Annotated in this window: 41 protein-coding genes and 1 other annotated feature (1 of these 42 cut by a window edge); of the genes, 23 read left to right on the forward strand and 18 right to left on the reverse strand. The window is 46.3% G+C overall.

Annotated features, from left to right (window positions below; all coding sequences use genetic code 11):
* Positions 1-677 carry the 5' portion of a M50 family metallopeptidase gene (locus I2H74_RS19465; protein ID WP_195575902.1) on the reverse strand. The gene continues 76 nt to the left of window position 1, outside the view, so 677 of the gene's 753 nt are visible here — the first part of the coding sequence; it begins with the start codon at positions 675-677; its stop codon lies off the left edge, out of view.
* Positions 678-1474: 797 nt separating this feature from the next.
* On the opposite strand from I2H74_RS19465, the gene I2H74_RS19470 reads away from it, so the two are divergent.
* The 6 genes from I2H74_RS19470 to I2H74_RS19495 all read left to right on the forward strand — a co-directional run bounded on the left by I2H74_RS19470 (position 1475) and on the right by I2H74_RS19495 (position 6846).
* Positions 1475-2338, forward strand: coding sequence for a sugar phosphate isomerase/epimerase family protein (locus tag I2H74_RS19470; RefSeq protein WP_195575954.1), 864 nt, complete (start codon positions 1475-1477; stop codon positions 2336-2338).
* Between the two features lie 149 nt (positions 2339-2487).
* A complete protein-coding gene (locus I2H74_RS19475; RefSeq protein WP_195575903.1) occupies positions 2488-3549 on the forward strand; it encodes a Gfo/Idh/MocA family protein in 1062 nt (353 codons plus the stop codon).
* 64 nt (positions 3550-3613) lie between these two features.
* Positions 3614-4486: a sugar phosphate isomerase/epimerase family protein gene (locus tag I2H74_RS19480; protein ID WP_195575904.1), complete on the forward strand. Its 873-nt coding sequence runs from the start codon at positions 3614-3616 to the stop codon at positions 4484-4486.
* Positions 4487-4649: 163 nt separating this feature from the next.
* Complete coding sequence (locus tag I2H74_RS19485) at positions 4650-5027, forward strand: VOC family protein (RefSeq protein ID WP_195575905.1); 378 nt, start codon at positions 4650-4652, stop codon at positions 5025-5027.
* Between the two features lie 142 nt (positions 5028-5169).
* Positions 5170-5952 carry a GNAT family N-acetyltransferase gene (locus I2H74_RS19490; protein ID WP_195575906.1) on the forward strand — a complete coding sequence of 261 codons (783 nt, stop codon included), beginning with the start codon at positions 5170-5172 and terminating at the stop codon, positions 5950-5952.
* 90 nt (positions 5953-6042) lie between these two features.
* On the forward strand, positions 6043-6846 hold the full coding sequence (locus tag I2H74_RS19495; protein ID WP_195575907.1) for an AAA family ATPase: 804 nt from the start codon (positions 6043-6045) through the stop codon (positions 6844-6846).
* A 74-nt stretch (positions 6847-6920) separates the two neighbouring features.
* On the opposite strand, the gene I2H74_RS19500 is transcribed toward I2H74_RS19495, so the two are convergent.
* Positions 6921-7175: a YciI family protein gene (locus I2H74_RS19500; RefSeq protein WP_195575908.1), complete on the reverse strand. Its 255-nt coding sequence runs from the start codon at positions 7173-7175 to the stop codon at positions 6921-6923.
* Positions 7176-7301: 126 nt separating this feature from the next.
* Between I2H74_RS19500 and infC (I2H74_RS19505) the strand changes: the two genes are divergently transcribed.
* A complete protein-coding gene (infC, locus tag I2H74_RS19505) occupies positions 7302-7781 on the forward strand; it encodes a translation initiation factor IF-3 (RefSeq protein WP_195575909.1) in 480 nt (159 codons plus the stop codon).
* A 232-nt stretch (positions 7782-8013) separates the two neighbouring features.
* The gene (locus I2H74_RS19510) at positions 8014-8487 is read left to right on the forward strand and encodes a MarR family transcriptional regulator (RefSeq protein ID WP_195575910.1); all 474 of its coding nucleotides are present in this window, start codon (positions 8014-8016) and stop codon (positions 8485-8487) included.
* A gap of 129 nt (positions 8488-8616) precedes the next feature.
* On the opposite strand, the gene I2H74_RS19515 is transcribed toward I2H74_RS19510, so the two are convergent.
* From I2H74_RS19515 to I2H74_RS19540, 6 genes are all read right to left on the reverse strand, one after another.
* Positions 8617-9855, reverse strand: a complete 1239-nt coding sequence (locus tag I2H74_RS19515) for an aminopeptidase (RefSeq protein WP_195575911.1) — start codon at positions 9853-9855, stop codon at positions 8617-8619.
* Between the two features lie 254 nt (positions 9856-10109).
* Positions 10110-10985 (reverse strand): carbohydrate ABC transporter permease, encoded by an 876-nt coding sequence (locus I2H74_RS19520; protein WP_195575912.1) that lies wholly within the window; start codon positions 10983-10985, stop codon positions 10110-10112.
* A gap of 18 nt (positions 10986-11003) precedes the next feature.
* Positions 11004-11885 carry a carbohydrate ABC transporter permease gene (locus I2H74_RS19525; protein WP_195575913.1) on the reverse strand — a complete coding sequence of 294 codons (882 nt, stop codon included), beginning with the start codon at positions 11883-11885 and terminating at the stop codon, positions 11004-11006.
* 30 nt (positions 11886-11915) lie between these two features.
* A complete protein-coding gene (locus I2H74_RS19530; RefSeq protein ID WP_195575914.1) occupies positions 11916-13259 on the reverse strand; it encodes an extracellular solute-binding protein in 1344 nt (447 codons plus the stop codon).
* A gap of 97 nt (positions 13260-13356) precedes the next feature.
* Positions 13357-14895, reverse strand: coding sequence for a response regulator (locus I2H74_RS19535; RefSeq protein WP_195575915.1), 1539 nt, complete (start codon positions 14893-14895; stop codon positions 13357-13359).
* The gene (locus I2H74_RS19540) at positions 14892-16658 is read right to left on the reverse strand and encodes a cache domain-containing sensor histidine kinase (RefSeq protein WP_195575916.1); all 1767 of its coding nucleotides are present in this window, start codon (positions 16656-16658) and stop codon (positions 14892-14894) included. Before I2H74_RS19540 ends, I2H74_RS19535 begins: the two co-directional genes overlap by 4 nt.
* Before the next feature lie 720 nt (positions 16659-17378).
* Here I2H74_RS19540 and I2H74_RS19545 point away from each other — a divergent pair.
* Positions 17379-18503, forward strand: a complete 1125-nt coding sequence (locus tag I2H74_RS19545) for a glycoside hydrolase family 99-like domain-containing protein (RefSeq protein ID WP_229106872.1) — start codon at positions 17379-17381, stop codon at positions 18501-18503.
* Positions 18504-18674: 171 nt separating this feature from the next.
* On the opposite strand, the gene I2H74_RS19550 is transcribed toward I2H74_RS19545, so the two are convergent.
* Positions 18675-19223, reverse strand: a complete 549-nt coding sequence (locus tag I2H74_RS19550) for a GNAT family N-acetyltransferase (RefSeq protein ID WP_195575917.1) — start codon at positions 19221-19223, stop codon at positions 18675-18677.
* 177 nt (positions 19224-19400) lie between these two features.
* On the opposite strand from I2H74_RS19550, the gene I2H74_RS19560 reads away from it, so the two are divergent.
* The 6 genes from I2H74_RS19560 (at position 19401) to I2H74_RS19585 (ending at position 29911) form a co-directional block, all read left to right on the forward strand.
* Entirely contained in the window at positions 19401-20480 is a 1080-nt protein-coding gene (locus I2H74_RS19560; RefSeq protein WP_195575919.1) for an LLM class flavin-dependent oxidoreductase, read from the forward strand.
* Positions 20481-20786: 306 nt separating this feature from the next.
* Entirely contained in the window at positions 20787-21776 is a 990-nt protein-coding gene (locus tag I2H74_RS19565; protein WP_195575920.1) for a Gfo/Idh/MocA family protein, read from the forward strand.
* Positions 21777-21799: 23 nt separating this feature from the next.
* Positions 21800-22588: a TIM barrel protein gene (locus I2H74_RS19570; RefSeq protein WP_195575921.1), complete on the forward strand. Its 789-nt coding sequence runs from the start codon at positions 21800-21802 to the stop codon at positions 22586-22588.
* Between the two features lie 166 nt (positions 22589-22754).
* A complete protein-coding gene (gene recQ, locus I2H74_RS19575; RefSeq protein ID WP_195575922.1) occupies positions 22755-24590 on the forward strand; it encodes a DNA helicase RecQ in 1836 nt (611 codons plus the stop codon).
* Positions 24591-25318: 728 nt separating this feature from the next.
* Positions 25319-26548, forward strand: a complete 1230-nt coding sequence (locus I2H74_RS19580; protein ID WP_229106861.1) for an S-layer homology domain-containing protein — start codon at positions 25319-25321, stop codon at positions 26546-26548.
* Between the two features lie 576 nt (positions 26549-27124).
* Complete coding sequence (locus I2H74_RS19585) at positions 27125-29911, forward strand: DUF5704 domain-containing protein (protein WP_229106862.1); 2787 nt, start codon at positions 27125-27127, stop codon at positions 29909-29911.
* Positions 29912-30116: 205 nt separating this feature from the next.
* Here I2H74_RS19585 and I2H74_RS19590 read toward each other — a convergent pair whose 3' ends face one another.
* Genes I2H74_RS19590 through I2H74_RS19600 form a run of 3 tightly spaced genes read right to left on the reverse strand, consistent with a single transcriptional unit; the run spans position 30117 to position 33208 of the window.
* Complete coding sequence (locus tag I2H74_RS19590) at positions 30117-31262, reverse strand: DHHW family protein (protein ID WP_195575925.1); 1146 nt, start codon at positions 31260-31262, stop codon at positions 30117-30119.
* Between the two features lie 14 nt (positions 31263-31276).
* Positions 31277-32686, reverse strand: a complete 1410-nt coding sequence (locus I2H74_RS19595) for an MBOAT family O-acyltransferase (protein ID WP_195575926.1) — start codon at positions 32684-32686, stop codon at positions 31277-31279.
* 36 nt (positions 32687-32722) lie between these two features.
* Positions 32723-33208 (reverse strand): DUF4358 domain-containing protein, encoded by a 486-nt coding sequence (locus I2H74_RS19600; RefSeq protein ID WP_195575927.1) that lies wholly within the window; start codon positions 33206-33208, stop codon positions 32723-32725.
* Positions 33209-33465: 257 nt separating this feature from the next.
* Between I2H74_RS19600 and I2H74_RS19605 the strand changes: the two genes are divergently transcribed.
* Positions 33466-35250: a B12-binding domain-containing radical SAM protein gene (locus tag I2H74_RS19605; RefSeq protein WP_195575928.1), complete on the forward strand. Its 1785-nt coding sequence runs from the start codon at positions 33466-33468 to the stop codon at positions 35248-35250.
* A gap of 301 nt (positions 35251-35551) precedes the next feature.
* On the opposite strand, the gene I2H74_RS19610 is transcribed toward I2H74_RS19605, so the two are convergent.
* The 3 genes from I2H74_RS19610 to I2H74_RS19620 form a co-directional block, all read right to left on the reverse strand.
* On the reverse strand, positions 35552-36520 hold the full coding sequence (locus I2H74_RS19610) for a type I phosphomannose isomerase catalytic subunit (protein WP_195575929.1): 969 nt from the start codon (positions 36518-36520) through the stop codon (positions 35552-35554).
* A 228-nt stretch (positions 36521-36748) separates the two neighbouring features.
* Positions 36749-37333 carry a class I SAM-dependent methyltransferase gene (locus tag I2H74_RS19615; RefSeq protein ID WP_195575930.1) on the reverse strand — a complete coding sequence of 195 codons (585 nt, stop codon included), beginning with the start codon at positions 37331-37333 and terminating at the stop codon, positions 36749-36751.
* Between the two features lie 15 nt (positions 37334-37348).
* Complete coding sequence (locus tag I2H74_RS19620; RefSeq protein ID WP_195575931.1) at positions 37349-38320, reverse strand: TIGR01212 family radical SAM protein; 972 nt, start codon at positions 38318-38320, stop codon at positions 37349-37351.
* A gap of 308 nt (positions 38321-38628) precedes the next feature.
* Here I2H74_RS19620 and I2H74_RS19625 point away from each other — a divergent pair, with 308 nt between their 5' ends.
* Both I2H74_RS19625 and trmB read left to right on the forward strand, forming a co-directional pair.
* Entirely contained in the window at positions 38629-38805 is a 177-nt protein-coding gene (locus tag I2H74_RS19625) for a hypothetical protein (protein ID WP_195575932.1), read from the forward strand.
* A gap of 145 nt (positions 38806-38950) precedes the next feature.
* Entirely contained in the window at positions 38951-39682 is a 732-nt protein-coding gene (trmB, locus tag I2H74_RS19630) for a tRNA (guanosine(46)-N7)-methyltransferase TrmB (RefSeq protein WP_195575933.1), read from the forward strand.
* A 195-nt stretch (positions 39683-39877) separates the two neighbouring features.
* Here the strand turns inward: trmB and I2H74_RS19635 are convergent, their stop codons facing one another.
* Together I2H74_RS19635 and I2H74_RS19640 are read right to left on the reverse strand one after the other, a co-directional pair.
* Positions 39878-41134, reverse strand: a complete 1257-nt coding sequence (locus I2H74_RS19635; protein ID WP_195575934.1) for an MGDG synthase family glycosyltransferase — start codon at positions 41132-41134, stop codon at positions 39878-39880.
* Between the two features lie 173 nt (positions 41135-41307).
* Positions 41308-41838 (reverse strand): phosphatase PAP2 family protein, encoded by a 531-nt coding sequence (locus I2H74_RS19640; RefSeq protein WP_195575935.1) that lies wholly within the window; start codon positions 41836-41838, stop codon positions 41308-41310.
* Between the two features lie 833 nt (positions 41839-42671).
* Between I2H74_RS19640 and I2H74_RS19645 the strand changes: the two genes are divergently transcribed.
* The 4 genes from I2H74_RS19645 (at position 42672) to rplT (ending at position 45347) form a co-directional block, all read left to right on the forward strand.
* Positions 42672-43913 carry a glycosyltransferase family 2 protein gene (locus tag I2H74_RS19645; RefSeq protein ID WP_195575936.1) on the forward strand — a complete coding sequence of 414 codons (1242 nt, stop codon included), beginning with the start codon at positions 42672-42674 and terminating at the stop codon, positions 43911-43913.
* Between the two features lie 47 nt (positions 43914-43960).
* Positions 43961-44114: a sequence feature (ribosomal protein L20 leader region), on the forward strand.
* 48 nt (positions 44115-44162) lie between these two features.
* On the forward strand, positions 44163-44663 hold the full coding sequence (gene infC / locus I2H74_RS19650; RefSeq protein ID WP_195575937.1) for a translation initiation factor IF-3: 501 nt from the start codon (positions 44163-44165) through the stop codon (positions 44661-44663).
* Between the two features lie 81 nt (positions 44664-44744).
* The gene (gene rpmI, locus I2H74_RS19655) at positions 44745-44945 is read left to right on the forward strand and encodes a 50S ribosomal protein L35 (protein WP_085494076.1); all 201 of its coding nucleotides are present in this window, start codon (positions 44745-44747) and stop codon (positions 44943-44945) included.
* Between the two features lie 42 nt (positions 44946-44987).
* Positions 44988-45347 (forward strand): 50S ribosomal protein L20, encoded by a 360-nt coding sequence (rplT, locus tag I2H74_RS19660; protein WP_085494075.1) that lies wholly within the window; start codon positions 44988-44990, stop codon positions 45345-45347.
* 227 nt (positions 45348-45574) lie between these two features.
* Here rplT and I2H74_RS19665 read toward each other — a convergent pair whose 3' ends face one another.
* Complete coding sequence (locus I2H74_RS19665) at positions 45575-46318, reverse strand: SDR family NAD(P)-dependent oxidoreductase (RefSeq protein WP_195575938.1); 744 nt, start codon at positions 46316-46318, stop codon at positions 45575-45577.
* Positions 46319-46533: 215 nt separating this feature from the next.
* On the opposite strand from I2H74_RS19665, the gene I2H74_RS19670 reads away from it, so the two are divergent.
* A complete protein-coding gene (locus tag I2H74_RS19670; RefSeq protein ID WP_229106874.1) occupies positions 46534-47592 on the forward strand; it encodes a nucleoid-associated protein in 1059 nt (352 codons plus the stop codon).
* Positions 47593-47683: the final 91 nt, after the last annotated feature.

Consider the following 47683-nt stretch of genomic DNA (forward strand, 5'->3'; position numbering starts at 1 on the left):
ACGGTCGGTTGCCGTCTTCTTGACCGCAAGAATAAATCCATCGATACTTTGGCGCAGCCGAAGGCGATGAGAAGGAATAGGATCGACCATATAAGGGCAGGCACTCCTGTGACATGAGCAAGATTTGCTGCGTCGCCAGCAGCGGATGGCTGTTGAATCGATAGCGTGACGAGAATCATGGTGCTTACGACCGAATCGACAAGACAGATAAATGCGAGCAGCAGGTAGTAGAATTCCTTCACTCTCTCCCAAGGGAGCAAGTAGACACAGATGTTAATAGCGATGAAGCCGAGCGTCCAAAGCACGCCATACATATTTCGAATAAAGAAGAGCAGGCTGATGATGGCTACCACCGTTAGCAGAATGAGGCCGATTTTTTGCTGGAATCGGGAATATAGAAGAAATAGCAGCATCGCAACCACAGACGAGAAGATGTACCCCGCTAAGGAAATAAGAATGAACTGCCATTTATATTGAGCCAACGATTGGGTAACACCGCTATGGTCGGCAAACAAGTAGATGAACTGCACATCCCCTGATAACACCAGCGTCATCAGCGCGTGGCCGAACTCATGGATGAGTGTATCTACATTTCGAAAGAAAAAGGAAAAGGGAATTAGACGGGTGAGAATCCAGGCACCTAAAAGGAACAGCACCGTCTTTAATCCTCGATTCATGGATTCGCCTCCAATAATGAAATTTGCTAATCCTAACACAGAGCCTATAAATCAGCTTGAGAAATCCGCCGCAGGGCGAGAAGATCCTTAGAATCGCTGTAGTTATCGCATTTTCGAGATTACAGCTTTAAAGGCTGAATTACTTAAGCAAAGGAGAATGCTATTGCTTCCTCAGTAGCTTCTGTCCTGTCCGTTTTGAATAGCTGATAACGAATTGATGAAGAGTAACGCCTCAAATCGTCATATTAGCTCTATTGTAGCGTATGTATAGAGATTATGGAGTATCTCCTTTTGAGGATGTAAACACCGCTCAAATTTTAATGGATCTGACTTAGGTTAATCGTGCTTGATTTGTCATCATAAGGGCAGGACAATTCTGCATTCCGCTTTAACTTATTGATTCTAATGATCATTGATAGAGGTTGCATTGGTCATATAGGGACAGGCCACACCTTTTCATAGAGAATGGACAAGCTGTTCTCGCTTCTTATGGTAGAAATAAGGATAAGGACTAGCATGACCTCGTTTGCTCTTTATTGGTCAGACGGTAGAATGAGGAGAATTCCTTCATTTGTGTTACACCATTGTCGTTTAAAGATAAAAGATCGGCAATTAGCTGATGAACAATAACTCAAAATGGATTTGTGTAAGAAAGTGCAATTTCTTTGAACCATTTTACAATGGATGTAACCGTTTTCCTATTATAATAGGAAGACGTATAGGAATCACATACCCTTGAATTTCATGCCATCCGTTGAGATGCGAGCATGAAAGACTTCAAGATTGGAGTGGATGAAATGAAGCTGGGAATCAGCACGTACTGTTTGTATGGTGCAATGGAAAATGGGAAAATGGATGTGCTTCAAGCAATGGAATGGATGAAGGAGCAGGGAGCAGACCATGTTGAGATCGTGCCTCTGGGATATGACCTGATCGAAACGCCAGCATTGATTGATAGCATTGTGAATAAAGCAAAAGAACTGGATCTTGAGATCTCCAACTACTGTATCGGAGCCAACTTTGCTGGCTTGGATGAAGTAGCATTTGAGAACGAAATTAAGCGCGTACAAGCTCATGTGGATGTTGCGAACCAATTGGGCGTTAAGCTGATGCGCCATGATGTGGCATCGCGTCCTCATGCCGAGACAGGCACCGCTTACTTTGAGCAGGATCTTCCGCAGCTCGTGGAGGCATGCCAGCGCATCGCTGATTATGCGAAGCCTTACGGCATTACAACGAGCGTGGAGAATCATGGCTTCTATCTGCAAAATAGCGAACGCGTGCGTCGTCTCGTGCTTGCAGTGGATCGTCCAAACTTCAAGACAACGCTTGATGTGGGCAACTTCATCTGCGTGGATGAGCCTTCCCTTTACGCGGTGCAGCAGAACTTGCCGCTTGCATCGATTGTGCATTTGAAGGACTTCTATGTTCGTCCGGCTGACAGCAACATGGGCGAGGGCTGGTTCCAATCCTTGCATGGCCAATATGTCCGCGGAGCTATTGTAGGACATGGCGACTTGCCGCTGAAGGACATTGTGAAGCATGTAAAGAAATCCGGCTATGACGGCTACATTTCCATCGAGTTCGAAGGTATGGAAGATTGCCTGACAGGTACTCGTGCTGCACTCGCAACATCACGCCGTCTGTGGGAAGAAGCTTAATATTAGAATTAAGATTGTCCCGTGTAGTGTTATGAAATGTGATGAAGATGCAAGCTGCTATGAGAGGGATTTATGTTATCGCATAGAAGTTAGTAAGCAGTTCAATAACGTGAACATATCTTCTAACCGAACCTTAAGGAGGAACTAACATGAGCAAGTTAAGAGTAGGGATTATCGGTGCAGGGTCTATCTCTGAGATGCACTTTGAAGGTTATGCTAAAAATGAACAGGCAGAAATCGTAGCTGTGTGTGACTTGAATGAGGAGCGCGCTCGCGAGAAAGCAGACAAATACGGTGCGAAGCTTGTCTATACGGACTATAACGAGCTGCTTGCCAACCCTGACATTGATGCAGTCAGCATCTGTACATGGAATAACTCCCATGCTCCGATTAGCATTGCGGCTATCAATGCTGGCAAGCACGTGTTGGTGGAGAAGCCATTGTGTAAGACCGTAGAAGAAGCACTTGCAGTACAAGAAGCTGTGCGCAATTCAGACAAAGTGCTTCAAGTCGGCTATGTTCGCCGCTTTGCGATGAACACCTCTGTATTGAAGAAATTTATCGATGCAGGCGATCTTGGAGAGATCTATTATGCAAAAGCAACCTGTCTTCGCGTATTGGGTAACCCAGGCGGATGGTTCAGTGACGTTGAGCGTTCCGGCGGCGGTCCTGTAATCGACCTTGGCGTTCATGTTATCGACGTGCTCTGGTACCTCATGGGCAAGCCAAAGGTGAAGTCTGTAACGGGTAATGCATACAACCGTCTTGGCAACCGTAAAAATATTGAGAACTACAGCTTCTATAAAGCTGCAGATTATAATGCAGAAGTCAATACGGTCGAAGATTTGGCGAATGCATTGATTCGCTTTGAGAACGGTGCATCCTTGGCGCTTGACGTGAGCTTCTCTGTGCATGCGAAGCAGGATGAAACGAGCGTGAAGCTGTATGGGGACAAGGGTGGCGCTGAGCTTGAGCCGAAGCTTGAAATCTTCAGTGAGAAGCACAACACGATTTTGAACATGACACCGAAAATTGACTTCTCATCCTTCGACTTCAATGCTGCATTCCGCAATGAAGTATTCGGCTTCGTAGACGCGAGCTTAGGCAAGTCCGAAACACGCTGCCCAGTGGAAGACGGAGTAGAGATGATGAAGATTCTGTGCGGAATTTATGAGTCCAGCCGTACAGGACGTGAAGTGGTATTCGAATAGGATTCTGAAGGAATCCGTGTAGATGAATAGAAACTTGGATTGTTGAAAGGAGAGATATTGGACGATGGTTAAACTAACGAACTCCATTGGCGTCATTACGGACAGCTTCCGTGTACCTGTGCGTGAAGCGTTGGTGAAGGCGAAGGAAGTTGGGGCAGATGGCGTACAGATTTATGCAGTAAAGGGCGAGATGGCTCCTGAAAATCTTAGCGCTGAAGCTCGTAAAGAATTGAAGACATACATTGATGACTTGGGTCTGCAAATCTCTGCTCTTGTTGGGGACTTTGGCGGTCATGGGTTCCAAGACAGCAAAGCGAACCCTGAGATTATCGAGAAGTCGAAGCGTGTCATGGATCTTGCCTTTGATCTTGGCACCAATATCGTTACAACGCATATTGGGATTGTGCCGCATGAGGAGAATGAGATCTATACCGCGATGCAAACGGCTTGCGAAGAGCTGAGCCAATATGCGAACAGCATGGGCGGACACTTTGCGATCGAGACAGGTCCGGAGCCTTCTGCGCATTTGAAATCGTTCCTTGATACGCTGACAGGTCATGGCGTAGCGGTTAACTTTGACCCTGCGAATATGGTTATGGTTACGGGAGACGATCCGGTTCAAGGCGTATATACCTTGAAGGATTACATTGTTCATACTCATGTGAAGGATGGCAGACGCCTTCGTGAGGTCGATCCTCGCGACGTGTATGGCATGCTTGGCTATGAGCCCATGACGCATGAGAAGATTGCAGAAATGGCAACCTCCGGTCCATTCGTTGAGCTTCCGCTTGGCGAAGGAGACGTGGACTTCGATAAGTATTTCCAGGCGCTAGTGGATATTGGCTACAAGGGCTACTTGACGATTGAGCGCGAGGTGGGTCAGTCACCAGAGGTTGATATTCGCAAGGCCGTAGAATTTATAAAGCGTTATAAATAAGAGTGCGCTAGCCTCCATACCATCTATGAAGCTTCTTAGAAGTCGATAGAATGGGTGGAGGTTTTTTGCTCTTTTTCAGCCAGCCTTCACATCATGTTCATTTACAAAATAAACCAATAATGTTATGTTGAACGTGAAGATATTGATACGAAGAGGAGGAGTGATGATGTTGACAACAAGTCCGATTCAGGGTCGTGTATCCAGTGTGTTTATCCCTGTTCGTCAAATTGAGGCTGCCAGAGACTGGTACTGCAGCTTGCTTGGTATTACAACGCCATGCGAGATCTTGAATGGGCACTTGTGTCCGATACCGACAAAGGGAGCTTTGCTGATTCTAGATACGATGCCGAAGTGGAGCCAAGAAGGCGAGCAGGGGCTGCCTAGATATGATGCTCCGTCTGTCATGCTGCATACGGATCATATTGAAGCCTCCTACTCTTTCGTCACCCAACTAGGAATTGAAACGGTAACCGAGATTGAAAATGGGCATTGGTTTGTCATTAAGGATCTGGATGGAAATTACTTAATGATCAGCTCATAGACTCTTTTTTCGACATTTTTCGCTTATTTTCTACTAAACTTTCGGAATTTGAAGGGGTAGAAGTGGTTCTAGCTAGCAAAATCCAGTATAATATCTGTTGTCAATAGTTTTACCATATATTTAAGATAAAAGGGGAATCAGCATGATTGTTCTGGACGCCAAGCCGCTTCAGCACCTCCTACAGCCGTTGCTGACATCTGTGACCTATGTACCGTCTTTTGTTTATGCCGTATTAAGCTCGAATATTGAAGGGTCGATCTGGGTAAATGATGAAGGGCACCCAACGACAGCGGTGATTGGTACAGGCAGTGGATTATATGCCGTGTTAGGTGATGCCTCGGACAAGCACGTAGAAGAATGGCTGCGTAATCTTTATGATTATCAGTACAAGGACAGCCAGAAGCGATTTGCGTTATTTGCTACGGCTTATGAATGGGAAGAAAGCCTAGCACGAATTATGGGCAATGAAGGAGAACGCAGTTCCCGCATGTCCTATGAACTGAAAGGACATTTGTATGCATTTCCACCCGCTTATGTAGAAGCGGGCTTTGGGCTTCAGCGGATTACGATGGGAACGATAGCTGCCAGTTCAACCTTCACAGAGTCCTACTATAAAGAGAATTGGGGCTCGGTTCAGCAGTTTATGCGAAAAGGCTTTGGCTATGCCGTTACTTTCGGGGGCAAGATTGTGAGCGAATGCACGGCGATATGTCTTGGTTCTCCCTATGTTGAGATTGATATTGCCACGCATCCAGATTATCGTGGCCTTGGTCTTGGGCGATTTGCAGCTGCTGCTTTTATTCAGCACTGTGCTCGTGAAGGATTAATCCCTCGTTGGGAATGCGATGTCTCGAACGTATCTTCAATGAGGCTAGCAGAGAAGCTCAATTTCTCTCATTCGAACGGCTATACCGTTTTTTTTTAAAAGTAGACAGACGAGGCTTGCTGAACATGAGGCTCTCTTCTAAGATACCATTCAATTATGCTCGCCAAACAGAAGGGGAGAGGGAGACGCATGATTCTAAAGTCCGTACAATTTACTTCATTCCGGCAAGATCTGCTGCAGGACTATCCCTTTAGCCTCCCAATGGTTCAGGCGATGGACCAGCTGTCGTTTGAAGCTCCAGTCACCCTATTTGTAGGTGATAACGGATCAGGGAAGTCAACGATTCTCGAGGCGATTGCTGCTGCGATCGGTTCCGTCACAGTCGGGGCAATCGCGGTGGATGACGATCCAAGCCTTCAGCCTGCTCGGGCACTTGGCAGGACGATAAGATGCTCATGGTCAGTAAAGACGAAGAAAGGGTTCTTCCTGCGCTCAGAGGACTTTCTGAACTTTGCAAGGCAAATGTCCAAGACCCGTCAAGAGATGGTTGAGCGACTAGCCGAGATCGAGGAAGAGTATAAAGATCGGTCGATCTTTGCACAGAATCAAGCGCGAATGGCATACTTGAACTCTATTTCCGAGATGGACCGCTACTATGGCAAGGATTTGGATGCAAGATCGCATGGCGAGAGTTTTCTGAAGCTGTTCCAATCACGGTTTGTTCCCGGCGGCTTGTATTTATTAGACGAGCCTGAGACTCCCTTGTCACCGATGAAGCAGCTGTCCTTTATCTCGATGCTTAAAGACATGGTGGCGGAGGGAAGCCAGTTCATTATCGTCACGCACTCGCCTATTCTAATGGCGTTCCCAGGGGCAGACATCTATAACTTTGATGCGCTTCCTATCGAAAAAGTAGCCTATGATGATCTTGAGCATGTCAATCTGATGAGGGATTTTTTGAATCAGCCTGAACAGTATTTGCGTCATTTATAAGGAACAATAAACAAGCGGATACCTTGAGTGCCATGCGCCTCGAGGTACCCGCTTTTTTCTACACCAGATAGATATTAAATGCCCCATTCGCGAAGATTCAAGCTGCGAACGCCTTCTACCACATATGGATCGCTCTTCGCTAGCTGCTCGGCTTCCTCGAAGGAGTCTGCAATGTAGATAACCATGCCGCCTGAGCCGTCTTTGAAAGGTCCCTTTAAGTATACCTTTCCTTGTTCCTTCAGCTTGTCCAAGTACTCCAAGTGATGAGGGCGATAGGTTTGATTTTTGGATTCATCGATCATATCTAGAATTGCGGCATAGTAGGCCATGGTTTTATCGTCTCCTTTGGTATAATAAAAAAGAGTGATGGCATTGCGTACAAGCTCATGTCGATTACCGACAACATGAATTCATTAAGATGGTTCCATTATATCGAATGAAGGGTGATATTCACAATGATAGTCAATGAGAAAATCAAAGCCTCTGAAGTTCAGCTTACAGGTATAGATGGAGAGGATTTAGGCATTGTCTCAACGCAGGAGGCGCTAGCTATGGCCAAGAAGCTAAAGGTGGATTTGGTCTGCACCTCTCTTTACCAAAGCCCGCCGCCATGCAAGTTAGTGGGAAAAGGTCAGGCCAAAGAGGAAAAAGCAAGCGCCAAGAAGCGAGAACGAGCAGCAAAGGTGAAGGAGATCCGTCTTACACCGCACATTGAAGATCATGATTATGATACGAAAAAGCATCAATGTGAAAAAATCCTGCGTGCTGGAGACGCTGTTCAGCTTGTCATTCGACTTTCGAATAGTAAAGAAGGCGATAAAGCGAAGAAGCTGCTCCAAGAGCTGATAAATGATTTGAAAGAGGCTGGCGTAAAGGAAACAGGGATTCAAGTAAGCGGCAAGCAAGTGGCTGTTAAACTGAATTCAAAAGGATAAGTGCTAAGCCGCAGTATCTCTGCATGATACAACAAGAATAGGAATGTTCTTGCTTGAAGATAGCTTGAAAGAGAGCTATCTTTTTTCATGTATGCAAATTGGCTCTCTACAGCGATTAGGTGAAAAGGCATCCAAGCATAACGGAATTGTAATCGAAGGCTGTGTCAACATATGGTATAATGAAAAACCAGTTTGAAATTCAGAGATTCTGAGAAAAGAGGTTCTATAGAAGATGGCCGAAATGGATATAGATAAAGAACTTGCCAAGTTAATTAGCGATCATATGACAGAATATGTGATCGCCTTTGCTAAAATTATTGATAATGAAGTGTCTGCTTCTCAGTATTTCATTTTACAAACCATTGAGGAATCTGGACCAAAGACTTCATCAGAATTGGCGGCATTGCTAGGCGTATCCCTTCCTGCGATCACGAATCTGACCAATAAGCTCGAGACGAAGGGATATGTTGAACGCCAAGTCATGCATGAAGACAGACGCAATATTCGGGTCATGATTACAGCGCAAGGGGAGTCGATCGTTCAGCGAATGCTGAATAAGCATTGCAAGCTGTCCGAGATCCTGTTTACAAGCTTTAGCCCGGAGGAGAAGGAACGCCTTGCAATCGCCTATCGCAAAATGATCCAGGTATTGAAGCTGGAAGCGGGCATGCGAGCCGTTGAGCAAGATGAGGCGATGGAAGGGTAAACGAGTTATCATCCTGTAAAGCGTATCGCGTTTCTCATATCATGCAAGCAGTATGCCATACCGGACAATGAAATAAGAGAAAAAGGGACTCTGCCGATTAAGCAAAGTCCCTTTTACTATCTATAGGGCTTAGATCGCCCAGTTTCCGTTGCGGAATACAGGTACGACTGTACCGTCCGCTTGGATGCCGTCGATGTTCATTTCTGACGAGCCGATCATGAAGTCTACGTGCGTAATGCTGCTGTTCACGCCATTCTCAGCAAGTTCATCACGCGTCATCTTCTTGCCGCCCTCGACATTGAACGCATAGCCGCTTCCGATTGCCAAGTGGTTCGAAGCATTTTCATCAAAGAGAGTGTTGTAGAATAGAATGTTGGACTCGGAGATTGGGGATTGGTGCGGAACCAATGCCACTTCACCCAAGTAGTGAGAGCCTTCATCGCTATCGATGAGGTGCTCGAGCACTTCCAAGCCCTCTTCCGCTTCCGCTTTTACGATGCGGCCATTTTCAAATGTCAGCTTGAAGTTGTTGATTAGGTTGCCGCCGTAGCTCAAAGGCTTCGTGCTGGATACATAGCCGTCTACGCCATCACGCTGAGGAACCGTGAATACCTCTTCCGTCGGCATATTCGCCATGAATGGAACTTCCTTCTCATTGGTGCTGCCTGCGCCTACCCACAAATGCTTTTTAGGTAGAGCAATGGTAAGGTCTGTTCCTGGTGCCGTGTAGTGAAGCTTCTCGAAATGATAGTGGTTAAGCACATCCACCTTCTTGTGAAGATTAGCGTTGTGCTCGGTCCAAGCTTGAATCGGGTCTTCCGCCTGGAGACGAACGCTGTTGAAGATCGCTTCCCACAGCTTCTCAACCGCTTCATCTGCTGTTGCGTCAGGGAACACTTTTTTCGCCCAGTCTTGGGAAGCAGCAGCCACGACTGTCCAGCTTACTTTATCGGATTGCACATGCTGACGATAGTTTTCAAGCGCCTTGCCCGCAGCCTTCTGGAATGTGGCGATTCGCTTAGGATCAATGCCTTTCAGGTTATCCGGATTCTGAGAGACGATTGCGATAAAGGCAGCACGCTTCTCAACTTGAGAATCACGCTTTAGCTTCTCCCACTCTGGATAGTTCTCAAACACTTCGTCTGCTGCTTTTTCGTACTTCATGCGTGCGAGTGCATCATCGGACCAGTCTACATGAACATTGCTTGCTCCTGCTTCATAAGCCTTGCTTGCCACGAGACGAGCAAGCGGTGCTACCTCGATGGAAGCGCCAATAACGACCTCTTGATCTGGCTGGACGTTGACCCCAACTTTCACGATCAGCTCTGCGTATTTTTCTAACAAGGATTCAAATGTTGCCTTAGACATCTTATGTACGCCTCCTGTATTCATGGTTATTATGATTACTATAAATATAACCAACTTTCGTTATTCATACTAATCCTTACTATACAACTTCATATGTTCAAAATCTATCCATCCTACCAAACAAATGACTAAAAAATAACACCTATCAAACGTGAAAAAGGTAAGAAGCATAAACCGCTGCTTCTTACCTGCACATATGATGAAAGGCCTGTGATTATGATAGTCTTATAGACTCATTACCCACACTTATAACGTTACCCTTTGACCGAACCGGCAAGCATTCCTTTCATGATCTGTTCCTGGAAGATCAGATAAATGATTATGGTCGGAATGACCGATATCGCTAAGGCAGCAAGCGTAAGACTGTAATCAGTGCCGTAGCCATCTGCAAAGATGGATAAGCTGAGCGGCAATGTCTTAAGCGACGGCTTATTGATCAGCACGAGCGGAAAGGCAAAGTCGTTCCAGAAGCGAAGGAAACCAAGCACAGCTACTGTTGAGATTGCCGGCAGCGATAACGGAAGCATGATTCGGAAGAATATGCTCCAGTATCCAGAACCGTCTACAGTGGCGGCCTCCTCCAATTCCTTTGGGAATGTTGACATATACGCAGAAATGATAAAGATGGCGATTGGCAGCTCAAAGGCGATATAAGGCAGAATCAATGCAGGATACGTATCGAGCAGCGCCATCTCCTTCATCATAATAAACAGTGGCACGAGCGTGCTGTGCACAGGGATGAGCATTCCGATCAAGAAGATTCCCATGATCGCCCCTTTTAGCCGAAATTGAAAGCGTGAGAGGATAAAGGCTGCCAGTGATCCAATCAGCACTGTAAGAATCAAGGAAATGAACGTTACGATTACGGAGTTCATGAGCGCGATGTCCATTCCTGCAACCTTCCAGGCTCGGCTAAAGTTGTCGAAGTGCCAAGTAGAAGGAAGCCCAAACGGCCGAGAAAAGAACTCTTGGTTATCCTTAAAGGCGCTTACGAATAGCCAGAAGAGGGGATACAGCGTCAGCAGCGCATAGATGGTAAGCAGCAGCCGCGTAACACCGCTTCCTGCCTTTCTGATGACGATGCTCCCTCCGCGAGCGGAGGAGGATATGGGATTTGGTTGGGTATGCATTGGTGCTCCTCCTCTTGCCTAAACGACATTTTTATTGCGATTCATCAAAAATTGACTGCCAGCAATTAAGATCAGACTAAGAATGACGATCGAAGTAGATACGGCACTACCGTATCCGTATCGGAAGATATTAAAGGTGTTGTTATACATATAAGTTGCAAGCAGCTCCGTAGAATTGGCAGGACCGCCTCGCGTCATTACGAAGATGAGGTCAAAGGCCTTTAAGCTTCCAGATATACATAGGATGATGGCGACCTTGATCGTTCCCCAGATCATCGGCAGGGTAATCTTGAACAGCTTAAGCAAGCCAGTAGCGCCATCCATTTGTGCAGCATCGTTCATCTCGCTTGGAATGTTCTGAAGTGCTGCAATGAATAAGATCAGATAAGGACCGATGTTGCTCCAGATGATCGGTGGACCGATGGAGAGCATCGCGACTTTAGGGTCGGACAGCCAGCCTAGCTTCCACGAGGACAGCCCTAAGGTGTCCAATAGGAAGTTCAGAATCCCGATCTGGGGATGATAAATATATCCCCAGATCAGTCCGATTACGACAGACGAGAGCACCATTGGCATAAAGATGGATGCGCGCACAAAGCGTTGAAACCAAGAATTGCGGACGAGCACGATGGCTAACAGCAGGGCGATGGGCACCTGGCCAAAGACGGAGTAGGCTACAATATACAGATTGTTGACAAAGGATTTCCAAAAAATCTCATCCTTTATGACCTCTGCATAATTGTCGAGTCCAATAAACTTCATCTCGCCGATCCCTTTCCAGCTGAAGAAACCATAATACGATGACCAAAATACAGGGACGACAACAAACAGGAGATACAGGATAAGGGCAGGAAGCAGGCCTGCGATGATAAATGCCCTAGTGCGAGCAGCTGTTGTCATAATTAAGGTTCCCTTTCAACATAAGAATGTCTATTCTTTCAATCCTTGCTCTTGTGCGTCTTGAATCTTCTTCGCAATATCCTCTGGCTTAGCGCCTAACAGCAGTTCTTGCAGGCCATTGTTCACGGCTTCTGTAGCTTGAGAGGTAAGTCTTGCATCATAAACAGGCGTACGGCTGACTTTATTGACAAGCTCATAAAGATCAGCGAACAATGGATTCACTTTGCTCTTGTCAAGCTCAGCCTTAAAGCTGATAAGCTGATTAGCTTCAAGTGTGATCTTCTGCGCTTCAGGTCCAGCAAGCGCCAATACTAATTTCTCAGCCGCTTCTTTAGTAGCGCCTTCAACTTTGCTGCTCATGGCAGGTCCCACACCGATTGCGCCTGATAAAGAGTTTGGATCGCCTTTGCCATTTGGAATCGACGGGAGCACGGCCACACCAGTATTGGCAAGAATCTCTTCAGAAGCGGACGCTACAAGGTTCGTTACCGCCCAACCGCCCTCAATCATCATAGCAGCCTTGCCTTGAGCGTATAATTGTTCCATTTGCGTCGTATCAATCGCGTTAAAGCCATCTTGAAATGCGCCGGCAAGAGCAAGCTGCTGCATATAAGACAGCGCTTCCACGAATTCCGGATCTGTAAACTTCGCGCCATCCTGTTCGACGGCTTTGTTAAACCACTCTGTACCCGTTACACGGTCTGCGAGTGAGCTCAAGATGCTTGATTGCGCAAGCCACGGCGCTTTATTGCCAAGTGCAATCGGAATGATGTTCTTCTCATTAAGTACTTTTACCGCTTGGAGCAGCTCATCCCAAGTTGTTGGAACGGACAATCCGTTGTCGGATAAAATCTTCTTGTTGTAATACAGGATCGATGTTGGTGATAAACTCATTGGTGCGCTGTAAATCTTGCCTTCAAAGGTGAAATCATCAAAGGAGTTAGGCAGATATCCGTCCTTCCAGTCCGGGTTCTTGTTCAGCAGATCATCGATAGGCTGAATCACGCCAGCAGAGGAGAATTCCTTCGCTACTGTACCAGGATGCATAATAAATACATCCGGCAGTTCGTTTGCGGCAGCTACGGTTTTAAGGCGCTGACGGTAGCCATCTGGTGGAATAGCTTGGATCTCAAGCTGGATGTTTTCATGATCCTTTTGGAACTGGTCGATGACACCGCGCATGGCTTTCGCTCGAAGATCTTCACCAGTGAAGTTATGCCACAAGGTCAGCTTTACCTTTTCTGCTGGCTGTTCGGCTGAGTTGGAACTGTTGTCTTTGTTATCTGTGGAAGCGTTACTTCCTCCGCCGCAGCCTGTGAGGACAGTCGTCAATATGAGCACAAAGACGAGCGCTTGAATCCATTTTCTAGACATCTTCATAACCCCTCCTAATATCTTTGTTCCCCTTCAGTATAGATTGGCAATGGTGCACCCAAAAGGGGACATCATTCAGATGAAGGGTAGACAATTTTCAGTTTGATGATTGCAGACTGCGATATTCAGTTGGTGTCTTTCCCTTAAGTTTTTTAAATAACTGACTGAAATATTTGATATCCTCATAGCCTACAGCACGGGCGACCTGACTGATCTTCATCTCTGAGGCTTTAAGAAGCTCAGAGGCTCTCTCTATCCGTTCACGGGTAATGAAGTCGATGTAATTCTGGCCTGTTTCTCGCTTGAATACTTCGCTAAAATGGTTCGGGTTCAGATGGACCTCGCGTGCGACCTGCTGGAGCGTAATGCCTGTATGCAAATGATTGCGAATATATATAATGGCCTGTTCCACATAAGAATTGCCACGATGCTCAGACGATTGCTGCCGATAGCTGTCCATGAGATGACAGCAGGCATCGTACAAGGCTTGCTCGGGTGAGAGGTGAATGCCTTGCTTATGCTTGCGGATTGGCGGAGGAGCCGTCATAGAATGAGCATTCGAACCGCATACACGCTCAATGAAGCGATACCCTGAGATCATAATGGAATGCATATAAGCCTGTATCGATTCGGGTGTAACCTGCTCATCCTGAAGCTGGGATGTGATCTTCTGATTGATCCATACATGCAGTTCTGCGCGGTTGCCCTTGACAAGAATAGCAGCAAGCTCTGCTTCCTCCTCCATTGAGCATACGGTTCTACCTCCTTTTCGGACGATAATGTCGCTATAGTTGAGCAGCCCTCTGTCTCCTGCTATGGTCCGGTATTCAAAAGCCTGCATGGCTGATTTATAAGAGTCAGGCCAGCTTGAATAATGGGGGACCTTTGTCCCAAGTGCGGCAAAGATGGTACATTTCAGCATCCTCTCCATCCGTTCTAGCACCTGTCTCAGATAACCCTGCTGATCCATCTCTGTAGGAGAACGCAGCACAACCAGAATATGATCGTTGCCTACGAGAATGTGGCAGGGTAGCGTCTCTCCGATCACATTATGTATCGCAAACAACAGCAAGGCAGGGTCCTCCCAGCCAGTGGCATGAATAATCATCAGTTGATCGTAAGAGGAAGGCTCATCAAGTTTGAACTGCTGCACTGACTGTGTTAGCAGATGGGCCTCTTTTACCCCTTCCTTAATGAGCTGTTCAAGCAACTGCGTGCGTAATGCATGATCACTTAAACTCCCTCTTTTTTGCTCCGCGAGGTGATCTGCAATTCGCTGCTTGGCTTTCAGCATCGTCTTAATGATTTCTTCCGGACGGCTCGTTTTCAGCAAATAATCGCTGACACCTTCTCGCAGCGCTTGCTGGACATAGCCGAAATCGTCGTATCCCGATAAGATGACAATCTCCATAGATGGGTATTGACGATGAAGAATCGAAGCAAGCTCAAGTCCGCTCATGCCCGTCATTCGAATATCCGTCAGGACGATATTCGGCTGCTCGACAGGAATTCGCTCAAGGGCTTCTTCAGCGGATGCCGCGGGCATCAGCGCTTTAATTCCAAGTGCCTGCCAATCGATAACTTGTTGAATACCCGTGCGTATGATCATTTCATCATCGACAATAAGTAGTTTCATTGTGCTTCCTCCTTGTACGGAATTATGAAGGATACCTGAGTGCCATGCCCTTCGGTGCTCTCGATCGTAAGTCCTGTGCCTGTACCGTAGTGCAGCCGGAGCCGTTGATGCACATTGCGAAGCCCGTAGCTTTCCTTTCGCTCTGTAGGCGAATCCTGTTCCATCGGCTCTGCCAGTTCTGCACGGATCAGCTGCAACCGCTCGTTTGGTATGCCAAGTCCTGAATCCTCTACAATAAACTGAATATACTGATCGTCGAGCGCTTCGACGGTTACGGAGATGTAGCCAGGCTCCTGCTTTTTCATGATGCCATGAATGATGGCATTTTCGATGAGCGGCTGGACGAGCAGCTTTACCATCATATGCTGTTCAAGTGCTAGCGGAACACGGAATTCCAGCTCAAATTGATTCGGGTATCGCAGCTTTTGAATAAAGCCGTAGTGCTTTGCATGTTCAATCTCCTGCTTGATCGTGCAGTACTCGCTGCCTTTGTTGAGACTAAAGCGGAGAAAGTCGCTCAAGGAGCCGACCATGTCTGCGATGCGAGTATCCTTGTTCATCAGTGCCAGCCAGTGAATGCTGGCAAGGGTGTTGTACAGAAAGTGGGGATTCATTTGAGCCTGCAAGGCCAGCATATCCGCCTCTTTCTTTAGTCCTTCATTGCGCTGCACTTCGTTCATGAGGCGCTGAATCCGTTCATACAGCCTATTGTAGCTGTGGATCAACATGCCTACTTCATCGGAAGAATGGACCGGCAGCGTAACGACTTGATCCTCAGGCTGAAAATCCTTCAAGGACTGAGCCAAAGTATGCAGCGGCTTCGTGACATGTTGGACAAGAAACAAAATAAAACCTGCCATGATCATCATTGCGAGTCCTACCGCGACTGCTGTTAAGGTGAGCACATATCGGCTCTGTGCATGGAACTGCTCATATGGAATGACAGCCAGCAAAGTCCAGTCCACTTCAGGAATGCGCTTATATACGATTGTTAATTTGTCGCTGCCTTGCCCCGTATTAATGAATCCCTGATCGTCCTTCATCTCGGGGAGAAGCGGGAGTGCCTCTGATACGGGCTCCATCAGCATATCTCGCTTGCCTCCAGAGATAATCGTTCCTTGATCATCCAGCATAAGAACATAGCCTTGGGAAGCGATGCGGGATGGTGTCATAAATTGAGCAAGCACACGCTCATTGATGCTAATGGAAAGGGTTCCTTTGGATTTGTAGGTGGTCATGCTGCCAATGGGTCGAAGCAAGGAGAGCACCCGCTCCTCCCCATTCGTCGTAATGTTGGTATACAAGGAGGTCCAGCGCTTATGCTGCTGATCCTGTTCTAACTTGTTCTCTGATGAAGTAATGAGTCCATTGGTGAAAATCGTGGTGTTGGATAAAGCGTGATTGCCATTGTTCGGATAGATGGAGATGTTGGAAATGTACTTTTTCGAATAAACGAGATTGGATAGGAAGCCCATGATCTTAATCTGCAAAGAGCTGTCTGCCTGCGGCTTCGCCAAATAACGCTGAATGTCCTCCTGCCCGATGAGAAAAATGGACATATCTTCTGCATCTTGAAGAATGAATTCCAGATTCGTTTGAATCTGCTCAAGAATGCTAGTGCTCGCTTGCTTGGTCTTCTCCTCAGCTTCTAAAGCCGCAACATTGTACAGCACGTAGCCTAATGAGAGGAGTGGGAACAGAATAGACCCTAGCAGTATGACAGACAGCTTGCGCTTCAACGATTTGCCCAACCATCGCTGCACGACAATCCCTCCTAGATAGACGAATGACAAATAGATGATTCGACACAACTTGCTGAAATTATACAGCATTCAACAACGTTGAGGGAGTGGTTGAGGAAAATAATCCCTTATACACCCTGAAGCAAGCTGCTTCTATGCTATCGATCATACAGAGATACAGATGAAGAAAAGCTCAGTAAAAAGTCTCATATCCACACTAGCGGAATTATGCAGCCTGCCTGTTCCTTCGCGCTAAAACTGAATAACATAACCATAGACCATACGATGAGGAGGGGGATGACTGTGGTCGCCGTTCGCAAACGCCGTAAGGTTCGTTCTAGCGCCCGAAGAAGTAAACGTCGAGTGCGGAGAGGCGATACTCTTTCTCGGAAAAAGAGGCGGGCTGCAAGCTCGCGAAGACGGAACAAAAGGCGAAATCATCGGCTTCATGCTGCTAGGCGCATTCCAAGCATGCATATGCCGCTACATGGGCTGCCGATTGGCATACAACATGAGCATCAAGCAGCGTCTGCAACAGCATTAGCCGTATCTCAAAATTCTATTTCAAAGACGCCGCTCATCGAGCCGCCTTTGCCATCCGCAGCTGCAGGCAGTAGCCCTCTTTCATCGGCCCCATTCCAACAACCGCTTCCCACGAACGCGGAGCATCCTGAATGGCTGTCATCGGTCTCAGCTGGCCTCGTCAACGCTGATGAATCCATTCAAACGGAGCCGCGCTCCCTGTCATCGAAGAATAACAGTCTCGCCTTATCTACCGGGGTTGCGACCAAACTCATTGCATTTTACTTGCCTCAATTCCATCGCATTCCGGAAAATGATGAGTGGTGGGGAACAGGCTTTACGGAATGGACGAACACGAGAAAGGCACGGCCTCTATATGAAGGACATTATCAGCCGCGAGAACCCTATCAGTTCAACTACTATAACCTTCGCCATGCACAAGTGAGGGAATGGCAGGCTGAACTTGCATCAGCATATGGGGTTTATGGCTTTTGCTATTATCATTATTGGTTCAAAGGGAAGCTTCTGTTGGAAACACCACTGCATGATATGCTATCTTCAGGCAAGCCAGACTTTCCATTTTGCTTGTCTTGGGCTAATGAGCCATGGACGCGCAACTGGGATGGGCGCAATGATCAGGTGCTGATTCATCAGGAGTATGGAGATCGGAAAGAATGGAAGGAGCACTTTTATTATTTGCTGGATGTATTCCGCGATCCTCGATATATTCGAGTAGAGAATAAGCCGATCTTTATTATTTATCGTGCGGAGCTTATTGAAGATTGCATGGAGATGCTTGAATACTGGCACAAGCTGGCAAGGCGCAGCGGGCTTGATGGAATCTATTTCATTGAGACAATGGGAGGATTTCCGCTTGCTTCACATGACATCTTTGACGCAAGACTTCAGTTCGAACCGATGTATACAACGGTTCATGATGTTCCCTTGAATGCCTTTCACCAGGTGTATCATTCTGTTAAGTTATCAGAAGAGCGCACACGGGAGCTGACGCTGGTCAACTATGATGCGGTGTGGACTCGAATGATTGAAAGAACGTTTGCCCCTACGGAGAAAAAGACATTCCTCGGCGGCTTTGTCGATTGGGACAATACAGCAAGGCGTGGAAAGGATGCGTTTGTCTTTCGCGGGGCATCACCGGAGAAGTTCGGCCATTATTTGCGTCAATTGGTGCAGAAGGCGGATCAGATGGGCAACGAGTTTACGTTTATTAATGCGTGGAATGAATGGGCGGAGGGAACGTATCTTGAGCCGGATCAAAAGCATGGCTATGCCTATCTGGAGCAGGTGAAGCAGGTCATGAAGCCGAAGAAGCAGAAAGAATGAATGCTCTCTATAAGCAAGAAGTGGCAGCTTGGGGGCTGGAACCAACTCAAGCTGTTTTATTTTTATAGGAATAATGCTTATGGTTCAGTCATGGGAAAAAGAAAACCACCCCACATTGTGAAATTCACCTCCATCTGTTTGGGGGTCACTTCATAGGGACGGTTATTCTGGTCAATTTAGATCTGTCCTTGACTCTTTCTTGACATGGTACAAAACATGTGGATACAGCGGGCTCGCTGTATCTACTTTTGGATGATTGAACGATTTCACATAATGCATGCCGACTTTCGCCATAACTCGTTGTGAAGGCTTATTGATATCTGCGGTGAAGCTGTATATTTCATCGAAGCCGAGCTCCTGAAAACCATATTGCAAGCAGGCAGCTGCACCTTCAGGCGCATACCCTTGTCCCCAGGCTTCTTTTTTCAACCTCCAGCCAATCTCGACACAAGGGGTAAAATCAGCCTCGAATACGGCTTTATGGAAGCCAATTAACCCGATGAAGGCTTTGGTTTCTTTGATTTCGACTGCATACAAGCCATAGCCGGACTCCTTAAACTCAGCTTGGATGACGTTATAGAACTGGTCTGTTTCCTCATGGGTCAGAGTTTTTGGAAAGTATCTCATCACGGTTTCATCTGCATTTAGCTGACGAAAAGGCTCAAGGTCATGCTCGCTCCAGCCGCGCAGCAGCAGCCTTGGCGTTTCGATATAGATCATGGTGCACCTCCGATTCTTTATCTATATTCGACACGGTGCCGGCAGCATCCTTTACTTCTTTGAGGCTAAGAGCATAAGCGTGCACAGATTGAGACATAATGCTGTTCATATATGACAGCCGAAGGACTTGCTTCTATACTAAAAGGAGAACTTTCGCTAGAAGGGGGAATACATCATATGAGTCAAACGAACAGCGCCTCATCTAAGCATACGATACAATTCGGAATTTATACGCTTGGAGATCTTGCAAAAGATCCGCATACGGGAGAGTGGAATACTCCAAAACAACGCCTTAAGGAGCTCGTAGAAGCTGCAAAGCTTGCGGATGATGCAGGGATCGAAGTATTTGGGGTTGGCGAGCATCATCGATTGGATTTTGCCGTATCCTCGCCGCCCGTTGTCTTGGCCGCGATCGCACAGGCCACGAGACAGATTCGATTAACCAGCGCGACAACGGTGCTTAGCACAGCAGATCCAGTGCGTGTGTTTGAGGATTTTGCAACACTCGACTTGTTGTCTGATGGACGAGCTGAGATTATATCAAGCCGAGGGGCTTTCTTAGAGCCCTTTCCTTTGTTCGGATACAAGCTGGAGCAGCATCAAGAAGTATTTGAAGAGCATATCCGCTTGCTTCAGCTCTTGAACCAGAAGGAACGTGTTACGTGGCAGGGCAATTATCGTTCCGCTATTGAGCATTCCGAAATTGCCCCCCGACCTGATCAAGAGGAGCTGCCTTTATGGATCGGGGTAGGAGGGACGACAGCCACCGCTGAGCTCGCGGGGACATGCGGGACAGGCCTTGTCTTGGCCATTCTTAAAGGAGACCCGCTCCAATACAAGCCATTGGTAGAGGCTTATCGAGAGGCAGGACGACAAGCGGGACACGCGGATGATCGCTTGAAAGCAGGCCTTACAGGTCACGGCTACATTGCTGATACAGCGGAGCAGGCGCGAACGGAGTTCTATCCCTACTACGCTAATTATAAAGCGCAGTTTAAGCGTCCGGATGCTGCTTATACGCCGCTTGCGAAGGAGCAGTTTGATGCGTTGGCTGCGCCGGATACAGCTTTTGCGGTCGGAAGTCCAGAACAGGTAGCCGAGAAGATTGTACGCATGCATCGGGAGTTTGGGCTCACTCGATATATGCTTCAAATGGATGTAGGCGGTGTCCCGTTCAAGAAGCTTGCTCGTGCTATTGAGCTGTTGGCGACAGAAGTACGACCATTGGTTGATCATGCGCTTATGAACGAATCATAGATAGTGGGGGAGTGGTGGCTTCTTTTTTATATGATTTCTTTGTCTTTTACTTAAGAAAGTGTTGTGCTTTCCTAAGTAAAGGTTATGGCCTATGATAAGGACTCCATGTGATTGGGGTCCTTTTTAATTTGCTTGAACGTCCTTTGGATTCACTATTTGCTAAGGCTGCTCTTTCTCCATAATCATTCTTTTCCAAAAATATGAATGAAAATAGAGGAATGATAATACGCTTGAAGAAGTGTAAGTACAACCATCATGATGCCGCATCTAAAATGAAAAAGGGTTTCGTCAAGGAGGGTATCTATAATGACCATTCGACTTGCCTTTATTGGTGCAGGAGGCATTGCTCATCATCATTTGAATACGCTTTCGCGCATGGAAGGGATAGCGGTAACTGCGTTCTACGATCTGGATGCTGCTCGCGCAGAGCAAGCGGCTCTGAATTGGAGTCATGCCTCGGCTTATTCCACCATCGAAGAGATGCTGGACACAGCGAAGCCAGACGGCGTATACATCTGCGTTCCCCCGATGGCGCACGGTTCCGCGGAGGAACTGGTTATGGAACGAGGTATCCCGTTCATGGTTGAGAAGCCAATCGGAATAGGACTGGACACACCTGCTAGCATCGCAGCAGCTGTCAAGAAGCAAGGACTGATTACCTCAGTTGGGTATCATTGGCGGTATATGGACGCTGTCGAGCAGGCAAAGGCTCGGCTGGCATCCTCTAAGCTCGGCATGGCAATGGGATATTGGATGGGCGGAATGCCAATGGTTCCTTGGTGGAGGAAGATGCACGGATCGGGTGGACAGTTTGTGGAACAGACGACGCATATCGTTGATCTTGTTCGGTATTTATGTGGTGAAGTCACAGAGGTGTATGCCGCTTATGCGGAGCGGGTGAAACGCGACCAAGTTGAAGGCTGCGACGTCCCAGATGTGGGAACGGTAACCTTGAAGCTAGAGAATGGGGCAGTCGCTAATATTTCTAATACCTGCATGCTTCCCGTCTCGCATCATGTTGGCTTAGACCTCTATACCGATCAGGGGGTGCTCGAAATACGCGGCCATGGGCTTAAGGTCATTCACCCAAGCGGTGTAAGCGAACTTAAAGATGGCAGTGATCCAACCTATCAAGAGGATGAAGCCTTTATTCATGCGATTCGGACAGGGGATACATCTCGCATACGCAGCGATTATATCGATGCGTGGAAGACGCATGAAGTGACGATTGCTGCAAATGAATCTGCACAGACGGGAAAAGTAGTGCGAATTGGTGAGACGTGTCAAGTGGAATGAGTCACTAGAGGAGAGTGATCACAATGAAGATCTCGTTATGTATTGGAGCCTATTCAGGCAAAGACGCGATTTATCATTTGGAGAAGATTAAGGAGCACGGTCTGCAGGGGCTTGAATACTATGCTTGGTGGCAGCTTGGGGATTTGCAGCTGTTTGCGAAGGAGCAGGAGCGCATCGGAGTCGGAATCATTGGGACGTGCACAAAGCATTTCAATCTTGTGGATCCGGATCAGCGCGAGCTCTACCTAAACGGGCTTGCTGAGACGATTGAAGCTTGCAAGAGATTGAATATCCCTAGCATCATAAGCCAGACTGGCAATGAAAGAGACGGAGTTCCGCGCGAGCATCAGCGACAGGCCATGGTCGAGACGCTGAAGCAGTGTACGCCTATGCTGGAAGAAGCGAATGTTGTGCTTGAGCTGGAGCCCTTGAATGGACTGGTGGACCATCACGGTCATTATTTGCAGCGTTCTGATGAAGCAGCGAGCATTATCGATGAAGTCGACAGCCCTTATGTGAAAATGGTATTCGATGTCTACCATCAGCAGATTACAGAAGGCAATGTCATTCGCAATGCTACCTCTTATATCGATCGCATTCATCATATTCATATTGCTGACAATCCTGGACGAACGGAGCCTGGTACAGGCGAGCTGAACTACGTTAACATTTTGCAGAAGATTCAGGATACCGGCTTTGACGGCTATGTCGGTCTAGAGTGCGGTTATACGATAGATACCGATAAAGCGATTGTGAAGTTTAAGGAGGAGATCCTCTCCAAGCTTCGGACGGATACGTTAACTGCATCATAACTTTTTGTAGAATGAACTAGTTTCCGGCGTAAGCAGAATGAATGTTTAGATGCAATTCTATACGGAGATTAGCGGGCTGTTTCTCTAAGACGTTTAGAGATGCGGCCTTTTTTATTAGGCAAATGCTATAATAAAGGAAGTGTGAAATAAAGGAGAACGTGAGCTTATGGCAATAACCATGCAAGATGCACGTGAGGTGCTAGAGCGAGTTTATGGATATGAACAATTTCGAGATGGACAGCAAGTAATCATTAATCATTTGATCGAGCGGAAGGATACCGTAGGCATCATGCCGACAGGCGGCGGGAAGTCCATCTGCTACCAAGTGCCCGCTCTGCTTCAGCACGGGTTGACACTTGTTGTCTCGCCATTGATCTCGCTGATGAAAGACCAGGTCGATGCGCTGCTTAGCCTTGGGGTTGAAGCTGCTTATATCAATAGTACGCAGGATACGGCGGAAGTGAATCGGATTCTTAGAAAAGCGCAGGCGGGAGACATCAAGCTGCTGTATGTTGCGCCTGAGCGGTTAGAAAGCGAATGGTTTCTTGAGCGCGCCGTATCGCTTCGCATTGCGTTCCTTGCTGTGGATGAAGCGCACTGTGTATCGCAGTGGGGACATGACTTTCGGACGAGCTATCGCGCCATCGCTCCATTCGTGCGGCGATTAGCCGCGCATGAGTTCGGGGAGCGGCCGCTGATAGCCGCCTTTACAGCTACGGCAACACCTGAGGTCACAGAAGACATCATTCGTCTATTGGAGCTGCAAGCGCCAGAGCTTGTCATTACAGGGTTTAAGCGTGACAATCTCGCTTTTACGGTATTGCGCGGCGAGGATCGGAGTACGTTTGCTCTTCAATATGTGAAGGATCGGTCGCATCAGTCGGGCATTATTTATGCTTCAACGAGAAGAGAAGTCGAGAACATTCACGAGCAGTTGGTAAAGTCTGGAATCAAGGCAGGGCGCTATCATGCAGGCTTGAGCGATGAGGAGCGCGAACGAATGCAGGAAGCGTTTATCTATGACGATGTTCGAGTCATCGTTGCGACCAATGCCTTTGGCATGGGGATCGATAAATCCAACGTTCGCTACGTGCTGCATTATAATATGCCGAAGCATATGGAGGCCTACGTTCAAGAGGCTGGTCGTGCAGGCCGCGATGGCGAGCCAAGTGAATGCGTGCTGCTCTTTCACCCTCAGGATATCCTGACACAGAAATTTTTTATTGAACAAAGTGAATCGACGCCTGAACGAAAGGCGCATGAATACAAGAAGCTGCAGGCGATGATTGACTATTGCTATACGCCAGGCTGCCTCCAAACTTATATGCTCCACTACTTTGGCGAGTTTGATGATACGCCTTGCGGCATGTGCGGCAATTGCAAGGATGAGCGCGAGCAGGTTGATATTACGGTGGAGGCGCAAAAAATCTTCTCTTGCATATACCGAATGAATCAACGCTTCGGTGTATCCATGATTGCATCTGTCCTAAAAGGATCAAAAAACAAGAAGGTTGTGCAGTACGGCTTTGATCGCCTTTCCACCCATGGGGAGCTTCGGCACATGACGGAGAAGGCGATTTCGGATCTGATCTATGTCCTGATCGCGGATGGATTCCTTGGCTTAAGCGAGGGGCAGTATCCGACGGTGCGCCTGCTTCCGCCAGCAGTAGAGGTAATTAAGGGGCAGCGTCAAGTGCACCAGAAGGTTGCACAGTCCTTGAAGCCAAAGTCATTGGCAGCAGTAGACGAGACATTGTTCGAGCAATTAAGAGTGCTGCGGCGTCAGCTTGCCGACAAGGAAGGCGTGCCGCCGTATATTGTGTTTAACGACAGCACCCTGCGCGAGCTTACTGAGAAGCGGCCGACGACAGAAGCTGATTTCTTAAAAGTGAAAGGCGTCGGGGAAGCCAAGATTCGAAAATTCGGTGAGCCATTCCTGACATTGTTCCGGGAACTGGAGCAGCATGAAGCGGAGCAGGATGAGCGGGAAGCGTGGTACTGATAGAGATTCACTTGCAGCATTTTAGAAAATGTGAAAGAAATCCAAAGCTTATAGCATTATCGTTTCAAATCTTTCTGAAAAACCATTGTAAAGGCGATAAATTTGTCGTATAATGGTGAAAAATAAAACTTAACTTCGCCAAGAAGCCGGGCGCTGACACCGTGGTCAACGCTTGGCTTTTTTTATTATCGATAGATAATAGGAATAGTGGTCAATTAGAGTTTGTAGAAAAGATGATTGTTGTTGATGAAGAAGGATAGACAAGTATAGATGGATCGTGTATGATTCTTTTTAGATTAGGAAACATTTTCTTGCTGCCTTTTGATATGGAGAGAATCGCATATTTATTTTTATTCGAATGTTCAAAGCATGGACATTAGTCTCGTTAGAGGCTAATGCTGTGCTTTTTTTGTTTTATCAAAAAAAAGGTGCAAGTTTGTTGTGATTTCTTAATTGCTAGTATTCATTGTAATCGTAGGTGGAGTACCTCATTCTTAATGGAAGGAGTTCAAGTACGTGTAAACATATGGTATATTTTAGGGGTTGTGGTGGACTTTCTACTGCCTAACTCAGTTTGGAATCATCCTCTTTGTTCTGCTTACCTGCTTCTCTCCAACTGACTTCATATCAATGCGCTGTCAAACTATTTCACTATACGATGGGCTGAGTTTATTAAGAGGTTTACAGTATCTTGCGGACTTGGTCCAGTACACATGGAGGAGATTGTGATGAAGAAAGCAATGCTAACCACGATTGCAGTAACGACCTTGTTGACTGGGGGCATTACAGCCAACGCATTCACAGCTGCCGATCCTATTCAATCGGGGAAAGTGAGTGTAAGCCAAGCGGTGACCGCATTTAAAGATATTAATGGTCACTGGGCTAAGGATGTCATTACTAAGGCAAGTGCGCTAAAGCTGATTGCGGGGTATGAGGATGGAACATTTCGTCCGAATGCAAAAGTAACGCGAGCCGAATATGCCACGATATTAAGCCGTGCCACGAAGCTTGATCAAAATGAAGGCAAATCGGTCTTCCCTGATCTTAAGGGACACTGGTCAGAAACGGCCGTTTCACAGCTTGTCGCACAGGGCCTTATTCAGCCGTCCGATTATCCGAATGGGTTTAAGCCGAATCAAGAGTTGACCAGATACGAAATGATGAAGTGGATCGCAAATGGACTCGTAAAGTCTCATGCATCATTTAAGGAAGCCTTTGATGATACAAAAGATACGCTTCTGCCAACGCCTGAAGCCATTCGAGGCGAGATCAGCTCAGATAAGGTGCCTTATCTCGCGCTTGTGCGGGGTGCAGGTATCGTTGAAGGATTTTCAGACGGATCCTTGAAGCCTTCTTCCACTACGACAAGAGCTGAAGTTGCAGCAATACTTCTTCGCTATATGGATGTAGAGGGGAAAGATGCAAGTTCCTATAAAGCGTTGAATGAGTTGAGAGAAGTAGGGACTACGGGGACTAACATTTTATCAATAAGTAATTATAAATATCATGAACAGTCAGTTAAACTTAGTGATCTTATTGAAACAAAACTTACACTATCAAACAAGTCAGGGGTAATGAAATTACATAGACTAATAATTGTTAATACTACAACAGGTAAAGCACAAGGGGTTTATTCATCTATTTTTGTTGGAGAAAGAATAAAAAAAGGAAATTATATGGCTTTTGCTGATATTTCTTTTACGTCAAACATAGATAAATCTGACTTAATTAAATTTAATCAAGGTTTATCTAACTCATTGATTCAATTTAATAGGATTGATCTAGAATTGGCTAATAAAAATGGATTAACTACAATTCCAAATAACTCCGCTGAGCTAATTAAGAAAGGTATAGAAAAAAGATTTTGGATGTATTCAGCTCTAAGGGAGATAGATTGGGGATATACTTTGCAATTTGACAATGGAAAGAAGTTTAGCATAAACAACTATATTAATTAAGTGGTGGTGTGAAATTAATATATGAAAAATAGACTGAGAATGATTGGAATTTTTATTTTACTTTTATCATTCTCATTGAGTACTCCTATAGACATTATATTTTATTCTGTAACTTACGCACAAAATTATCCTCCGAAATCTATGAAAAGTCCTGACTATAAGCAGGTTTCATCTGAACCTACAATAGCTACACCAGGAGTTTATTGGTATCAATTAGATAGTGGGAAATTTAGAGCAGATCATACTAATGGAAATCATTCAACAGCAGATAATATTGGTACTTGTAAGGTTCCCTTACCCAAAGCTACAGAAATACCTGATACAGTAGACTTTTCGAGGTGGCCAGCGAAAGAGTGGCGGCCATTCAATGGAAATACAATAACTGCCTCAATGGTAAAGAAAATAAGAATTAAAGAAGTTAAATACCAAAGAGATGCAGATAGCTATACTGGTGTAGGAACCCCAGTAATAAATCCTAATAGTACAAAGGTAGATATAATAACTATTACTGGTGGCAATCATATATGGACAGATCATAAACCTTTTGAAAATGGAGGAAAGACAGATGCTGGCTGCTTGAAACACTCTGTAGCCTACTTCACTCCAATGGATATCATCTGGGAAGGTGATCTTGAAGAGGAAAAGGAGGTTGAGGTTGCGCCCGACTCGAAGATAAAAGTAAACGATAAGAAACAGATGACTGCAAAAGTGAAAACGAAGAATTATGGTGCTACTCAGTGGAGCGACTATGTGGATGTAGGGTCTCGTGCAGAGACCAAGTGGTGGTCCTCGAATGAGTCCATCGCAACCGTTAGCTCTACTGGAGAGGTCACAGGGAAATCCCCCGGAACCGTGCGCATTCGTGCGATATGGGATAATGGAACCTATAAAATCTCGGATATTGCAAATATAACCGTCTATAAAGACGGTGATCCGGGTGATGGCGACCCAGGAGACCCTGGAGGAGGTGATCCAGGGGAAAATCCTAACCCCGGCACTCCATCAGGAGCTTGTGAGAACCCTAGAGCGGGGCAGAATTTATCAGCAAAAGCGATGGACCCATTTGTGAGTGCACAAATTCTTGCCGATCATCCCAATAACAGCCCTTATGCCTTTGATGTCATGCAAGGCATACCAACATCGGAATATTTATTTACGAATGCCATGGCGCGTCAGTATCTATTCCAGAATCGTTTTGTTGAGATGAGTGGGACATGCACCTTTGAGGTGCCGGTCTCACAGACGTATAACTTGACTTGGACGGAGATGGGTCCCCCAGCCACGGAAGGCGGACCTGCGGTACCCATTCCAATGAGCGATACGGAGACAAGAAATGAAATGATAACGGTGAAACGAGACTATCGGTACTGGAAAATAGATAATCTGGAGATCTACCAGATTCAACGAGCGGATGTAACCAACTACGCCCTGCCAAACGGAGGGGTGCAGATGACGCCGCAAGGGTATACACCACCATATTATGCTGTAGCCACTAACGGTGGGATTGTCCAAGTTCCGACACCGCAGTCGATCACCCTGCCAAGCGAACCTGTACCCGGGACGAATTCAAGACCAGGCATTCCTAATCGTTTGCCTCTGTTTCAGTCCGAAGCAGAAAGAAGCATCAAAGATGTGACGGTTCGTAACGATACGCTGACCTTTAATGGGGGTACGGTGATGGATGGCCGCACCGTAGACAAGCAAGGGCCATCTCCTGGAACAATTCCAGAGCCAGCAATGACAAATAACCGAGTGCTGTATAAAGATCGATTGTGGATCGAGCCGAGTAAAGTGAATCGTGCTAACAATGCAAGTCAAGGGACGATCTATTTTGGCCTGATGCCGAATGCGGTGAATGGAGGGGCCGATACATCCTTTCCGATCTATGGCATCAATTCGGTAACCGTACATACCCCGACGGTTATGTATGCTGCCGCGTCAGATGATGAGCAGCATAACCAGAAGTCGAGGCCGAATGCAAGCCGAGCAGCGTTAATTCTTGAACGGCCCTTCACTGTGTCGCTGCCAACGACAGGGGCTCATGTTTCTTATCCTGGATATGGGAATCGCAATTATGCGAAGTATATGAAATCCAAGCAGGTTCAATTCCCGTTCGACGTGTATAAAGGAGAAGGAACCTTTGTCCCGAAGCAAACATGGATTGACATCCCTGTTCCGGAAGTGCTTTCTCATTTCTATCTCCCTGTGTGGGTCGATGAAGGGGATTATACGGTGCAATTCCGATCATTTACGGAAAATGCTCCTTCTGGAGCTACCTCGCAAGCATATGCGAATCGGGACCTAGCCCACCATGTGGCAACTGATGCGATAGAGGTTGAGGTCATTGGAAGAGTATATGATTTTCGCGTAACCGATATTATGGACCCGAACTGGGAGCTTGTCTTTCGAAAGCAGGTCGGTAGCAAGGAAGCGACAGGAGCTGGTTATTGGACAGGGTTGAATGGCATTGACGGCGCTCCAAGAGGAAACCAAGTCCCATTCCGTCTTCCCATTGCACCAGGCAGCCATCCTGGAACCGGATATCAGCATACATCCGTTAAGACGGGATATGCCTTCAAATTTGATTTGAAGACCAAAGGGAACATGTTCGGACCTGCAGATCGTATTCACTTGAAGCCAACTTACTACTTTGTGGATAAGAATGGGAAGAATCGTCAAGAAGTCGATCTATATACGCATACCAAGGAAAAGTTGTTCTTAAAGATTGGATCCAAAGAAGATACGCTAAAGCGCTACGTAATCTTAAATACGAGGCTTCGTAATCTAGCCGAATCCAGCATCCAACGTACAGCTTCCGTATTCTATGACCTGTATCAGCCTAACATCTCCTTATCGAAGTCTCAGTATGTAGAGCAATGGAGGAAGCAAGCGGTAGAACAAGCATGGGTTGGCAGTTATACCGATCTTAGTCTTCCAGAGCGCTTACGCCTTTTCATCGGGCCTACAGCGAATCAGATTCCGGACTCTGTTAACGCTTCAAGAGCAGAAGCCTCTATTCAGCAATGGTATGGAGAATTTAATGTCCCGGCTCAGATCTATATTGTGCCGAAAGGCTTTGACTTGAGCAAGCAGTTCAACTTTGACGATAAAGCCTCTTTCTTTTTACGTGACGGCTACTTGATCGTGAACTTCGATATTGAGACGGTGAGAGATGGGCGAGCGGATGCGCCGCATTTGCAATATATCCATGCTCCTTTAACGAATCAATGGAAGCGGGAAGGCTTTGTCAATCAAGTGAAGCTGCCTAGCGGAGCGATGATATCCCTGAGAGACGGAGATATTTTGTTCTATCACGGGGATCAGTCTTCGCTGCAGGACTATAAGGTCGGGGGCACTCATTGATTAACCCATCAATCCACAATCACTTATTCATAACCATAATAAAATACTCGAATATCAATTGAAGCGATATTTCTTAAGTTGTTCACGCAGAACAACTCCCAACCCTTATCGAGGATCGTAAAGACTCCCCCGTTCTATCTCTGTTTTACTTCGCCCAGGCGATTAAAGATAGAGAATGGGGGAGTTTTGCGCGCTTTTGTAGATGCTAATTGAGCCACTTAAAGATGTCATCCTTCGCTACCGTTGTCACACTGTACAATAACAAAATGTCGTCAACTTTATGCTCGGCCAGGTAGCGATCCATGTTAAGCTGAAAATAGCGCAGGTCAATCATTTGGATGTCAGAGTAATGCTGAGCTAGAAAAGGAATAAAAGCATTGGCATAGGAGTCTTTAAACACGACTATGCTGCGATGCTTATCCTTTTCAGAATGCTCAACGTGAATATTTACAACCGGGAAATTCCCATTGAAAAAGATCTTGTATTGATCCCGCTCCTTCAAGGCTTCCAAATGATAGAAGGAATTAGAGCAGGCTGCTTCTCCTTCTATGCACACCGTATATGGAGGCAGTGAAGGTTCAAGCATCTCAAGCTTATCTGGCGATACATGACGATTATTCGCTTTCGTATAGTAGGTTCCATAAAAGTCCTCGCTTAACAACTGCGAATTGAGCTTTTCGATAGGAGTTGGCACAAGGCCTAAAGCTTTCGCATAGGCTTCGTACCCATAATATGCGCCTCGCATCGTCCAATGGTGATCGGTATGAAAGTAGATATCTTGCTGTTCCTTGTGTGCTTTAAGTTGTTCTATTGGAGATATCGGCGTTATCGAGCCTTTCAGCTCCCCCATAATATCCTTGAGCATAGGTTCTTGTGCTTGTTCGGTCGAACTAGCATAGCGAGGTAGATACTCTGGATATAGGGTTTGCGCATTCGGAACGAGCAGTAATGAGAGATGGTTGGCATGCTCCCTTTGTCTTTCTGCAAATCGGCGAATATGTTCGATGTTCTTTTGGAGCATCTGATCAGATGCTGTGAAGCGCTCGAAGAGGTATCCTTTTTCTCCGAAAAAGACTTGGTTATTCTCCTGCTTGCCTGACCATCTTTCTAAATCAGCTTTGATGCCAACCCACATATCCCGATTAATAAACTGATCGACGACATAATTCTCAAGCTGTTCCGTATATTTTCCATTCCACAATTTTTCTAGCGTAAAGGAAGGGAACTGTGCAAGCACGCGGTTTTCAAAATCAGATAGAGTACGGTCCGGCTTAAATGCACTCCATAATCCAAGCACGGCAACATAGCTCACAAAGCAAATCGTGATGAATAAGGCTCTTCGTCGTGTCATTCTTCCTTCACCTCCTAGAAGCGGAAATAGAGAAACGGATTATACGTATCGTCAATAATGTAGGCTGTTGCCGCAAATAAAATAAGGGCAAGGATAAGCATATCGATCACACCGATCCAAGTTTGATGCCGGGAGGCATTCATCCAACGACTTGTCAGCTTGGCCATAAAGGGTGTTGAGCCTATGATCAAGAGTACGAGAAGTGGTGCATGATTTCTCAGAAAATAAGCGTTGGCATCATTCATCCAGCCTTGTCCATCGATTCCAATCATGACACGCAAGTAATGCTTAAGAGAAGGAAGATCCTCAATGGCAAACAGTGTCCAGCCGAATAGCACGGCTATGATTAAGTAAAGATGCTGAAGCGGCTTCCAAGCACGATTCAATATGTTTTGAAGCCATAGCTTTTCAAGCGCAATAAGCAATCCGAAGTAAAGCCCCCACAGCACGAAGTTCCAGCTTGCCCCGTGCCATAGTCCGGTAAGAAACCACACGACGAATAAGTTGAACAAGAGTCTTCCCCGGCCTACGCGACTGCCGCCTAGTGGAAAGTATACATAATCACGGAACCAGGAGCCGAGTGTAATATGCCATCTTCGCCAGAACTCAGAGGCGCTGCTTGCGATATACGGATAGCGGAAATTCTCTGGGAAGTCGAAGCCAAGCATTTTCCCGAGTCCGATGGCCATATCGGAATACCCGCTAAAGTCAAAATAAATCTGGAACGCAAAGGCGATGATTCCTAACCAAGCGCCAAATGTCGTTAAGCTTGTCAGGTCCGATTGGGTCATATCCCAAAGCATGCCGATATTGTTGGCAAGCAGAACCTTTTTTCCAAGTCCGATAATAAAACGACGAACCCCGCTTGCGAACATGCTAACAGTCACAGTTCGATTAGCGAGTTGCTTTGCAATATCGTCATAACGAACGATTGGTCCAGCTACAAGCTGCGGGAACATAGATACGAAGGCTCCGAAGTCGATGAAGCTTCGCTGTGCCTTTACTTGTCTACGGTACACGTCAATCATGTAAGACATGGTCTGGAACGTGTAGAAGGAGATCCCGATGGGAAGAGGGAGATCGAGCAAGGGGATCGAAGTCCCTAATCCTTGATTAACCATCTGGATTAGGAAGTCTGCATATTTAAAAAAGCAGAGCACACCTATGTTCACGATGAGGGAGCAGATCAGAATGATTCGTCGAAGCTGTTCTCGTTTGTCGAATCGCTCCATAAGGAGCCCATTGGCATAGTCGACAACGGTAGAGAATAGAAGCAAGAGAATATATACCGGTTCGCCCCATGCGTAGAAGATCAGACTAATGAGAAAGAGCGCCGCATTTTTCCATCGGTGCGGCGCTGCAAAGTACAACAATAGGGATATGGGGAAAAAGTAAAACAAAAAGGCAACGGAACTAAAGACCACTGCGATTTCCTCCAGTCATTCCTGAAGTATGGACGTTTATTTGCTCTCAGCTGTCAGCTTGCTTGTAAAGATTTGTTCAAGCTCTTCTGGATGCTCAGCAATGATCAGGATCAGATAGTTTCCTTCCTGCTTGATAATGTGGTTTTCTACTTTTGCATATTCTTGCGGGAGATACGTGCTCCAAATACGATCTTGATTGGCTACTTCATCTTCCAATGCTTTTTTCAATTCCTCGATCTTGCTGTCATCTGCTGCTTTTAAGATCATGACTTCATCAGCACGAACATTGATCATGGACTTCAGGAACAACCCTTCTTCGATCGAAGCGGGATCAATATTGAGCTTGCCTGCCATGTCTGCATCTTGTTTTAAGTTCATTTCATCAAAGCCTTGTGTATAGCCAGCCTTCTCTTTAATAGCATTCATGATCTCAGTTACCGGTACATTTACAGCTTCTTTCTTTGTGCCGCAACCTACCATAATCAAGGTTACCGCCATCATCATCAACACAAGTTTCTTCATATGACCTACACCCTTTCCGTTTTGTCTCTAGCTGTGTCAAATTGCATACTACGAATTGCAACCTAACTCTAGACGTGCCAGTCGTTCAAAATGTTTCTTGCCGGCTTGGTGTAATAATTACCATACCCGAACAAAGGCAGCTTCAATTGAGAAATGCCTGCAATTTAAAATAAAAATGTGAGGATTCCGCCTGATTCTGTCGAAAATTATAAAGCTTATGGGTATAATTAGTAGTGCTTAAGCAGAAAGGAGCTTATATGAAGGTTGTATTGACGACATTGAATGCGAAGTATATTCATACTTGTTTAGCCATTCGATATTTAAAATCATATTGTGAACACGAGTTTGATATTGAGTTAACCGAATACACGATCAAAGACCCTGTCATGAATATCGTATCGGATCTGTATCAGCGGCAAGCAGATGTTATCGGCTTCTCCTGTTATATATGGAATATTGAAGAAACGATTAAAGTGATCTCCATGCTTCGCAAGGTGCAGCCGGATGTGAAGATTGTGCTGGGAGGACCAGAGGTATCCTATGACACGAAAGAATGGATGGAGCGCTTAAGTGATGCTGACTTTATCGTCATGGGCGAGGGCGAAGAGACGTTCTTCCATCTGCTGCAGCAGATTCGAGACGAGCAGAAATATCACTTTGTATTTGGGGCAGCTTATCGCAATGCGGCAGGTGAGGTGCTGATCAATCCGGGACGCCCGAAGCTAGAGCTTAACGACATTCCTTCACCGTATCGTTTCCAAGAAGACCTTTCCGATCTTGGAAAGCGCGTCGTTTATTTTGAGACAAGCCGAGGCTGTCCATTCAGCTGTCAATTCTGTTTGTCCAGTATTGAAGTAGGCGTGCGTTATTTTGATATTGAACGTACAAAGGCAGATATCCTGTACCTGATTGAACATGGAGCAAAGCTTATTAAGTTCGTGGACCGGACGTTTAATATTAAACGCGATTATGCGATGGAGATCTTCCAGTTCCTGATCGATAACCATCAAGGATGCGTATTTCAGTTTGAGATAACAGCAGATATTATGCGCCCGGAGGTACTGGATTTCCTTGCAGAGCATGCGCCTCCTGGCATCTTCCGCTTCGAGATCGGGGTTCAGTCGACTAACGATCATACGAATGAGCTTGTTAAGCGCAGACAGAATTTCTCGAAACTTACGCGTACGGTGACAAAGGTCAAGGAGAGCGGCAAGATCGATCAGCATCTTGACTTGATCGCAGGTCTTCCGGATGAGGACTACCACACTTTCCGCAAGACTTTTAACGATGTATTTGCGCTTGAGCCGGAGGAGCTTCAACTGGGCTTTTTGAAAATGCTAAGAGGGACCGGACTTCGACTTGATGCAGAAAAGTATGGTTATGTCTATATGGATCATGCGCCTTATGAAATGTTGAGCAACAAGGTCATGCCGTTTTCCGATGTTGTACGACTGAAGCGTCTTGAGGATGTGCTGGAAAAATACTGGAATTCCCATCGAATGGACTTTACGATGATGCATTTGATGCAGCGTGAATTCGATTCTCCGTTTGATTTTTTCCAAGCCTTCGGGGATTATTGGGAATCGAAAGGATGGCAGAAGATCGGTCATCAGTTGGAGGACCTATTTGTTCGGCTCGAGGGTTTCCTTACGCATCATGGCGTGAAGCGGATCGATGTGGCGCTTGGACTGATGAAGCTGGATTACTTCATGAACCATAAATACAAGCCGCGAAAGATCTGGTGGCAGATGGAGCTCGATAAGCAGGAGGCCTCGACCATTTTGCGTGAAGCTGCTGCACACCCTGAGCGGATATCTGAAGCCTTTGCGAAGCTGGGTCTATCGGAGAAGGAATTGCATAAGCATGCTGTCGTTGAGCGCCTGCCGTTCCAAGCCTCTGATTATTTGGGCAAGGAGAAGACGGTGCTTCATGCAGCAGAAGAGAGCTCTACGATTGCGATAGTGGTATATCAGCAGCGAGAGGACGAAAAGCCGCTTCTCTTTCTCATACCGGAAGGATCAATGAAGCTGCAGGCGATTTAGTCGAACGTGACAGAGCGGCAGGCAGGGATGAAGAGAGGCGGATTTAGGCTTTTTCATAAAAAAGGGACAAGTCCGACCAGCATCCATTCCATCAACCTTATCCTATTTGACTAGAAATAAGATAAAAAAAGGGGTAACCGTCATCTGCTTGCAGACGAAGGATACCCCTTTTTAGCTATAAGCGAATTTATAAGTTTGCTCATAGACAAACATTATAATTCATTTTAGCCATAAAGCCTACCTCTTAAAGTGCAGTCAATCTTTACGCATTGCTGAGTAAGAGGTCTTGTTTGCATCAAACTTATGGTGCAACCGAACGAAGAACCGTGCAGTTGCCATCCAATGTATACTCACCCAGATTAGCTGGGAGCAAGATACATTCGCCAGAACGAAAATCAATCGAACCGTCAGCCCACTTCAGGGAACCTGTTCCTTCGCATACAACCAGGATTACGAAGCTTTCGTTTGTTGTTGCAAGGCTCCAAGGTGCGTTTACAACCCCTTTTTCTACGATAAAATAAGGGGATTCCGCAAGCTTCAGCCATTCGTTAGGCTTCGCATTGTCTGTCTTCATGCGGGACGCGCCTGCACCTTCGTATGCGATCACGTTCAAGGAATCTTCGATGTGAAGCTCACGCGGCTTGCCATCGAGACCTGGTCGGTTGTAATCATAGATTCGGTATGTCGTATCGGAGTTCTGTTGAATCTCCGCTACCACTACACCTGCACAAAGCGCGTGCACGGTACCAGCCGGGATGTAGAACGTATCGCCTGCTTGCACAGGAACCTCTTGAAGTTCATCCATAATGCGATCTTCTTCAATCGCTTTTGCAAGCGTTGCACGATCTACGCCTTCTTTTAGACCGTAGATAATTTTTGCGCCTGGCTTAGCATCAAGCACATACCACATTTCCGTCTTGCCAAGCTCGCCCTTAGGAAGACCTTCGTACTCATCAGTAGGGTGAACCTGAACGGACAAGTCGTCATTGCAATCAAGAAGCTTGATCAAGAGAGGGAAGCGTCCATTTTTCTCAGAGAAGCCTTTTGTACCGAACCACTCTTTGCCGAGTGTCTCGCGGACTTCATCAAGTCCTTTGCCAGCGAGCTCGCCGTTTACGACTTTAGTCGTTCCATTTGGATGGTCGCCGATCATCCAGCCTTCACCGATATGGCCTTCAGGAATGTCAAGACCGAATTGCTCCAGCGCACGGCCTCCCCAAACGCGTTCTTTGAATTCTGGTTGGAATTTCAGTGGGTATGGTTTTGTCATGACTACTCACTCCCATGTGTTATTTGTCTAGGTTGTTGCTGCTTGCAATCTGACAGCTCTATTATAGTATAGGCTTCGTCAAATTGCTGTCTATGATACACTTCCTCAAGCCGATTGGCCTGTTTGGAAAGGAATCAACCAAATAAGAGGTGGTCAAGCGTACAATCACAACAAACGGATTATGATGATTCTAACGGTTTAACAGATAACGCTGAGCCGCAAAAAGGACTACCTTTTTTCGATACCGATAACATACGGCGCATGCGGCCGTTGAATCATTCGATAGATGACCGCTTGTGCAGTTGATGAAGGCAACGATGACGCCCAAGCCTCTACTGCTGCTGCCTCCCGATCTCCGCCATCATGCCCAGGATAGAGAACAAGGGAAAGGACGCCGCGAGGTCGAAGCAGCTGCATCGCTTGCTCCATCGCTTGGATCGTGACGGATGTCTCCGTGATGATACTTTTATCTGCCTCTGCGGTAGGCAGGAAGCCGAGATTGAACATGATCGCTGCGGTATGTCCCTGCCAAGAGTCGGGAAGGGCGGCTATCATGTCAGCGTGGCTATGCAGGAGCAGATGGCACCGTTTCAGTTGTTCTTCACGAAGCGCGCCTGCAAGCCGCTGTTTGGTCATGTGAAGCGCTGCTTCTTGAATATCAAAGGCAGCGACCTCTCCCTTTTTACCCATCAAGCCTGCTAGAAATAAAGTGTCGACGCCTGTTCCCATCGTAGCATCGATCATCTTATCTCCTGGCTGTACACGATCCTTTACGATTTGCTGCGCATAACCGAGCACAGAGAGAAAGCCCATCGTTTATTTTCCCCTTCACATTTTGCCTTGCCACGAATTGCGTGCGACAAGCTCTGCGTCAATGGCATTCAGCACTTCCCATTTTTTCAGACTCCACATTGGTCCAATCAAGAGATCTCTAGGCGCATCTCCTGTCAGTCGATGAACAATCATATCTGGAGGCAGAAGTTCAAGGGAATCGACAACGAGCTTAATATATTCGTCTTGCTCCAAGAATCGAAGCAGGCCGGCATTATATTGTTTTACCATTGGAGTCTTCCGCATAAGATGAAGAAGATGAATCTTAATGCCTTGCACATCCATGTTTGCAACCGCACGAACCGTATCCAGCATCATCTCATGGGTTTCCTGCGGTAGCCCGTGAATGATATGCGTACATACGCGGATGTTGTGCTTTCTTAGCTTCTCGACCGCTTCCAAGTAGCAGGCCGTATCATGTGCGCGATTGATCAGGTTCGAGGTAGACTCATGAATGGTCTGGAGTCCCATCTCTATCCACAGATAAGTGCGCTCGTTCAGCTCTGCTAGGTACTCTACGACATCATCTGGCAAGCAGTCAGGGCGTGTTGCGATGGACAAGCCTACAACTCCCGGCTGCTCCAATATCACTTCAAAGTAATCGCGCAGTGTATCCACTGGCGCATACGTATTCGTATAGGCCTGAAAATAGCCAATATATTTGGCATCTGGCCACTTTTGGTGCTGCTTGTCTCGAATCGTATTGAACTGCGTGACGAGATCGTCTCTTCGGCGTCCGGCGAAGTCGCCAGAGCCTCGTGAGCTGCAGAACGTACAGCCGCCAATCGCGATGCTGCCATCTCGATTCGGACAGGTGAATCCGGCGTCAAGCATCACCTTGAATACCTTTTCGCCGAATTGTTTTCGCATCTCGACATTCCAAGTATGGAAGCGTTTGTTATCTCCCCAAAGGAGTGGTGTTTCACTGGATGGGGAAGGTGAAGCATTCAGAATGGAATGGTTATTCATGTTTATCACCAACTTAACACTCCTGCCTTCTAATCATTCGGGAGGAGCGGAGTATTCATGCGTAGTCTAGCCATTTATTCAGGGGCTAATGGCCCTATATTCGACAACCCTATCATTGTATCAGAAAGTAATCGAAATGCGAAGTTAGGCTTGAAATACCTTACATCATGTGTTATATTAAAAAGGCATAAGATCAAGGTGTTAATCGCTTTCATGAACTTTTTTTTCAAAGCATATCCCATACCGAGCATGGCCATACTGGTAGTATCTTGTATTGCAAGTCATGACGATTGGTGAGGTGATGGAAGATGAGTAATGCAGGCATCATGGTTCCACACGGTGAGGACAAGATTACGGTAGAATTGACCGTGAAGGAAGCAATGGCGCTCACGGGCCAACGATTTCTCGAGAATCCTCAGGTTAAGAATGATGCAACGAAGAAGCTGATCCATGCGATTGACCGCAAGCTTGAATTGAACGAATAGGAAGCAACTTAATGCCTACCCACATACGGAGGAATGCCGTTTCGATTTAGATGAAGCGCGCATTCCTTTTTTTTCGTGCTTTACATTTCGCTAATCATTCGGCAAAATGAATGCAGCAAAGACAGATGAAGTTGGAGGCAATGATATGCGTTTACGTGGCAAGAAGAACGCTCCGGAGCTATTGGCGACTCTGCCGACGCTCGTGATTACAGAACCAGAGCAGCATAAAGGAAAATGGTCTCAGGTATTTGGTGATGATCGTCCGATCCATGTGGAGCTAGGCATGGGGAAAGGTCAATTCATTACAGAGATGAGCGTTAAGTATCCGGAAGTGAACTTTATTGGAATTGATATGTATGATGAGCTTATCGCACGTGCCAGTGAAAAGGCGATGGCGGTATCGGAGCGGACGGAGAGCAGCGAGCAGCATCCGAGCAATCTTCGCTTAGTTCGCGCTAACATTGAATTTATTGAGAACATCTTTGCGGAGAATGAGCTAAGCCGCATTTACTTGAACTTTAGCGATCCATGGCCTAAGAAAAAGCATGCACGCCGTCGATTAACGCATCCGCGCTTTTTAGAGAAATATGCGCTTGTGATGAATGATTGGGGAGAGATTCACCAAAAGACTGACTCCGAGACGCTATTTGAGTACTCTTTGAATTCGTACGCTTGGATGGAATACATGATGAAGGATATCTCTTTGAACTTGCATCGGGATGGCATCCATGAAGAGCACATTATGACCGAATACGAGCAGAAGTTCTTCGGCAGAGGGATGAATATCCATCGTGTCGAAGTGTTGGTTGGGGAAGCAGCGCTCAAGCAGCATCGCGAAGCGAAGAAGCTTGCGGTGAAAAAGCAGCCAATGGTCTAATTCAATACGAATAGTGAATGTAACGTTATGGAAACTTTAATGTGTTTCAATAATGGTGTGATGAACTTGTCTTCACCACTGTATGTGTTATAAATAAAAAGGCTTTGTCACGAGAGAGTGACAAAGCCTTTTTTTGCATGAACTGAAAAGAATCAAACAATCATGTATCGTGTTTCTGTAATTAGCACGCAGGCATTAATGCTCCATTTCCATCATGACACTTAAGGATCGATTGGATTCATGCATCGTGACATTTTGTGTAGGGCTAAGCAAGCTTAGCTCCGTCAAAATGGTTTGGGCACAAGCTTTAGGATGATAGCGGGACGCGTTCTGCTCATACTCGCGCCTGCGGCTTAGCACATCCTCGCGGTAGTGAACGAGCATGTTCATCCATTTGGTTACGCTCTTTGGCGACTCGATCGGTTCACCGTAGCCCTTTTGCGTAAAGTACTGGCAGTTCTCTTCTTCCTGACCGGGAAGAGGCTTGTAGAACAGCATCGGGATGCCCTTTGCAAGCGCCTCTGTACACGTCATGCCGCCTGGCTTCGTCACAAGGAGATCAGAGATGTCCATGAGCTGATCGACTTCTTTCGTATAGCCGATAACATGGACATTCTTGTGCTGGAATCTTGGACTTTGCAGAAGCTTCTTCCTAAGCTTCTCATTATCTCCTGTTACAAACACAAATTGAATCTCGTTGCTCCAGCGGGTCAGCAGCTCGTTGCTCTGATCAGGGTCCATCATGCCCCAGCCACCGCCCATAACAAGCACGGTCGGCATATCCTTCAGGTTGAACTTTGCCCGAATCTTTGCCTTCGCATCTCGATCCTGCTGCTCCCAGAACTTCGGATGGACAGGTATGCCGGTAACATGGATGCGATCGGCATACACGCCATGGTCAAGAAGCTTCTCCTTCACTTCAGGCGTGGATACAAGATATTTCGATACATCAGGGCTTATCCAAGCTGCGTGAGCATCATAGTCAGTTATGAGCGTGTATAGCGGAACCCGAAGTCCCTTTTTTCGAAGCCTGGAAATGACCGCACTAGGTATTGGGTGCGTACACACAATCATATCCGGCTTAAGCTGGCGAATAACACTCATGGCATGTGTATAAAAAACACGATGCAGCGCAAGCGTCGTAAGACGGTTCAACGAGCGACGATACTGAGACTTATACATAAATCCGACCAGCTTCGGTCGGACATAAACGGTTTTTCTATACGCTTCAATGATAACGGGAGCAACCTTCGGATTAAGGAAGCTGCCGAGCTCGATAACACGTGTTTGTACATGCGGTGAAAGCTTGCGCAAGCTGACAGCGAGCGCATGAGCTGCTTGAGTGTGACCTGCGCCAAAGCGTTCCGATAACAGCAATACTCGTTTTTTGCCAGACCATTGCTCCAGAGGAATATTCTCAGAACCAGGTGGCAAAGTTATCCCATGTTGCATGGCGTCACCTTTCTTCGTAGCAATTTCGAAACAGAGCCAACAGGCTCTTTTCGTCATTCTATATGTCTAAGCATACTTCTTATCCTTATAAACATAAAGACGGAATGAAAAAATTGCAACAATCGTTGGTAATTTGCTTAGATTTTGGTGAGGAAAAAAGAGCTAATCATCCTCTAATAATTCCAAAACATGACGGTGCCTACAGCAGCGGATGTACCGATAATTGCCCCGACCAAGCAATCTGAGGGGTAGTGAAGACCCAAGTACATCCGAGACAGGGCAACAATCCCTGCAATCGGCAGCAGAATCCAAGCGAGTACGCCAAAGTGCATGATCATGGGAACGACAAGCGAGAATATAGCTGTAGTATGGCCGGATGGGAAAGAATGATCCACAAGCGGCTTCCGGTAGGTCCTTGTATTCGGTATGGCAAGATGCGGTCGAATCCGCGGATACACTTTTTTAATGACCGCCACCGGAATATGGCTAATCGCCAAGGCGACAAGGCACTGCCAGCCAATGGTGCTCCAAGGGCTAGGCAACAACAGTGCCAAGGAAAGGGAGAAGGTAATCGTAAACGTTGCCCCTCCCAAGTGAGTGAGCGTATATAAAATGATGCTCATGAATCGATGATGCAGCTTATGATTGATCCAAAAAAACAGCTGGCGCTCTTTTTTGCCAAGCCAAGTGATCATACTCGTCATGATGTGCTCCCCCTTCCATAAGGGATTTTCTATCTATAGCTTAACTGTGAAATATCTTCTCTAGATATGCTGTATATGAACGTCATGTAAAGTATGATACGGACGAAAATACGCCGACCCCTTCAAATCGAATGCCTTCAGCAATAAGGGATTGGACATCCTTACAATATATAATATTTTACCCTAATTCATGCGGTTGTGAAAATGATAATATTGGTGCGTATGCGATACGGTAAAGCGAAGTTTCCTAACCTCCCATTTCATGCTATATAATGAAAAAAATATCCCCAGGGGTTCTATATTACAGTAGGATTGGACATGATGGTAGGGTAAAAAAGCTTATTCCATGGATAAATATTGTTCCTTTGAGGAATGATTCAAAAATAGAGAAAAGGGTTACAGGAAAATAAAGGCTGCAACTTTGAGGGGCATTTTTGCGTCTTAACAGGTAGGACAAAACCAAATCATGGAACCGTCATCATTCGACAAAGCCATGAAATAAAGGACTAAAGCCATAAAAAGATTGCAAACGGATGAAAACGGATGTGTACAGTAGCATTGCTATACGATCTGATTGTTTCACATCACTTTCTGCTGAAATCAATCCTAATAAGGTCATGGAAGCCTATATTTGGTTTTGACAAAAACGTCCAAACGTTAGAAAATCGTGTTCGACCGTCAAAATGAAGGTGTTGTAAACTGTTCTTGATAACATAAAGAAGTAGGACAGTATGGCAATGAATATCACACCACTTTTGAAAGTGGCATTAAACACACAAAAAAGAGATAAAAAAAGAAATGTTTCAGGGGTATATGAAAAGGGGGACCAACACATGTTGGACAAATGGTTAGTAGCCGTGCAGTTCTTGCTGGCTGCTGTTGGGGTATATCAATTTGTCTTGTCTTTAGCAGGCATTTACAAAAAGAAACACCATAAACAATATGAACCAGAAAAAACTTTCGCCGTGCTCGTGGCTGCTCATAACGAGGAAGCTGTAATCGGCGCTTTGATGGAAAACTTGAAGGAGCTTGAGTATCCGAGGGATATGTATGATGTGTTTGTCATTTGTGACAACTGCTCCGATGGTACAGCGGATATCGTAAGAGCGCATGGCTGGAATGCATGCGAGCGTCACAACTTGAATCAGCGGGGCAAAGGCTTCGCAATCGAGTGGATGTTGAAGAAGCTGTGGGAGACGCCGCGTCAATACGATGCTGTTATCATGCTTGATGCGGATAACCTGACAAGTCCTGATTTCTTGAGCGAAATGAACAATGACCTTTGCTCAGGCGCGCGTGTTATTCAAGGCTATATCGATACGAAGAACCCAGAGGATTCTTGGATCACTTCGGCATACGGCGTTACCTACTGGTATTGCAACCGCTTGTGGCAGAACTCTCGTTCCAATATGAAAATGGCGAACTTCCTCGGCGGTACAGGGATGTGCTTTGAGTCAGACCTCCTTAAAGAGATGGGCTGGGGCGCAACAAGCCTTGTAGAAGACTTGGAATTTACTGCTCGCTGTGTGAAAAATGGCGTTTATCCAGCGTTTAACTACAGAGCGCGTGTATTTGATGAAAAGCCGCTGACATTCAAGGCTTCTGCCCGTCAACGTCTTCGTTGGATGCAAGGGCACTTTACCGTTGCCCGTCGTTATTTCTTCCCGCTGCTCTGGCAATCGATTAAGGAGCGCAACCTGATCAAGTTCGATATGGCTCTTTACTCGGTTACGGTGTATACAGTATTGCTTACATTGCTGCTTACCGTATTCATGTGGGTAGATTCCGCATTGTTCAATGGTCCGAACTTCCCGACATTGTTCGAATACTTGCCAATGTGGGTGCCGATCGTTTCTGTTGTTGCGACATGTATTGCTTTCGTACTAGCTCTCGTTCTCGAGGGCGTGCGTTCGTGGAAAGTATATCTGTCCTTGATTACGTTCCCGATCTACCTGCTTTCTTGGTACCCCATTACGTTCTGGGCGTTCTTCACGCAGAACAACAAGGTGTGGAGCCATACGAAGCATACGCGTGTGGTACGGCTTGAAGAAGTTCAAGGAAAGCAAGCTTCATAAGTGCTTGACGAGTGAATACTCGTGTGCTATAGTATTCAAGTACGCTAATTAACAAGAAGAAGCGCCCGCTTCTCACCTGACCGACGATAGGTTGGCTGGTTAACATGTTAATCCTAGTTAAGTAGGATGTACTCACTAATGATGTCATTGTGAGGGATGTGGGCTCTTTTATGTGAAGAGTTCACATCCCTTTTTGATTTTAAATAAGTACATGTATTGTGGAGGTGTTGGATCATTAGCAAGGAACATATGATCAACGAAGAAATTCGTGCGAAGGAAGTACGCTTGGTTGGACCGAATGGTGAACAGATTGGCATTAAGCCTTTCCGTGAGGCGCTGCAGATGGCGGTAGATGCGAACTTAGACTTGGTTAACGTGGCACCACAGGCGAAGCCGCCAGTGTGCCGCATTATGGACTATGGAAAGTTCCGTTATGAGCAGCAGAAGAAAGAAAAAGAAGCTCGCAAGAACCAAAAGGTTGTTGATGTGAAAGAAGTATGGTTCCGCGCGAACATCGAGGAACACGACTTCCAAACAAAGCTTCGCAATGTGGTTAAGTTCTTGAAAGATGGCGACAAAGTAAAATGCTCCGTTCGTTTCCGCGGACGTGAAATTACACACGCAGCTATCGGTCAACGCGTGCTTGAACGCGTGAAGACAGAAGTTCAAGAAATCAGCGTGGTTGAGCGTCAACCGAAGCTTGAAGGTCGCAGCATGATTATGATTCTGGGACCAAAGACTAGTCAATAAGAGACTTAGTCTTGCCCGTCGCCCGCCACGCTGTCTAGGTGGCGGCAAAGGATTTTCGATTATTTGAGGAGGAAAATGATTATGCCTAAAATGAAAACGCACAGCAGCTTGAAAGGCCGCTTCAAAATTACTGGTACAGGTAAAGTTCGTCGTTACAAAGCTTACCGTAACCACTTGCTTTCCCACAAGTCCAACCGTACTAAGCGCGTTTTGGCTTCCAGCCCAGTAATGGCTGCAGGCGATGTTCGTCGCATCAAACAACAATTGTCTAACTTGAAATAAGTTTTTTTCGGATATTGAACGATATTGGGAGGTTAATTAGACATGGCTCGAGTTAAAGGCGGATTTACTACACGTCGTCGTCATAAGAAAGTATTGAAATTAGCAAAAGGTTATTTCGGTTCCAAACACCGTTTATTTAAAACTGCAAATGAGCAAGTAATGAAATCCTTGCTTTACGCATACCGCGATCGTCGTCAAAAGAAACGCGATTTCCGCAAATTGTGGATCGCTCGTATCAATGCGGCTGCTCGCATGAACGGCTTGTCCTACAGCAAATTCATGCACGGCTTGAAGCTTGCTGAAGTAAACATCAACCGCAAAATGCTTGCTGACTTGGCAGTGAACGATATCGAAGCGTTCAACTCCTTGGCAACTGTTGCAAAAGAGAAAGTAAACGCGTAATTATTGCGCTTTATTGGAAGGTCTCATTCTGCTTGCAGAGATGAGGCCTTCTTTGCATTTCTAAGAGAGTCGATAGGTTCTGCCACCCGATGCTGCATGAGCATAATCAACGCCAAACCATGTTGCGGGAAGTATATGCAATGTATGGAGAGAACATATGGCTGACGGTACGCAAAAAAGCAGCAAGCACATAGACATGCACTTGCCGCTTTGCAGGCTGTATAGACTTACTCTGCTGTATAACCGCCATCAACGAGGAGGGTTGTTCCGGTGACAAACGATGCGTCATCACTAGCTAGGAACAGCACGGCTTTCGCCACTTCCTCAGGGCGGCCGAGACGACCCATTGGATGAAGATTAATCAGGCTTTGTTTGTGCTCGGGAGAAGCAGCTGCGATTAATGGCGTATCAATGTAGCCTGGGCATACAGCATTGACACGGATGCCTTCTTTGGCATAGTCGATACCCAATGTTTGAGTAAGGAGCTTTACGCCGCCTTTGGAGGCTGCATATGCGGTTACACTGCCTTTACCAGCGATACTGTGAATGGAACCCGTATTGACAATAGCGCCTCGGGTGCCTTGAGCCATCATTTGCTCAATCGCGTACTTGTCACAGAGGAATACGCCAGTCAAGTTGATGTCAATTGTGCGGTTCCAGTTGTCTAAGGTTAATTGATGAGCAGGAGCATCCTTGGCAATACCCGCGTTGGCAAACATAATGTCAAGCTTGCCGAAGGCTTCTACTGTTTTTTGAATCAATTGCTGAACCTCTGTCTCAACGGTTACGTTGGTTTTCACAAAGATCGTACGATATCCCTCATTGTTCAGCTTGTCAGATAATGCTTGTCCATGGTCGGACATGTCGGCAATAACGACATTGGCCCCTTCCTTCACAAATAGCTCTACCGTCGCTGCCCCAATGCCGCTTGCTCCGCCTGTTACAATTGCTGTTTTTCCCTCTAGTCTCATGGTGTTTCCTTCTTTCTTCGTATGATAGGAACCCGTAAAGGCGTTCGTTCAAGTATAGATATATTAAACTTGAGAGGATGAATATGAAACTATTTACGTATTAAATAATGTGCGGCTTCTTTGACACGAATGAAATTACCATTGACCAAGCCTCGCTTGGAAGCTTACAATGCTTTTACGTGACTTTTTTAGAGAAGTGAGGAACGAGTATCGTGATGGATATTTCTCAGATTGAAATTGGGCGGATCGTCCTTCACCGAGTAGGAAATGCGGCGAAGGATGAGGGGGTATGGATATCAGAGCATCCGCTGGAAGTGGAGGACGAGGAACTTCGTCAGGTGCTGACACAGTATTTCGTTCGTCATTTCAAATTTGAATGGTTCTACCGTTTCACTCATGAAGCGGATCTGAACATGAACGAGGTGTACACTTTTACTTCACGCATCTTCGATGACCCAAGAACGATTCATGAGCAGTCTGTGCATATTTTGAATCACTTATACGCGCAGTCGACCCACCCTCAGATCAAGCCTGGAGAACTGTATGTCGTTTATTTTCAAAATGTGTTGTACGGTAACTTCAATGTGGACGCGGTTGGCATATTCAAGTCGGAGAATAAGGACACCTTCCTTCAGGTTATGGAGCGTTCCGAGACGGATCTTGGCGTCTATGCCTATGAAGGGGTTAACGTTAAGAAGCTGGATAAAGGCTGCTTGATCTTTAATCTGTATGCTGATTCAGGCTATCGTGTGAGTGTAGTGGACACGGGCAGCCGCGGCAATGAGGAAGCCCAGTACTGGATGGACGATTTCCTCCAGCTCGGATTTGTCGAGGACGAACATTATTATACGGATGCTGCTATACAAATGTGTAATGATTTTTATGACCAGGTCATTGCACCGACAAGCGAGGTTCCTGAGAAGAAGGAGAAGCTTGAATTCATCAACAGCACAGTGGACTATTTCGCAAAGAATGAGGCCTTTGTCGAAGATCAATTTATCGAGACCGTGCTGTATGATCGCCCGGAGCAGGCAGAGATCTTCAAAACGTATCGGGAGAACTATGAGCAGGTCAACGAGCTTCCTCCGCTTGAGGAAATGCCGATCTCTCACGTTGCACTTAAAAAGGTGAAGCGCAACTTGAGGAACAATATCCGTACAGATACCGGCATTGAGTTGAAGCTTAAAAATGAGAGCTTTCCTTTTTTAGAGCGCGGCTATGACGAAGAGAAGAAGATGCATTTCTATAAAGTGTATTTTAACGAAGAGGAATAGGTTCTAGCAGAAGTAGAGCACCCCTCTCATGACAAATGAAGTGCACCCCATAGAATAGACATTGGAAAAACCTCTGGTTATTCCGATGAAT

The sequence above is a fragment of the Paenibacillus sp. 1001270B_150601_E10 genome (assembly GCF_015558675.1).
Taxonomy (GTDB): Bacteria; Bacillota; Bacilli; order Paenibacillales; family Paenibacillaceae; genus Paenibacillus_B.

What these genes read in the sequence shown, in the direction of transcription:
- I2H74_RS19475 (WP_195575903.1), top strand. Translation starts at nt 2,488, where the DNA reads ATGAGCAAGTTAAGAGTAGGGATTATCGGTGCAGGGTCTATCTCTGAG.
- recQ (WP_195575922.1), top strand. Translation starts at nt 22,755, where the DNA reads ATGGCAATAACCATGCAAGATGCACGTGAGGTGCTAGAGCGAGTTTAT.
- I2H74_RS19580 (WP_229106861.1), top strand. Translation starts at nt 25,319, where the DNA reads ATGAAGAAAGCAATGCTAACCACGATTGCAGTAACGACCTTGTTGACT.
- I2H74_RS19535 (WP_195575915.1), bottom strand. Translation starts at nt 14,895, where the DNA reads ATGAAACTACTTATTGTCGATGATGAAATGATCATACGCACGGGTATT.
- I2H74_RS19640 (WP_195575935.1), bottom strand. Translation starts at nt 41,838, where the DNA reads ATGACGAGTATGATCACTTGGCTTGGCAAAAAAGAGCGCCAGCTGTTT.
- I2H74_RS19485 (WP_195575905.1), top strand. Translation starts at nt 4,650, where the DNA reads ATGATGTTGACAACAAGTCCGATTCAGGGTCGTGTATCCAGTGTGTTT.
- I2H74_RS19515 (WP_195575911.1), bottom strand. Translation starts at nt 9,855, where the DNA reads ATGTCTAAGGCAACATTTGAATCCTTGTTAGAAAAATACGCAGAGCTG.
- infC (WP_195575937.1), top strand. Translation starts at nt 44,163, where the DNA reads ATGATCAACGAAGAAATTCGTGCGAAGGAAGTACGCTTGGTTGGACCG.
- rplT (WP_085494075.1), top strand. Translation starts at nt 44,988, where the DNA reads ATGGCTCGAGTTAAAGGCGGATTTACTACACGTCGTCGTCATAAGAAA.
- I2H74_RS19520 (WP_195575912.1), bottom strand. Translation starts at nt 10,985, where the DNA reads ATGCATACCCAACCAAATCCCATATCCTCCTCCGCTCGCGGAGGGAGC.
- I2H74_RS19510 (WP_195575910.1), top strand. Translation starts at nt 8,014, where the DNA reads ATGGCCGAAATGGATATAGATAAAGAACTTGCCAAGTTAATTAGCGAT.
- I2H74_RS19625 (WP_195575932.1), top strand. Translation starts at nt 38,629, where the DNA reads ATGAGTAATGCAGGCATCATGGTTCCACACGGTGAGGACAAGATTACG.
- I2H74_RS19665 (WP_195575938.1), bottom strand. Translation starts at nt 46,318, where the DNA reads ATGAGACTAGAGGGAAAAACAGCAATTGTAACAGGCGGAGCAAGCGGC.
- I2H74_RS19470 (WP_195575954.1), top strand. Translation starts at nt 1,475, where the DNA reads ATGAAGCTGGGAATCAGCACGTACTGTTTGTATGGTGCAATGGAAAAT.
- trmB (WP_195575933.1), top strand. Translation starts at nt 38,951, where the DNA reads ATGCGTTTACGTGGCAAGAAGAACGCTCCGGAGCTATTGGCGACTCTG.
- I2H74_RS19670 (WP_229106874.1), top strand. Translation starts at nt 46,534, where the DNA reads ATGGATATTTCTCAGATTGAAATTGGGCGGATCGTCCTTCACCGAGTA.
- I2H74_RS19565 (WP_195575920.1), top strand. Translation starts at nt 20,787, where the DNA reads ATGACCATTCGACTTGCCTTTATTGGTGCAGGAGGCATTGCTCATCAT.
- I2H74_RS19530 (WP_195575914.1), bottom strand. Translation starts at nt 13,259, where the DNA reads ATGTCTAGAAAATGGATTCAAGCGCTCGTCTTTGTGCTCATATTGACG.
- I2H74_RS19495 (WP_195575907.1), top strand. Translation starts at nt 6,043, where the DNA reads ATGATTCTAAAGTCCGTACAATTTACTTCATTCCGGCAAGATCTGCTG.
- I2H74_RS19590 (WP_195575925.1), bottom strand. Translation starts at nt 31,262, where the DNA reads ATGACACGACGAAGAGCCTTATTCATCACGATTTGCTTTGTGAGCTAT.
- I2H74_RS19560 (WP_195575919.1), top strand. Translation starts at nt 19,401, where the DNA reads ATGAGTCAAACGAACAGCGCCTCATCTAAGCATACGATACAATTCGGA.
- I2H74_RS19605 (WP_195575928.1), top strand. Translation starts at nt 33,466, where the DNA reads ATGAAGGTTGTATTGACGACATTGAATGCGAAGTATATTCATACTTGT.
- I2H74_RS19490 (WP_195575906.1), top strand. Translation starts at nt 5,170, where the DNA reads ATGATTGTTCTGGACGCCAAGCCGCTTCAGCACCTCCTACAGCCGTTG.
- I2H74_RS19500 (WP_195575908.1), bottom strand. Translation starts at nt 7,175, where the DNA reads ATGGCCTACTATGCCGCAATTCTAGATATGATCGATGAATCCAAAAAT.
- I2H74_RS19610 (WP_195575929.1), bottom strand. Translation starts at nt 36,520, where the DNA reads ATGACAAAACCATACCCACTGAAATTCCAACCAGAATTCAAAGAACGC.
- I2H74_RS19550 (WP_195575917.1), bottom strand. Translation starts at nt 19,223, where the DNA reads ATGATCTATATCGAAACGCCAAGGCTGCTGCTGCGCGGCTGGAGCGAG.
- I2H74_RS19645 (WP_195575936.1), top strand. Translation starts at nt 42,672, where the DNA reads ATGTTGGACAAATGGTTAGTAGCCGTGCAGTTCTTGCTGGCTGCTGTT.
- I2H74_RS19635 (WP_195575934.1), bottom strand. Translation starts at nt 41,134, where the DNA reads ATGCAACATGGGATAACTTTGCCACCTGGTTCTGAGAATATTCCTCTG.
- I2H74_RS19600 (WP_195575927.1), bottom strand. Translation starts at nt 33,208, where the DNA reads ATGAAGAAACTTGTGTTGATGATGATGGCGGTAACCTTGATTATGGTA.
- I2H74_RS19615 (WP_195575930.1), bottom strand. Translation starts at nt 37,333, where the DNA reads ATGGGCTTTCTCTCTGTGCTCGGTTATGCGCAGCAAATCGTAAAGGAT.
- rpmI (WP_085494076.1), top strand. Translation starts at nt 44,745, where the DNA reads ATGCCTAAAATGAAAACGCACAGCAGCTTGAAAGGCCGCTTCAAAATT.
- I2H74_RS19570 (WP_195575921.1), top strand. Translation starts at nt 21,800, where the DNA reads ATGAAGATCTCGTTATGTATTGGAGCCTATTCAGGCAAAGACGCGATT.
- infC (WP_195575909.1), top strand. Translation starts at nt 7,302, where the DNA reads ATGATAGTCAATGAGAAAATCAAAGCCTCTGAAGTTCAGCTTACAGGT.
- I2H74_RS19480 (WP_195575904.1), top strand. Translation starts at nt 3,614, where the DNA reads ATGGTTAAACTAACGAACTCCATTGGCGTCATTACGGACAGCTTCCGT.
- I2H74_RS19620 (WP_195575931.1), bottom strand. Translation starts at nt 38,320, where the DNA reads ATGAATAACCATTCCATTCTGAATGCTTCACCTTCCCCATCCAGTGAA.
- I2H74_RS19525 (WP_195575913.1), bottom strand. Translation starts at nt 11,885, where the DNA reads ATGACAACAGCTGCTCGCACTAGGGCATTTATCATCGCAGGCCTGCTT.